The 53,408-nt window shown below is 37.9% G+C and carries 41 protein-coding genes, 4 tRNA genes and 2 pseudogenes; 33 read left to right on the top strand and 14 right to left on the bottom strand.

The window, feature by feature from the left end; genetic code table 11:
• Positions 1-98 precede the first annotated feature (98 nt).
• Positions 99-275, top strand: a pseudogene (locus HMPREF0014_RS15290) (acyl-CoA dehydrogenase family protein); the annotation flags it as partial.
• 50 nt (positions 276-325) lie between these two features.
• On the opposite strand, the gene HMPREF0014_RS15285 reads toward HMPREF0014_RS15290, so the two are convergent.
• Both HMPREF0014_RS15285 and HMPREF0014_RS15280 read right to left on the bottom strand, forming a co-directional pair.
• Positions 326-949, bottom strand: a complete 624-nt coding sequence (locus HMPREF0014_RS15285; protein WP_004886243.1) for a hypothetical protein — start codon at positions 947-949, stop codon at positions 326-328.
• A 108-nt stretch (positions 950-1,057) separates the two neighbouring features.
• Positions 1,058-2,002, bottom strand: a complete 945-nt coding sequence (locus tag HMPREF0014_RS15280; protein WP_004886246.1) for an alpha/beta hydrolase-fold protein — start codon at positions 2,000-2,002, stop codon at positions 1,058-1,060.
• A gap of 185 nt (positions 2,003-2,187) precedes the next feature.
• Between HMPREF0014_RS15280 and pheA the strand changes: the two genes are divergently transcribed.
• The 5 genes from pheA to HMPREF0014_RS15255 all read left to right on the top strand — a co-directional run bounded on the left by pheA (position 2,188) and on the right by HMPREF0014_RS15255 (position 9,436).
• Positions 2,188-3,297 carry a prephenate dehydratase gene (gene pheA / locus HMPREF0014_RS15275; protein ID WP_002049199.1) on the top strand — a complete coding sequence of 370 codons (1,110 nt, stop codon included), beginning with the start codon at positions 2,188-2,190 and terminating at the stop codon, positions 3,295-3,297.
• A gap of 108 nt (positions 3,298-3,405) precedes the next feature.
• Positions 3,406-5,652: a bifunctional prephenate dehydrogenase/3-phosphoshikimate 1-carboxyvinyltransferase gene (locus HMPREF0014_RS15270; RefSeq protein WP_004886249.1), complete on the top strand. Its 2,247-nt coding sequence runs from the start codon at positions 3,406-3,408 to the stop codon at positions 5,650-5,652.
• A 127-nt stretch (positions 5,653-5,779) separates the two neighbouring features.
• Positions 5,780-6,163, top strand: coding sequence for a hypothetical protein (locus HMPREF0014_RS15265; protein ID WP_004886252.1), 384 nt, complete (start codon positions 5,780-5,782; stop codon positions 6,161-6,163).
• A gap of 233 nt (positions 6,164-6,396) precedes the next feature.
• Complete coding sequence (locus tag HMPREF0014_RS15260; protein WP_004886254.1) at positions 6,397-7,827, top strand: formylglycine-generating enzyme family protein; 1,431 nt, start codon at positions 6,397-6,399, stop codon at positions 7,825-7,827.
• Positions 7,828-7,975: 148 nt separating this feature from the next.
• Entirely contained in the window at positions 7,976-9,436 is a 1,461-nt protein-coding gene (locus HMPREF0014_RS15255) for an aminoacyl-histidine dipeptidase (protein WP_006581093.1), read from the top strand.
• Positions 9,437-9,530: 94 nt separating this feature from the next.
• Here the strand turns inward: HMPREF0014_RS15255 and HMPREF0014_RS15250 are convergent, their stop codons facing one another.
• Positions 9,531-10,487, bottom strand: a complete 957-nt coding sequence (locus tag HMPREF0014_RS15250) for a ribonuclease Z (RefSeq protein WP_002049170.1) — start codon at positions 10,485-10,487, stop codon at positions 9,531-9,533.
• Positions 10,488-10,680: 193 nt separating this feature from the next.
• Positions 10,681-11,313, bottom strand: a complete 633-nt coding sequence (locus HMPREF0014_RS15245; protein ID WP_016805219.1) for a hydrolase — start codon at positions 11,311-11,313, stop codon at positions 10,681-10,683.
• 125 nt (positions 11,314-11,438) lie between these two features.
• Between HMPREF0014_RS15245 and yaaA the strand changes: the two genes are divergently transcribed.
• Positions 11,439-12,218, top strand: coding sequence for a peroxide stress protein YaaA (gene yaaA, locus HMPREF0014_RS15240; RefSeq protein WP_004886263.1), 780 nt, complete (start codon positions 11,439-11,441; stop codon positions 12,216-12,218).
• A 217-nt stretch (positions 12,219-12,435) separates the two neighbouring features.
• Here yaaA and HMPREF0014_RS15235 read toward each other — a convergent pair whose 3' ends face one another.
• From HMPREF0014_RS15235 to HMPREF0014_RS15215, 5 genes are all read right to left on the bottom strand, one after another.
• Positions 12,436-13,221 carry a thiazole synthase gene (locus HMPREF0014_RS15235; RefSeq protein WP_001154366.1) on the bottom strand — a complete coding sequence of 262 codons (786 nt, stop codon included), beginning with the start codon at positions 13,219-13,221 and terminating at the stop codon, positions 12,436-12,438.
• Positions 13,222-13,234: 13 nt separating this feature from the next.
• Complete coding sequence (gene thiS, locus HMPREF0014_RS15230; RefSeq protein WP_001167820.1) at positions 13,235-13,432, bottom strand: sulfur carrier protein ThiS; 198 nt, start codon at positions 13,430-13,432, stop codon at positions 13,235-13,237.
• 13 nt (positions 13,433-13,445) lie between these two features.
• The gene (locus tag HMPREF0014_RS15225) at positions 13,446-13,811 is read right to left on the bottom strand and encodes a DUF423 domain-containing protein (RefSeq protein ID WP_002049118.1); all 366 of its coding nucleotides are present in this window, start codon (positions 13,809-13,811) and stop codon (positions 13,446-13,448) included.
• A 109-nt stretch (positions 13,812-13,920) separates the two neighbouring features.
• Entirely contained in the window at positions 13,921-14,787 is an 867-nt protein-coding gene (gene rpoH, locus HMPREF0014_RS15220; RefSeq protein ID WP_002049311.1) for an RNA polymerase sigma factor RpoH, read from the bottom strand.
• Positions 14,788-14,920: 133 nt separating this feature from the next.
• Positions 14,921-15,166 (bottom strand): sulfurtransferase TusA family protein, encoded by a 246-nt coding sequence (locus HMPREF0014_RS15215; protein WP_004886267.1) that lies wholly within the window; start codon positions 15,164-15,166, stop codon positions 14,921-14,923.
• 374 nt (positions 15,167-15,540) lie between these two features.
• Here HMPREF0014_RS15215 and HMPREF0014_RS15210 point away from each other — a divergent pair, with 374 nt between their 5' ends.
• Together HMPREF0014_RS15210 and rhlB are read left to right on the top strand one after the other, a co-directional pair.
• Complete coding sequence (locus tag HMPREF0014_RS15210; RefSeq protein WP_000126912.1) at positions 15,541-15,753, top strand: cold-shock protein; 213 nt, start codon at positions 15,541-15,543, stop codon at positions 15,751-15,753.
• 109 nt (positions 15,754-15,862) lie between these two features.
• Positions 15,863-17,014 carry an ATP-dependent RNA helicase RhlB gene (gene rhlB / locus HMPREF0014_RS15205; protein WP_004886271.1) on the top strand — a complete coding sequence of 384 codons (1,152 nt, stop codon included), beginning with the start codon at positions 15,863-15,865 and terminating at the stop codon, positions 17,012-17,014.
• A 39-nt stretch (positions 17,015-17,053) separates the two neighbouring features.
• Here the strand turns inward: rhlB and HMPREF0014_RS15200 are convergent, their stop codons facing one another.
• Positions 17,054-17,434: a hypothetical protein gene (locus tag HMPREF0014_RS15200; protein WP_002049100.1), complete on the bottom strand. Its 381-nt coding sequence runs from the start codon at positions 17,432-17,434 to the stop codon at positions 17,054-17,056.
• A 203-nt stretch (positions 17,435-17,637) separates the two neighbouring features.
• Between HMPREF0014_RS15200 and HMPREF0014_RS15195 the strand changes: the two genes are divergently transcribed.
• The 12 genes from HMPREF0014_RS15195 to HMPREF0014_RS15140 all read left to right on the top strand — a co-directional run bounded on the left by HMPREF0014_RS15195 (position 17,638) and on the right by HMPREF0014_RS15140 (position 29,999).
• Entirely contained in the window at positions 17,638-18,213 is a 576-nt protein-coding gene (locus tag HMPREF0014_RS15195; RefSeq protein WP_004886275.1) for a nitroreductase, read from the top strand.
• Positions 18,214-18,247: 34 nt separating this feature from the next.
• Positions 18,248-19,321 carry an NAD(P)H-dependent glycerol-3-phosphate dehydrogenase gene (locus tag HMPREF0014_RS15190; RefSeq protein WP_002049214.1) on the top strand — a complete coding sequence of 358 codons (1,074 nt, stop codon included), beginning with the start codon at positions 18,248-18,250 and terminating at the stop codon, positions 19,319-19,321.
• Between the two features lie 55 nt (positions 19,322-19,376).
• Positions 19,377-19,832, top strand: coding sequence for a phosphoglycerate mutase family protein (locus HMPREF0014_RS15185; RefSeq protein ID WP_002049122.1), 456 nt, complete (start codon positions 19,377-19,379; stop codon positions 19,830-19,832).
• A 22-nt stretch (positions 19,833-19,854) separates the two neighbouring features.
• On the top strand, positions 19,855-20,994 hold the full coding sequence (gene gspL / locus HMPREF0014_RS15180; RefSeq protein WP_004886277.1) for a type II secretion system protein GspL: 1,140 nt from the start codon (positions 19,855-19,857) through the stop codon (positions 20,992-20,994).
• Positions 20,994-21,473: a type II secretion system protein GspM gene (gspM, locus tag HMPREF0014_RS15175; protein WP_004707877.1), complete on the top strand. Its 480-nt coding sequence runs from the start codon at positions 20,994-20,996 to the stop codon at positions 21,471-21,473. Before gspL ends, gspM begins: the two co-directional genes overlap by 1 nt.
• An 89-nt stretch (positions 21,474-21,562) precedes the next feature.
• Positions 21,563-22,567, top strand: coding sequence for a quinone-dependent dihydroorotate dehydrogenase (locus HMPREF0014_RS15170; protein ID WP_004707879.1), 1,005 nt, complete (start codon positions 21,563-21,565; stop codon positions 22,565-22,567).
• A gap of 6 nt (positions 22,568-22,573) precedes the next feature.
• Positions 22,574-23,161, top strand: coding sequence for a CvpA family protein (locus tag HMPREF0014_RS15165; RefSeq protein WP_002049156.1), 588 nt, complete (start codon positions 22,574-22,576; stop codon positions 23,159-23,161).
• 25 nt (positions 23,162-23,186) lie between these two features.
• A complete protein-coding gene (gene purF, locus HMPREF0014_RS15160; protein WP_004886278.1) occupies positions 23,187-24,728 on the top strand; it encodes an amidophosphoribosyltransferase in 1,542 nt (513 codons plus the stop codon).
• 78 nt (positions 24,729-24,806) lie between these two features.
• Positions 24,807-26,696, top strand: coding sequence for a M48 family metalloprotease (locus tag HMPREF0014_RS15155; protein WP_004707885.1), 1,890 nt, complete (start codon positions 24,807-24,809; stop codon positions 26,694-26,696).
• Positions 26,697-26,796: 100 nt separating this feature from the next.
• Positions 26,797-27,450: a hypothetical protein gene (locus tag HMPREF0014_RS15150; RefSeq protein ID WP_004886282.1), complete on the top strand. Its 654-nt coding sequence runs from the start codon at positions 26,797-26,799 to the stop codon at positions 27,448-27,450.
• 11 nt (positions 27,451-27,461) lie between these two features.
• Positions 27,462-28,427 carry a D-glycerate dehydrogenase gene (locus HMPREF0014_RS15145; RefSeq protein WP_004886284.1) on the top strand — a complete coding sequence of 322 codons (966 nt, stop codon included), beginning with the start codon at positions 27,462-27,464 and terminating at the stop codon, positions 28,425-28,427.
• Positions 28,428-28,571: 144 nt separating this feature from the next.
• Positions 28,572-29,999, top strand: coding sequence for a M48 family metalloprotease (locus HMPREF0014_RS15140; protein ID WP_079377005.1), 1,428 nt, complete (start codon positions 28,572-28,574; stop codon positions 29,997-29,999).
• A gap of 101 nt (positions 30,000-30,100) precedes the next feature.
• Here HMPREF0014_RS15140 and HMPREF0014_RS15135 read toward each other — a convergent pair whose 3' ends face one another.
• Together HMPREF0014_RS15135 and rpsU are read right to left on the bottom strand one after the other, a co-directional pair.
• Positions 30,101-30,547 (bottom strand): GatB/YqeY domain-containing protein, encoded by a 447-nt coding sequence (locus HMPREF0014_RS15135; protein WP_004700591.1) that lies wholly within the window; start codon positions 30,545-30,547, stop codon positions 30,101-30,103.
• 26 nt (positions 30,548-30,573) lie between these two features.
• Positions 30,574-30,789, bottom strand: coding sequence for a 30S ribosomal protein S21 (gene rpsU, locus HMPREF0014_RS15130; RefSeq protein WP_001136722.1), 216 nt, complete (start codon positions 30,787-30,789; stop codon positions 30,574-30,576).
• Between the two features lie 145 nt (positions 30,790-30,934).
• Here rpsU and tsaD point away from each other — a divergent pair, with 145 nt between their 5' ends.
• On the top strand, positions 30,935-31,945 hold the full coding sequence (gene tsaD / locus HMPREF0014_RS15125; protein WP_004886287.1) for a tRNA (adenosine(37)-N6)-threonylcarbamoyltransferase complex transferase subunit TsaD: 1,011 nt from the start codon (positions 30,935-30,937) through the stop codon (positions 31,943-31,945).
• Between the two features lie 2 nt (positions 31,946-31,947).
• Here the strand turns inward: tsaD and HMPREF0014_RS15120 are convergent, their stop codons facing one another.
• Positions 31,948-33,051 (bottom strand): DUF6670 family protein, encoded by a 1,104-nt coding sequence (locus HMPREF0014_RS15120; RefSeq protein WP_004886289.1) that lies wholly within the window; start codon positions 33,049-33,051, stop codon positions 31,948-31,950.
• Between the two features lie 101 nt (positions 33,052-33,152).
• On the bottom strand, positions 33,153-34,034 hold the full coding sequence (locus tag HMPREF0014_RS15115; protein ID WP_002049146.1) for an ATP-binding protein: 882 nt from the start codon (positions 34,032-34,034) through the stop codon (positions 33,153-33,155).
• A gap of 178 nt (positions 34,035-34,212) precedes the next feature.
• Here HMPREF0014_RS15115 and HMPREF0014_RS15110 point away from each other — a divergent pair, with 178 nt between their 5' ends.
• The 11 genes and pseudogenes from HMPREF0014_RS15110 to HMPREF0014_RS15060 form a co-directional block, all read left to right on the top strand.
• Positions 34,213-35,721: a DUF3336 domain-containing protein gene (locus HMPREF0014_RS15110; protein WP_002049303.1), complete on the top strand. Its 1,509-nt coding sequence runs from the start codon at positions 34,213-34,215 to the stop codon at positions 35,719-35,721.
• Positions 35,708-36,514: a protein kinase gene (locus HMPREF0014_RS15105; protein WP_004886292.1), complete on the top strand. Its 807-nt coding sequence runs from the start codon at positions 35,708-35,710 to the stop codon at positions 36,512-36,514. Before HMPREF0014_RS15110 ends, HMPREF0014_RS15105 begins: the two co-directional genes overlap by 14 nt.
• Before the next feature lie 102 nt (positions 36,515-36,616).
• A tRNA-Leu gene (locus HMPREF0014_RS15100) sits at positions 36,617-36,701 on the top strand.
• A gap of 53 nt (positions 36,702-36,754) precedes the next feature.
• Positions 36,755-36,828: transfer RNA gene (locus tag HMPREF0014_RS15095), tRNA-Trp, on the top strand.
• Positions 36,829-36,855: 27 nt separating this feature from the next.
• Positions 36,856-36,940, top strand: a tRNA-Leu gene (locus tag HMPREF0014_RS15090).
• Between the two features lie 72 nt (positions 36,941-37,012).
• Positions 37,013-37,086: transfer RNA gene (locus tag HMPREF0014_RS15085), tRNA-Trp, on the top strand.
• A gap of 213 nt (positions 37,087-37,299) precedes the next feature.
• Positions 37,300-39,057, top strand: coding sequence for a ShlB/FhaC/HecB family hemolysin secretion/activation protein (locus tag HMPREF0014_RS15080; protein WP_004886294.1), 1,758 nt, complete (start codon positions 37,300-37,302; stop codon positions 39,055-39,057).
• 63 nt (positions 39,058-39,120) lie between these two features.
• Positions 39,121-51,105 (top strand): hemagglutinin repeat-containing protein, encoded by an 11,985-nt coding sequence (locus HMPREF0014_RS15075; RefSeq protein ID WP_006581100.1) that lies wholly within the window; start codon positions 39,121-39,123, stop codon positions 51,103-51,105.
• 1 nt (position 51,106) lies between these two features.
• The gene (locus HMPREF0014_RS15070) at positions 51,107-51,589 is read left to right on the top strand and encodes a contact-dependent growth inhibition system immunity protein (RefSeq protein WP_004886298.1); all 483 of its coding nucleotides are present in this window, start codon (positions 51,107-51,109) and stop codon (positions 51,587-51,589) included.
• A gap of 156 nt (positions 51,590-51,745) precedes the next feature.
• Positions 51,746-52,225 (top strand): contact-dependent growth inhibition system immunity protein, encoded by a 480-nt coding sequence (locus HMPREF0014_RS15065; protein WP_004886299.1) that lies wholly within the window; start codon positions 51,746-51,748, stop codon positions 52,223-52,225.
• Positions 52,226-53,060: 835 nt separating this feature from the next.
• Positions 53,061-53,315 (top strand): annotated as a pseudogene (locus HMPREF0014_RS15060) (hypothetical protein); the annotation flags it as partial.
• Positions 53,316-53,408 lie beyond the last annotated feature (93 nt).

The raw sequence follows: 53,408 nt of genomic DNA, 5'->3' as shown, positions 1-53,408 counted from the left end.
CCAATTGGTTGTACGATAGATTTTAGGTGTAGGCTTCTTCATCTGGAAATTATATTACTGAAGAAGCCTTCAAGAATAGCTTTGTGCAACAAAGCCGTACAGATATGCAAATGAAAGTAGCTGACAACTTGCTGCAACTTTTTGGTGGTTATGGTTATATGACTGAATATCCAATTTCACGTTTCTTTGTAGATGCTCGTATTCAGCGTATTTACGGTGGTACAAATGAAATTATGAAAGAAATCGTAGCGCGTGGCTTAATTGGTAAAGCCTAATTAAATAGTTTTAAAAAAAGCCTACCTTTGAGTAGGCTTTTTTATATTAACTATTTGTTAGTTCGATAAATGACAGGAAAGTCTTGTTGCTTGGGTAACTTGTGTAAGGCCTGATTGATCTTTATTAAAAATGCATCTGCTTCATCTTGACGAAAAGAGTCTTCGGTATATTTGCTACGTTTTTGATTGATGCCACAACCCGTTATTTCCATATTTTCAGGATTAAATGACCAGTCATTTGGATTCTTTAAGTTAATGTCTAAATCACTTTCACAGCTTTTCCATAAATGTAAAAACTCATTTGATAATTCTGTTTTAAATCCTCGTGCTGGATAGACCGAGAAGCCTTTCATTTCGGGATTAGAAAATTGTATAAAAATATCTACTGGCATACCTCCCCAAATGATTGCTGTATTTTCTGGTAATGCAATGCCTGATAAATTTTTTTCTTTTAAAGCATGTGTTTGCTCAAATTTCTGTCTGAAATTTTGCGATTGATAGGTCAGCTTGGTTTGAGGTGGGATTGGAATACCACGAATTTGATTACTGACAGTCGTCATATAGTACGGAGAATTATCAGTACCATTGCAACCTGCAATTATTGGACAACCGCCGCAAGCCGTTAAACTAAAAGTTGTAAAACCCAATAGGCTTAAAACAATAATTTTATTCATTCTATTTTACTGTTGTTATGACATATTGGGTCAGTATAACCAATCCATGCATTAAGAGGGCTATCTTTAAGAACAACGAAATAATCAGCTTTAAATGTAATTATGTTTTTACTTGGCTGGCTGATGTAATGGTCCATCAAATAAAGATTTACAGCTTTCTAAATTTTGACAAGAAGCAAACATAAGTGCTTTAGGTAAGCTCGCATATAAATTTGTAATGTGTTGTTCGGCAGGGTTATAAAAATGCCAATAACTAAATTCGTTTGAACGTTTATTTTCTAAAGCTTTAAAAAAGTCTGCTTCATTAAGCGTATTATTCAGTTGAGTAAGAGGGCCACCTTGTTCATGTGTACCGACTGTGGTCATGAGTAAAGGGAAATGATTTGGTTTTTGACTTTGCCAATGTTCTAACTGTTGAAATAACATGCCTTGATCAAACCACAAAGAAGGACTTGCAGCGAAGTAACGCTGAAATGCATTTGGCTTTTGAAAAAAATGATAAAGTACAAACAAGCCTCCAAAAGAGTGCCCATAGAGGCTTTGTTGCTGGCTGTTAACTGGAAACTGATTTGCAATTTCAGGTTTGAGTTCGTTATTTAAAAAGGCAATGAACTGATCAGCACCACCATATTTATATTTACCGTGTGCTTGAAATTGGGCAGAAGGTTCTGGTGTGTAATCATAAGCACGCTTTTGCACATCAAAGTTTTTTTGATGTGGATAACCAACAGCTACAATCATGAGCGGATCTAAACCTAATTTAGTCGAACCTGCTCCAATTGACTGAGCAATATTGGCAGCACTAGGGAAAGTTGCATTTCCATCTAATATATAAAGTACAGGGTAACCATGTTGGGGCGGGGCCACAGGCGGTTTATAAATTTGAATTAGATATTCATGACCTGTATTTTTAGATTTGATTTGAAATTGTGCCTGATTATTTTGAAAAACGATTTTTGATTGATCTTTTATTGAAGGTTGAGCCAAAACAGGCATACTTATTAAAGTGCCCAAGAGAAAACTACAAGATAAAAAGAAAAATGGTTTAAGCATAATAAAGTTAAGAAAATGTTATAAGTAAAATAATAAATGAAAATCATTATCAAATAAAGTAATCTTATTGACAGGTTTGAGAGTGATTAACGAAAAAAGCCGGTACACCGATATTGCCTAACAAATCAAAGCCGACTATTGTTATACTCTCGTTTAAAAGATGATTTTTCTGAGGCTGCATTCCAATGATCAACGATGATCAAAACAAAACGACTTCTCTTAGTTTAGAACAAATTCGCGAAGATATTGATAGCGTAGATCAACAGATTCAAGAGTTATTAAATCGCCGCGCAAGCCTTGCTGAAGCTGTTGCTAAAGCTAAATTTGCTTCCGAAGAGAATCCTTTGTTTTATCGTCCTGAACGTGAAGCACAAGTATTACGCAAAGTTATGGAACGCAATCAGGGACCTTTATCTGATGTAACCATGGCGCGTCTGTTCCGTGAAATTATGTCTGCTTGCCTTGCTTTAGAAGCTCCGCAAAGCATTGCATTCTTAGGACCTGAAGGTACTTTTACGCAATCTGCTGTGCTTAAACATTTTGGTAAAGATGCAGTTGTACGTCCATTACCAACTATTGATGAAGTGTTCCGTGAAGTAGAAGCGGGTAGTGCACATTATGGTGTAGTTCCAGTTGAAAACTCATCTGAAGGTATTGTGAACCACACACTAGATTGCTTTAAAACATCGAATTTAAATGTGATTGGTGAAGTTGAATTGCGTATTCATCATCAATTCCTAGTTTCTGAAAATACGCGTAAAGACAGCATTAAACAGATTTATGCGCACCAACAAACTTTGGCGCAATGCCGTCAATGGTTAGACGCGCATTATCCAGGTGTTGAACGTGTTGCCTTAAACTCAAATGCAGAAGCTGCACGCCGTATTCGCAACGAATGGCACTCAGCAGCAATTGCATCTGATATTGCAGCAGGTATGTATAATCTTGAAATCTTGCATAGCAATATTGAAGATAATCCGGAAAATACCACTCGTTTCTTAGTGATTGGCCGTGAAAAAATTCCACAAAGTGGCAATGACAAAACATCGTTATTAATTTCAGCACATGATCGTGCAGGTGCTTTATTAGAAATTTTAGCGCCGTTTGCAAAACATAATATTAGCTTAACGAGTATTGAGACCCGTCCAGCATTACCTGAAAAATGGGCATATGTATTCTTTATCGATTTAGAAGGTCATATTGATCAAGAAAACGTTGCTGCTGCAATCAATGATATCCGTCCAATGGTAAAAGAGCTTCGTATTTTAGGTTCTTATCCTGCTGCTGTTCTTTAATTACTTACGTTGGAATAATGACATATATCCAAAGGAATATGTCATTAAGCTTAAAAAACAAATTGCTCAAAGATTTAAATAACTTTGAGCAAAAGCAAAGTTGAAGTTATGTCACAACCCCTATTTAAAAAAGTTGCATTTATTGGTTTAGGACTCATTGGGTCGAGTTTGGCTCGCGTTATTGTTGCAGAAAAGTTGGCGACAACTATTGTGGCATCTACACGCTCACAGAAAACTTTAGAAGATGCAAAATTACTTGGTTTAATACAAGAAGGATTTTCCGATCCTGTAGAGGCCGTGAGAGGGGCGGATTTAATTGTTTTAGCCTTACCTGTACGTGCTACACAAAAAGTGCTTGAGCAAATTAAACCTTATTTGTCAGAAACCACAATTTTGACCGATGTGGGAAGTACAAAAGGTAATGTGGTTGATGCAGCAAAAGCTGTATTTGGTGAAGATTTACCAACGGGTTTTGTACCCGGGCATCCTATTGCAGGTAGTGAACACACGGGTGTTCATGCAGGTAAAGTCGATCTCTTTGCAAATCATAAAGTGATTTTAACGCCGTTACCAACAAGTGCAGAATGGGCTGTTGAGAAACTAATTCAACTTTGGTCAGCTGCTAAAGCTGAAGTGATATGTATGGATGTTGCTAAACATGATGAGGTTTTGGCACATACGAGCCATTTACCGCATTTAATGGCATTTAATCTAGTCGAGCAACTTGCAAACCGTGAAGATAACTTGGATATTTTCCGTTATGCGGCTGGTGGCTTCCGTGACTTTTCACGAATTGCAGCAAGTGATCCTCAAATGTGGCATGACATTTTCTTTGCCAATAAAACCGCTATCTTAAATGCTGTAGATGGCTTCGAAAAGCAACTTACCGTACTTAGAAAATTGATTGAAAACGAAGATTCTCATGCATTAATGGGTTTACTCGGCCATGCTCAGGCAGCACGTCAACATTTCAATCATATGTTAGCCAAAAAACCTTTAATGGAGAAAAATAAGGTGACACAGCAATTCAGTATCTTACCGGGAAATAAGACTTTTAAAGGTAAATTTACCGTACCGGGTGACAAATCTGTGTCACATCGCTCCATTATGTTTGGTGCTATTGCAGAAGGCACTACGCATGTAACTGGCTTCCTTGAAGGTGAAGATGCTTTAGCAACTTTACAAGCTTTTCGTGATATGGGTGTAAGCATTGAAGGCCCTAAAAATGGTGAAGTGATCATTCATGGCGTGGGTATGTATGGCTTAAAAGCACCAGCAAGTGCATTGTATATGGGTAACTCTGGAACAAGCATGCGTTTGCTTTCAGGTATGCTTTCTGCCCAAAAGTTTGATTCTGTTATGACAGGTGATGCGTCACTTTCTAAACGTCCAATGGAGCGTATTGCTAAACCCTTACGTTTAATGGGTGCGCAAATTCAAACAACAGGCGAGAAAGGTACACCACCTGTAAGTATTACTGGTGGTCAGCAATTAAAAGGTATTCAATACGATTTACCTATGGCATCTGCTCAAGTGAAGTCTGGTATTTTACTTGCTGGTTTATGGGCTGAAGGTGAAACTTCGGTAACTGAGCCGGAACCAACACGTGATCATACAGAGCGTATGCTTCGTGCATTTGGCTATGATGTTAAAACTGAAGGTAATAAAATCTCACTCGTTGGTGGTGGAAAATTAGTAGGTACTAATATTCAAGTACCATCTGATATTTCATCTGCTGCTTTCTTTATGGTGGGTGCTGCAATTACTGAGGGTGCAGACGTTGTACTTGAAGCGGTAGGCATTAACCCAACACGTACAGGTGTAATTGAAATTTTAAAACAGATGGGTGCTGACCTGACTGTTGAAAATGAACGTATTGCTGGTGGCGAACCTATTGCTGATATTCATATTAAAGGTTCGCGTACCCTTAAAGGTATTCATATGCCTGAAGATCAAGTACCTTTGGCAATTGATGAATTCCCAGCATTATTTATTGCAGCGGCTTGTGCTGAAGGGCAAACAGTACTCACAGGTGCGGCAGAGCTTCGTGTGAAAGAATCTGACCGTATTCAAGTTATGGCAGATGGTTTAAAAATCATGGGTATTGACTGCACACCAACTGAAGATGGCATCATTATCGAAGGAAAAGGCAAATCTGGCGATTGGTCACCAATCTTTGCTGGCGGTGAAATCGAATCGCACCATGACCATCGTATTGCTATGAGTTTTAGTATGGCAGGTCTTCGTACTTCTGGTCCGATTACAATTCATGGTACTGAAACTGTTGCTACAAGTTTCCCAACATTTACTGAGTTGGCGAATCGTGCAGGTTTAACGATTGAAGTTAGCCAATAACTTTTGACCTCATACATTTTATAATTGCTAACACAATAGCAACGGCAGCAGCGAGCTAAAGGCTTGGCTGCTGTTTGTTTATTGCTTATGCTAAGTGCAGATAATGATAATAGTGTTAGGACAAAGGATGAAAAAATTACAATTTATTGCCAGTTGCCCAGAACATGGGGTGCTTGATCATCCACCAAATGAATGCCATATCACTCAAGAATATGTAGCGGCCTTATTATTTAAACAATTGGGACATTATGGTTTCGATGCACAGCATATTGTACATGAGCATGAAAAAGTAGAAGTGAGTATTGATAATCATCTTTTGCCGTTGTCTATTACTTGCCAGAAAACGGACCACGATGGGCATTTAATGTGTGAAATCTTTGCCAATCCAGATGAAGAACAAGACTGGTTTGAGAAAATCGAAACACAAAGCATTATTCGTCAGCTTGCGCAGGCTGTTGAAAATAGTTTGAAAGCCGATCAGAGTTTCTCCGAATTTGTTTGGAAGTCTTGACCAATTAAGCATATTTTGTGAAGAGAGGGTGAACATATTTGTTCACCCTTTTGATTTATTAATATTGATAAGAATTTTTTATTTTTGTAGTGACATTATTTAATAAAAATTAACAAACAAAAAAATAATATTGTTTGAATTTTGATCTAAATTTCTATTAATTTAAAAATGCTATTTAACAAACAACTAATCAATTTCCTCTTTTTATTTATATTATTTTACAGAGAATTAACATGAATATAATTTCCAGTAATTATTCAAAAGGCTTTGGTATATTGATTATCTCCTTATTATCAGCTTGTAATAATGATGATAAAGATACAACCATAAATTCGAAGAATCAGAAGTTGCTAGAAGAAACTATTACTTCCTTGGAAAATCTTAAACAAACTTTGGTATGGCAAGAAAATCAATGTGATAGTGTCTATTCTAAAGTTATCGGTGAGGCGACAGTAGCTCAAAAATCAACGGCAGAACTAAGAGCCAATATCGCGAGTTCAAATAATTTAGGAGTTTTTCTTGATAATCAAATTATTCCGAAACTAGCTCAGCTTACTGATGAGTCGACTGTATTAAGAGCGAGATGTAATGCTCCAGACTATGATGGAACAGGCGTAAGTATTGAACGACCTGCTATGCTTAGAGAAATGTTAAGTGAGTGGAAAGGAACAATTAATTTATTAATTCGTCAAATAAATAACCCTCCTAATATGAATCCTGAAATTAAATTAGCTTCATTAACCAATATCAATGTTAATCAATTAACGGCAGCAAAATCTAAATTTAAAGATTGTTCAGATAGTTTTTGTCCAGAAATGACGGTTATTCCAGCTGGTAGTTTTTTAATGGGCGGAAATATAAATGAGCAAGAGCAACAAAATGTACCGGCTCAATCTCGGCCATATGAATTACCTCAAAATTTAGTACAAGTTGAAAAACCATTCGCAATGTCAACTTATGAAACAACAATTGCTGAGTTTCAGGCTTTCCAAAAGGAAACTGGCTGGGAGGTCGAGGGGTGCCGTAATTGGGAAACGCGAAATGGTGTTTTCAATATGTGGTATCGAGATGATTTAAATCCAAATAATTCGGGTATGAATCAGACACCTCAGGATCCTGTTGTATGTGTACGCCGTGAAGATGGAAGAGCATTCGCGAAATGGTTATCTAAAAAAACGGGCCAGACTTACCGTTTACCAACAGAGGTTGAGTGGGAGTATGCGGCTCGTGCTGGAACGACAACAGCCTATTATTGGGGGGATGACCTTAATCTTGACCAAGCTTGTAAATATGCAAATGTATTAGATCCAACAACAGTTGGAGCACTACCACAAACTAATGGTTGGAGTTTATTTAATTGCACAGATGGTTATCCTTTTACTTCACCAGTAGGGAAGTTTTTACCAAACAATTTCGGTTTATATGATATGAGTGCCAATGCCCGAGAATGGGTCGATGATTGCTGGCATGCAAATTATGAAAATGCTCCTAGTGTAAATCGTCGTTGGGGTGAGGAAAATAATGGGCAGTGTAACTTCCCAGTTTTACGTGGGGGAGCATGGATATATAACACTTATAACGTACGAACTGCCTATCGTAATGCTTATGTAACTTCACAAGCCCGTTCAATCATGTGGGGTTTCCGTTTGGTTCGTGAAATTTAACTTTGATTTTTATATCTAATCTATTCTACATTTAGAGTCATTTTTAATTTATCAGCGTCGATTTTAATAAAGGCTAAAACTGCGCTGATAAATTCTTATCTTTGAATAAACCTAAGTTTATTAAGAATATTTTTGAGAGTATAAATATATGGTGCCATTTGATTTTTCAAACTTATCTCCTCAAATTGTTTGGCAGCATTTTCAAACACTTTGTACGATTCCGCGTCCCTCAAAGCATGAACAACAGCTTCGTGAGTATCTAAAAAACTGGGCCGAAAGTCGGAATTTAGAAACTTACGTAGATGAAGTTGGTAATTTAATTATCCGAAAGGATGCAACTACGGGTAAAGAACATGTATCTGGCGTTATTCTTCAAGGCCACTTAGATATGGTCACACAAGCTAACACTGGCACGGTACATGATTTCTTTAAAGACCCGATTTGTCCAGTCCTCGAAGATGGCTGGTTAATTGCCAAAGACACTACTTTAGGTGCTGATAATGGCATAGGGGTGGCTTTGGCTTTAGCTGTTTTAGATTCAAATGATATTGCTCATGGACCAATAGAAGTTCTTTTAACAGTCGATGAAGAAGCAGGTATGAGCGGTGCTCGACTTTTAGAAGCCGGTATATTAAAAGGAAAATGGTTATTTAATATTGATACAGAAGAATGGGGTGAGTTGTATCTAGGGTGTGCTGGTAGTATTGATATTGAGGTAGAGCAACCGCTTAGCTATGAACCAATTTCTAAAGATTTAAATATTGTGAATATTCAGGTGGCTCGTCTTAAAGGCGGACACTCTGGCATAGATATCCATTTAGGACGCGGCAATGCAAATGTTATTTTGGCTCGTTTTTTAAATCAATATTTAGGCTCACTTGGTGGGCATCTTGTTGAGTTTACAGGTGGTACGGCCCGTAATGCTTTACCGAGAGAAGCTGTAGCGACTATTGCAATTTCATCTAACCAATTGCCTGAATTAGAAAAATTACTCGATGAATATCAAACAGCATGGAAAAAACAGCTACAAGGTGTTGATGACAATCTGCAATTAACAATTCAGCCTAATAGTGCTGAAGTGACTGAAGTGATTGCTCAACAACAGCAAAACGAGTGGTTACAAGCTTTAGCAACAAGTCCTTATGGCGTTGCAAGTATGAGTCAAGCTCTCCCAGATGTGGTTGAAACTTCAAATAACATTGGAGTGGTGAGACTAAATAGAGAAGGCGGAAAAGCTGTTTTAATGGTTCGCTCAATGGTGAACCAAGAAGCTCAAGATTTTGCAGAAAAAATTCAGGCGCATTTTCGTCAATTTAATATCGCCTCTATACTCACACCATTAGTTTCAGGTTGGACACCAAATCCTGACTCGGCGGCTTTAAAGTGTTTGCAACAAGCCTATCAAAATGCATTTAATATTGAGCCAAATCTTAAAGTGATTCATGCAGGCTTGGAGTGTGGAATTATTGCCGAGCATTATCCACATTTACAGATGGTTTCGTTTGGGCCTGATATTCAAGGTGCACATGCACCAGGCGAACGAGTAAAAGTAGATACTGTAGAGAAATGCTGGAAGCTACTGGTAACCGCTTTGGCATCTGTAGAGTAATTTTTTAAGAAATAAGAAGCTCAGTTATGAGCTTCTTAAACTTTTACATGGAAATGATGTGTAGTTAATTCGATCTCTCAATAAATATAATTTTTTACTCGATTTTTAAAAGTTGTCCTGTTTCATTTAAAGTAAATTCATCAAAATCATTTGCTAAATAAAAATGACCTTTATAAAACTGGCGAACTTCTTCGGAAATAGCTTGCTGGCCAGATTTATCCTGATGTCTAGGACTAAAATGCGTCAGAATTAAATTACCCAAAGATTGCTGTTCTGCAAATTCAGCCACCATTTTTGCTGAGCTATGCATTGGACCTTTGCCGATTTTATCTAAAACCGTTTGCAAGTATGTTGATTCGTGAATAAGGAGTTGGGCATCTTTGCAAGCGTCGGCTAATAGTTCTGGTTGGTCATTATCACCACCTATAATTGCATGAACTTGTTGATTTTGAATTTTGATAAAGTCTTGAGCTTTTAAAGTTTGTCCCTCAAATTCAATATTGTAGCCACGTTTTAAATGGCCCCACATATCGCCTTGAGGCACGCCTAGCTGTGTGAGAGCTTGGATATCTAACTTCTTCTGAATAGATTTGATATAAATACTAAAAGCAAAACTTGGAACACGATGGCTTAGAGGATGTGCTTGAACAATAAATTCATCAGTGATCTGTTGTGGCTGTATTGCATCATTCACATCAATAAATTGCAGTGAATAGGGTAAGTGTAAGTCTGTGAGTTGGGCCGTGATCTCAAACCATTGCTGAATTTCTTTCGGAGCAATCACGATTAAGGGTTTGCTACGAGCATTCATTCCCGCACTTGCCAATAAACCAACTAGACCATAACAATGATCGCCGTGAACATGTGTAATACAAATGGCAACTAGGTTTTGCAAGGAAAGTTTAGCTTGTTGAATGCGGTGCTGTGTACCTTCGCCGGCATCAACTAAAATCCAGTCCTTATTTTTGCTGTTACGAACCGCTAATCCTGAAACATTACGGGAAAGTGTGGGTACACCTGATGATGTGCCTAAAAAGGTAAAATGAAGCATATTCTTGGAATTTTTTAATCAAATGCGTAATTTATATTATAGACACTTATTAGAATTTTATAAAAATTATAGTAAATGATAGCGACCGAGTAAAAAATATTTGGCACGTTCTGGGTTAAGTTGGAATAATTTTCAATAAGGACATACTTGAAAATGATGGGCATACTCTCAAGTTATGCCCATCAAATACACTTTATTTCATGATAATAAAGCGTGTAATGATTTGACGAAGCTGTTTTAAATAACCTGTAAAGAAGTGGTTAGCGCCCGGTAAAATCGTAATTGGATGCTTCTGCGGTTTTGCCCATGCAATTGCATCTGAAAGTAAAGTAATATCATCTTGCTCACCATGAATGAGTAGAATATCACCTTGAATTTCAGGGGTTTTATAGTGACGTAATCCCACAACAGTAGCTGTTGGTAAACCACACAAAATTAATTGTACAGGCTGTAATTCAGGGCTAAGCTGCGCATGACATTTTGCCAAAACATGTGAGCCGAAGCTAAAACCGCCTGCATAGAATGGTAAGCCTTCATGAAGCTTACGAACGTGTTCAATCACAGCTAAAATATCTTCGGTTTCGCCATGGCCTTCATCATGAACACCTTCACTGCCACCTAAACCACGGAAACTAGGACGGTAAACAATACAACCATATTCATTAAAGATTTGGGTTAAAAGAGCAGGGACTTTATGTTGAGGAGTTCCACCTTGCAATGGGTGCGGATGGCAAACAACCGCAAAGCCTTTGATTTCACCTTCAGGGCGGTCTACAAAAAGTTCAATTTTACCTACTGGACCCTGAATGAAAATTTGCTCAGACATATAAGAATCGATAAATAACAATACGTATTCCTATTTTACCGATAGTCGTCATTGAAAACACGAGTTAGCATTAAAAAATATCTACTGTTATAGTTGGTATTAAGAATAATTTTTTCAGGTTGTCTATGCTTGCTTTAATTTCTCCTGCAAAAACTTTAGATTATGAAACAGCGTTACCTACAGATGTGTTTACTCAGCCTCGCTTATTAGAAAACTCAGCACAATTAATTGATGTTTGCCGCAAACTTTCCGCTTCGGAAATTGCGAGTTTAATGAATGTCAGTGAAAAAATTGCTGCATTGAATGCTGATCGTTTTAGAGACTGGACTCCCGAATTTAATTTCTCAAATGCTCGCCAAGCTATTTATGCGTTTAAAGGGGATGTCTACACGGGTTTAGATGCTTATCATTTAAAAGACAAAGATATTGATTTTGCACAGCAGCATTTGCGTATGCTCTCTGGTTTATATGGTTTATTGCGTCCCTTAGATTTAATGATGCCTTATCGTCTTGAGATGGGCACTAAATTAAAAAATACGCGTGGTCATAATTTGTATGAATTTTGGGGTGATATCATCACTAACCAAATTAATGAAGACTTGGCAGCAATTAAATCTGAATTGCTGGTAAATCTAGCTTCGGATGAATATTACAAGTCTGTCAATGAAAAGAAAATTAAGGCTGATATTGTGAAGCCTGTTTTCCTTGACCAGAAAAATGGCAAATATAAAGTCATTAGTTTCTATGCGAAAAAAGCACGCGGTTTAATGGCTCGTTTTATTGTTGAAAACCAATTAAATAAAGCTGAAGATATCAAAGCGTTTAATACTGAGGGTTACTACTTTGATGCTGATAACTCATCTGCAAAAGAGTTGGTATTTAAGCGCGATGAGCAAGTGGCTTAATTAAATTAATAATTTTACGTGATATGCGACCTTTGGTCTCATGTTTAATTTATTAAGCTCTATATTGGCTATGCTTTACTTTTGAAAGGTCAAAAGTAACAAAAACCTTTGTTGAACAGAGGGCACATCCATGTGGCCCCTGTTCAACAGTGGCATCCATGCCACTTGGCACGATAGCTTTTGTTATCGTGCTTTAAAATTTAGGCAAAATTAATGATTACTTAAAGAAATAACCAGTCTCAGGTGAACTAGCATTTGCCATGCGTTTACGTGGCATACGTCCAGCTAAAAATGCTTCACGTCCAGCTTCAACAGCTTTCTTCATTGCAGAAGCCATTAAAATAGGATTTTGCGCAGCTGCAATGGCAGTATTCATCAGCACGCCATCACAACCAAGTTCCATCGCAATAGCTGCATCACTTGCTGTACCAACACCTGCATCTACTAAAACTGGTACTTTCGCATTTTCTTTAATAATTGAAATGGTGTGCGGGTTTAAAATACCTAAACCTGAACCAATCAAACTACCTAAAGGCATAATTGCAACACAACCCATACTTTCAAGTTCTTGCGCAATGATTGGGTCATCCGAGGTGTAGACCATAATCTCAAAACCGTCATCAATTAAAGTGCGAGCAGCTTTTAAGGTCTCGGTTACATTTGGATATAAGGTTTTTTCATCACCCAACACTTCAAGCTTTACTAGGTTATGACCATCGAGTAATTCACGGGCTAACATGCATGTGCGTACTGCGCTGTCAGCATCAAAACAACCTGCGGTATTTGGCAAAATTGTATATTTTTCTGGTGGGATGACTGAAAGTAAATTCGGTTGATCTGGATTTTGTCCAATATTCACGCGGCGGATTGCGACAGTTACGATTTCAGCACCACTGGCTTGAATAGCTAAATCCGTTTCATTTAAGTCTTTATATTTGCCAGTTCCTACCAATAAACGAGATTGAAAAGAACGTGAACCAATAATGAGAGGGGTGTCTTGCATGGATAACTCCGACTTAGCCGCCGCCAACAGCGTGAATAATTTCGATACGGTCATGTTGAGCAATCGTAATTTGCTCTAATTTGCTTTTAGGTACGATTTGCTGATTGTGTTCAACAGCAAAACGTTTTCCTTCAAGTGCCAACTCCTGAATGAGTTGCAAAAGGTTTTGGCTAGGCGTGTCCGTTAATTCGCCATTTAAATAAATTTGCATGATCACATTCCGATTATTTTGCGTATTTGAAAGCATTCCAAGCCAAAACTAGCCATCCAGCAATCATTAAGGCTCCACCGATTGGCGTAATTGCACCTAATATGCGTGGTAAACCTAATGCCATGATATAAAGCGAACCACAAAAGAACAGAATGCCAATCTGAATAAGCAAGAAAGATAACTTGATTGGGAAATGGGGAAGAACCTTACTTAGAATACCAAGGGCTAATAGCCCAAGTGCATGATAAAAAAAGTAGTCGGTTGCAGTCTGCCACCAAGCAATTTGTTCAGGGCTCGCGTGAGCTTTAAGACCATGTGCTCCAAAAGCACCCAACATGACTGCAAAAGCAAGATTAAGGGCTGAAATGGCAATCCACATAACAAAAAACGCAACTGAATAATGAAAGGCAACGTTACCATAGAATAGGTTGGCTAAACATAGCCAGATAAAACAAAAGGGCTGACCGCCCTCTTATTTTTTATTTACTTTAGCTTGCTGACATAGCGACTTTAATTTTTTCCATCGCATTTTTTTCAAGCTGACGAATACGTTCTGCTGATACATTATATTCAGCAGCAAGCTCATGTAGGGTAGATTTATCGTCATCTAACCAACGGCGCTGCAAAATATTACGCGAACGATCATCTAACTGGTCCATTGCATCATGTAAAGCAGATGTACTTTGCTCTTCCCAGTCTTCATTTTCAACTAAACGAGCAGGGTCGTAACGGTTATCTTCAAGATACAACGCAGGTGCTGTATGTGGAGTATCGTCGTCATCATCGCCTTGCGCTTCAAAAGCAGCATCATAAGCAGTTAAACGACCTTCCATTTCCAAAACTTGTTCTGGAGTTACATTTAAGTCGTTAGCAATAGATTGGGCTTCTTCGAGTGTTAATTTTTTACTCGATTTTTTCAAACTACGTAAGTTGAAGAAAAGTTTACGTTGAGCTTTAGTTGTTGCAATTTTTACAATACGCCAGTTACGAATAACGTATTCATGAATCTCTGCCTTAATCCAGTGGACGGCAAAAGATACGAGACGTACGCCCATGTTTGGGTCAAAACGTTTTACGGCTTTCATTAAGCCTAAGTTACCTTCTTGAATAAGGTCGCCTTGAGGGAGGCCATAACCTGCATAGCTGCGCGCAATATGAACGACAAAACGTAAATGCGACATTACCAGCATTTTTGCGGCATCAAGATCTTGGTCATAATAATAACGTTCAGCAAGTTCTTTTTCTTGCTCGGCCGTTAAAATAGGAATCTGATTGACAGTACTGATATATGCACCAAGGTTTACACCGGGCGCAGACAATGACAGGGGCATCAATTGATTGCTGCTGTCACTCATGAGTTCTCCTTATAGGATAGGATGGATTAACCAATAAATTCATCTTAATTTGAATTGGCTTCATAATTAAGGAAAATTGGGTAGAAAAATGTAAAATTTTATGCAGTTTCTAATCTTAGATTTTAACAAAGAATCATTGAGTTTCAATTAAATAGTGAAATTCTCTTTCTGAAATCTGCATGGTTTGACACATAAAATGATGTAAAGTGCAGTAACGCGTTACATCAATTTCACTATGCGGGTCAGATGATTTCAATAAAAATAGCTGCTTTCCTGATACTTTCTTAAGTTCACGTTTTAACATTAATAAAGGCATTGGACATGGTTGACCAAGGGCATTAATTTCAATAGGTGCTACAGCAGAAGAAGTAGTGCTCATTCATTTTAAAAACAACTAAAAAAAATATTTTAACAAATTTTTTTACGAACTCTAGGTGTTTTATAAAAATTAAGAGCTAAAGGAATACATAAAAATTATTGTAATAAGCTGTTTAAAAAAAGAGCTAAAAATAGGGGAAATATTTGAAAAAAATTCTATTAATTGTCATAAACCCGTGTTAAGCTCGAACCGTTTTAGGAATTACCACACAGTTAAATTGTTTTAATAACCTATAACAAATGGATGTAACCGGAAATTGTTGATAGTTTTACAGAATGATTACAAGCTTTAAGATTATAAAAATTTTAAAACCTTGTTTGCTCTGCTGTTTGCAACACCGGAAGGTCCTTTTTTCATCATCTGAGGATTGACTTATGACAGCTCGTGAACAAGGCGTAGTAAAGTGGTTTAATGACACTAAAGGCTTTGGTTTTATTCAACGTAACGGCGGCGACGATGTATTCGTTCACTTCCGTGCAATCGTAGGTGACGGTCACCGTTCTCTACGTGACGGTCAACGTGTAGAATTTAGCGTTGTACAAGGTCAAAAAGGTTTTCAAGCTGAAAACGTTCAGCCTTTAGACTAAGACTAATTCATCTTTTTGATGAATCATGGACGCTCCAATTTTTGAATTGGGGCGTTTTTGTTTATAATGATCTTCTCATTCGAGAGATTGTTTGTTAGAGCGCGTATTTATGACATCTGGTTTTGAAACCTTGAATTTACATCCGCAACTTAAAAAGGCGATTGATGCTTTAGGGTTTACTCAAATGACCCCAATTCAGCAAAAGGTTTTAAAATATACATTAGCCGGGCACGATGCAATTGGGCGAGCACAGACAGGAACAGGTAAGACAGCTGCCTTTCTGATTAGTGTAATTAATGATTTACTCAATAATCCGGTTAAAGAACAACGTTTCCGTGGCGAACCTCGTGCTTTAATCTTGGCACCTACTCGTGAGTTGGCCTTGCAAATTGAAAGCGATGCAAAGTTTCTCACAAAATTCTCTAATTTACATTTAGTGACCCTATTGGGTGGTGTTGATTTTGATAAGCAGAAGAAACAACTTGATGCTAATTTTGTCGATATCATGGTTGCTACACCAGGACGGTTAATCGATTTTGTAGAACAAAAAGAAGTCTGGCTCGATCAAATTGAATTTTTGGTAATTGATGAAGCTGACCGTTTATTAGATATGGGCTTTATTCCTTCGGTAAAACGTATTGTTCGTTATTCACCACGTAAGGAACAACGTCAAACCCTGATGTTCTCGGCGACTTTTAGTTACGACGTCTTAAATTTAGCAAGACAGTGGTTGTTTGAGCCTGTAACAGTTGAAATTGAGCCTGAACAAAAGACCAATAACGATGTAGAACAACGTGTTTATGTTGTAGCTAAACAAGATAAATATCGTCTTTTACAAGATATTTTACGTGAAGAACCAATTGATAAAGTCATGATCTTTGCCAACCGCCGTGATCAAGTGCGCCGTCTTTATGACCATTTGAAAAAAGATGGATATAAAGTAGGAATGCTATCTGGTGAGATTGCTCAAGATAAACGTTTGAAAATGCTAGAGCAGTTTAAGCAAGGGAAGCATAACATCATGATTGCAACGGATGTTGCAGGTCGTGGTATTCATGTAGATGGCGTATCGCATGTTATCAACTTCACTTTACCTGAGCAGTCTGATGACTATGTTCACCGTATTGGGCGTACAGGTCGTGCAGGTGCACAAGGAGTAAGTATTAGTTTCTTGTCTGAAGATGATGCTTTCTATTTACCAGAAATTGAAAAAGCAATTGGTAAAAAACTACCACTTACCCGATTAGACGGGTATTGCTAATAAAAAAAATCCCAATCAATTGATTGGGATTTTTTTCAATTAATTAATTTTACAATAGAATGTAAGCGTTGTTTGATAGTCGTCATCTTTTGCTAAAGACGCATTTTTACCAGTTAAAGTACCAATAACACCTGCAGCGGCTTCTACCATTTGACCCGTCTTTTCACTTACTACATCTTTTAATACACCATGATAAGTGGTTTTTTCATCAACAATAACAGGAGTTGTATTCTTAGAGCACGTTTTCTGAGCGGCAGTAACTGCATTATTCTTTGCAATTAAATTAGTTTTGCCGATACCAGTCACTTCAAACTGATTATTTTCTTTTTGAATTGCTAAAGTATTTTTAGGAGTGGTAGCACAAGCACCAAGTAATAGAACAACGCCGCTCATTGCGCTCGCTAAAATTATTTTTTTCATGATTCACCTAAGTTAATCGCTAAAAGACATAGCTATTTGAACATAAGTTTTCTATTTGATTTTGAATACGTTGTATGAGTTTTGAAGTTTTGTATTAAAAAATGTCAAACTATAAGTTCACTAAGTTTATAGGCTAGATTCCATGGTGGATTAACGGTAGATTATGCTAATCTATTTCGAATTTTTGAGTTAGATCAATATTAATGACGGATTCAGCAATACAAATAATTCACCAAAATATTCATCAGCGTCAGTCTATTGGCCAATTAATTGAGCCAGCTCCAAACTCAGATCAATTAGAGTTGGCTTTTCAGGCTGCTTTAACTGCTCCAGATCATCATAGGCTTAAGCCAACACGCTTTGTCGTTATTTCTGGTGAACAACGTGCTGCTTTTGGTGAGGTTCTAGCAAAAGCATTGGTAGATTTAGGAGAATCTGACCCCGCTCAGCTGGAACGTGTTAAGCAACATCCTTTTCGCGCTCCGCTACTGATTTTAGCTCTTACACAGTTACAAGATCATCCAAAAGTGCCACATTTTGAGCAAATCTTAAGTACTGGTGCGGCAGTACAAAATCTTTTGTTGTCTTTGCAAGCTCAGGGGTTTTCAACTATGTGGCGTAGTGGTGCTGTTGTTGAATCAACTTGGTTAAAACAGCATTTAGGTCTGCAACCGCATGATTTAATTTCAGGTATTATTTACGTTGGCACAGCAGCTAAAGCAATTGCACCGCGTGCAGATATTGAAAGTAAAGAATTCGTAAAAGTTTGGCAGGCTTAAGCGTCTGTAAAAGTAAGAAATAGGATAATAAAGCATGGCTGAATTTAAGTTTACAGATTTGGTGGAACCTGTTGCGGTCGATAAAAAAACGGCACTACGTATTACCGTTTTAGGGGGCGGTAGCTTTGGTACAGCCATGGCGAATTTAGCTGCTCGTAATGGCTGCGATACCATGATCTGGATTCGTGATGCTGAAACAGCAGAAGAAATTAATAAAACCCATATTAATAAACGTTATTTACCAGACTTTACTTTAGAATCTTCACTACGTGCTGTGTCTGATCTTGAGCAAGCGGTATGTGACCGAGATATTATTTTAGTTGCAATTCCTAGCCATTCTTTCCGCGATGTCTTAAAACAAATTGCTCCTTATATTACTGCACAAGCGGTTGTTTCCTTAACCAAAGGTGTTGAAGCTAAAACATTTAGTTTTATGAGCGATATTATTCGTGAAGAACTACCAGAAGTTCCCTATGGTGTATTGTCAGGTCCAAACCTTGCCAAAGAAATTATGGCAGGTATGCCATCTGGTACAGTGATTGCTAGTGATTCTGAACTCGTCCGTTATGCCGTGCAGCATGCGCTTCATAGTGCGTTATTCCGTGTTTTTGGTAGCGATGATGTGCATGGAGTTGAGTTGGGCGGTGCACTTAAGAATATTTATGCAGTCGCGATGGGAATTGGGGCTGCATATAAAATTGGTGAAAATACCAAAAGTATGATTTTAACGCGTGCTTTGGCTGAAATGAGTCGTTTCGCGGTAAAGCAGGGCGCAAACCCGCTTACATTTTTAGGTTTGTCTGGTGTGGGTGATTTATTTGCGACATGTAATAGTCCATTGAGCCGTAATTATCAAATCGGATATGCGCTAGGTTCTGGCAAGACACTTGATCAAGCAAGTAAAGAATTGGGGCAAACTGCTGAAGGTATTAATACAATTGTCCAAGTGCGTGGTAAAGCACAAGAACTAGATGTATATATGCCAATTACCAATGCTTTATATGAAGTCATTTTTGAAGGTGCTCCACCATTAAATATTGCACTTTCTCTTATGAAAAATGGTCATCGTAGTGATGTGGAGTTTGTTTTACCTCATCATGAAGTCTGACGAATAAATGTCATAAATTGTGGTTATAATGCAGAATTATTAACAAGGAAATTTTATGCAACTGACATTAGTTCGTCATGGGGAAGCTGCTCCGCCAGTTAATGGTAATGATATTAAACGTCCCCTTACTGCGCGTGGACATGCACAGGCTGAGCAAACAGCAACATTTTTAAAAGACATTGTAAAACCGGATATTTTTGTTGTTAGTCCTTTGTTGCGTGCTCAGGAAACATTGGCGCATATCCAGACTTATTTTAAAGATGTGCCAGTGCTTTTATGCGACAAAATTAAGCCAGATGATGATGCAAAAGAAGCAGTTGAATGGTTGTCTCAAATTCCTTATGAGTCGATTGTAGTGGTTTGCCATATGAATGTAATAGGTCATATTGCAGAGTTACTTACTCATGAAAATTTCAATCCATTTGCGCTTGCTGAAGCTAGAATTTATGATCAAGCTGTTATTGCGAATGGTTTATCAACACAAAAAAATAGTTTTATACCCACAATATAATTAAAAAGGTTATTTCGCCAACATGCTGTATATATGGATGCCTGAAACCAATGGAATATGGCATTGGTCTAACGGAGAGAGCTGGTTGCAGGCTGCGAGTCTCGATCAATTAATACAAGACTTGCAAATACATCAGGGAAAAGAAGCTACGGTTTTTTTTCCGAGTCGTCATGCACAAATGCTTCAGCAAACTATGGCGAAGTCCCACTATAAACAACTGGGGGCTGATGGGGTTAAATATCTACTAGAAGAGTTTGTGACTTTACCGATTGATCATATGAAAGTGGTTCACCATTTTCATGCCGATCAGTTAACTGTCTTGGGTGTCGCTCAAGGGATGGTCGAGACATGGCAACATTCTTTGGCTTTGTTGCCAACCAAACTTGTTTCCTTGCTACCAGATTTTCTAATATTGCCAGAGCCGCAAACCGAGCAAGTTATTCTGTGTAATATTAATCACCAACTTTTGGTGCGTGAAAATAAATGGTTGGGTAATTCAATTGATGATTTGGGGCTTTTTTTAGAATTTCAGTCAGCTGAAAAACATTATCAATATAGTGGTTTAACATCAGGGCAACTGGAAAGTTTAGAGGCCGCTTCAAGTGCAGAACAACGTTCTGAGTTCGTTTATCAATTTCAGCTATTAGATAAAACTAAGCAGCATCCTTTCAATGTTTTACCAAAATCAAAAGGCCAGGAGCGTACTTTTTCTGGTTATTGGAAGGCATGTGCTGCCGTTATTTTAGCAATTATTGTAGTGCAGTTTAGCTATGATTTATTGCGTTGGGTCAAATTGAAAAAAGTAGCAAATCTAACTGCTGACCAGACAATTGAACAATATAAATACTGGTTTGGACCATCTAGTCGTGTGACTGAACAAAATATAAAAGGTCAATTTGAAAGTCATTTAAGAATGAGTCAGCAAGGTGATACACAAGCACTTTCTTTGTTAAGCCGTGTTGGACCTATTTTAATGCAAAGACAGATTTTGGCTCAGCAACTTAATTATGATGCTTCAATTTTAACGATGGCATTAAAAGCAAAATCGGCAGATGATTTACAAGCTTTGACACAACAATTAAATCAGCAAGGATTTAAAGCTGAGCTAGGTAATGTCCAAGCAAATGGTGGTGGGGCAATTGGGGTGGTGAAAATACAATAATGAAAATGTTAGCTCAATTGCAGAATCGTTTTGATCAGTGGATTGAAAAAGTTGTTCAATACCTAGATCGTTTAACTGTCCGTGAACGCGTTATGGTGGTCTTTACTACAATTTTTGTGGTAGTGGCTATTGTTGGGTCTTCACTTTGGAAAATGCATTCCTTGGCAGAACAACAGCAAAAACGCTTAAATGATTTAAAAGATCTGATGGTGTGGATGCAAAGTAATGCAGTTACTATGAAGCCTGCAAATGAGCTTGAACTTGATAAGTCTGGAAAAATACAAAGGGTGGCTCAACAGCAAGGTTTAACTGTGACTTCTCAGCAAAATGGAGAGCAGTTACAAATTGTTGTAACGCATCAGAATTATGCAATTTTAGCTAACTTTTTAACACAACTTGCACAGATGGGTCTTAGTATTCAAAAGATGGAAATGGTTTCAAGCGAAGGTCAGATTAAATTAACAGCGACAGTTCAATAACATATCAAAATATGCTTATGTCAAGCATGGTGTTTTGTGCTGCCTGTGCCTATAATATGCGTACCTAAAATCAGTAGACTGTGATTGGTATGTTATATTCACTTGCTCGCCCGATGTTGTTTAGTTTAGCACCAGAGCGTGCCCATGAATTAACATTATCCATGCTTGATAAAGCGCATAAGCTAGGCATGATGCGTCAGGCCGTAGAAGCGAAACCTACTACATGTATGGGAATCGAGTTTCCTAATCCGGTAGGTTTGGCAGCAGGTCTAGATAAAAATGGTGCTCATATTGATGCATTAGCTGGATTAGGTTTCGGTTTCATTGAAATTGGTACAATTACACCTCGCCCGCAATCGGGTAATCCAAAACCACGTTTATTTCGTATTCCTGAAGCTAAAGCCATTATTAACCGTATGGGTTTTAATAATGATGGTGTTGATAAACTTATTGAAAATGTTAAAGCATCAAAGTTTAGAGGCATTTTAGGAATCAATATTGGTAAAAATGCCGATACGCCTGTAGAAAAAGCAGTTGATGATTACTTAATTTGTCTTGAGAAAGTTTATAATTACGCTTCATATATTACTGTCAATATTTCATCACCGAATACTAAAAACTTACGTAGTTTACAAAGTGGTGATGCGTTAACTGAATTACTGCAAACCTTAAAAGCGCGTCAACTTGAGTTGGCTGAGCAATATAACCATTATGTTCCTCTAGTACTTAAAGTTGCTCCGGATTTAACAGCTGAAGATGTTGAGTTTATCTCTGCTCAATTATTAGATTTTAAAATTGATGGTCTTATTGTGACCAATACCACTTTGTCGAGAGAAGGGGTGGAAAACCTGCCTTACGGTAATGAGTCAGGCGGTTTGTCAGGCGCACCTGTATTTGAAAAAAGTACAGAGTGTTTACGTTTATTTGCTCAATCATTGAAAGGACAAATTCCTTTAATCGGTGTGGGTGGTATTTTGTCTGGTGAGCAAGCTTTAGCGAAACAACAAGCTGGAGCAACACTTGTTCAAATTTATAGTGGTCTAATCTACACAGGACCAACGCTTGTAAAGCAATGTGTTGAAGCTATGACCTAATTGAACATGAACACTATTGATATCATCATTCTAATACTTTTGCTCATTGGGGGGCTAAACGGTTTGCGACAAGGATTTATAAAAGCCTTTGCGAACTTGGTAGGATGGATTTTTGCATTAATTATGGGTGCAAAATATGCTGTTCTTCTAGCTCCGTCAATGTCGGGTTTAAGCCAGGATCCGGTGGTTCAAAAGATTGCAGCTTTTGCATTTATTGCACTCATTATTATTGTTTTAACTTGGATCGTCACCGCATTTTTAAATGGCCTCTTGAAAAGTTTAAAATTGGGGCCATTAAATCGTTTAGCAGGTGGTGCTTTTGGTTCGTTGAAGGGTTTATTGGTTGTTCTTATTACTATGCAAGGTGTTGGTCCTTGGGTAGAAAGTTCACCTCATTGGAAGCAATCCAAATTTATCCAGTTTTTATTGCCTTACGCACCTTTAGCCACGGAGCTTTCTAAAGGGGCAGCAAGTGAGGCTTTTCATCAGATAACATCTGGAGGCGGTGTATCTCGCACTTCTCCAAAACCAATGGACGAGTCGGAAGAACCAGAAATCCGGCCCGACCATTCAACAAAGAATCCTTTTTATTAATTCCTAGCTTGTCTGCGAGGTTGCTATGTGTGGAGTTGTTGGTATAGCCGGTAAATCGCCAGTGAACCAAATGTTGTTTGATGCATTAACGATGTTGCAACATCGTGGGCAAGATGCAGCTGGAATAGTAACCTGCCATGAAGGCCGTCTTTTCCTTCGCAAGGATAACGGTATGGTGCGTGATGTTTTTCATACTCGTCATATGAGAGCATTACTTGGTAATTATGGTATTGGTCATGTGCGCTACCCAACTGCGGGCTCTGCTAGTAGTGCTGAAGCTCAACCATTTTATGTGAACTCACCTTACGGTATTACACTTGCGCATAATGGTAACTTGACTAATGCAGAAGAAATTCATGATGACCTGTTTAAAACAGATTTGCGTCACATGAATACTGATTCTGATTCAGAAGTTCTTTTAAACGTTTTTGCACATGAGTTGCAAAAGAAAGGAACGTTAAATCCTACAGCTGAAGATATTTTTCATACGGTTTCTCGTGTTCATGAGCGCTGCCAAGGTGCTTATGGCGTAGTTGCTATGATCACTGGTCATGGTTTGGTTGGTTTCCGCGATCCAAATGGTATTCGTCCATTGATTTATGGTTCGCGTATGACTGAACAAGGTGAGATGGAATATATCATTGCATCTGAGTCTGTGGCGATTACTGCTCTTGGTTTTAAAATCGAACGTGATATCGCACCAGGTGAGGCAATTTTCATTGATGCCGAAGGTCAGTTATTCACTAAACAATGTGCGGCTAATCCAAAATATCGCCCATGTATTTTTGAATATGTTTATTTTGCTCGCCCAGATGCAATTATTGATGGTATTTCAGTTTATAAAGCCCGCTTAAAAATGGGTGAAAAATTAGCGCATAAGATTTTGCGTGACTGGGGTGAAGACCATGATATTGATGTGGTTATCCCAATTCCAGATACAAGCCGTACTTCTGCATTAGAACTTGCAAACATTCTTGGTGTGAAGTTCCGTGAAGGGTTTATGAAAAACCGTTATATCGGTCGTACCTTCATTATGCCGGGTCAGCAACAGCGTAAAAAATCTGTACGTCAGAAATTAAACCCGGTTGAGTTGGAGTTTAAAGGCAAGAACGTTCTATTGGTTGATGACTCTATTGTACGTGGTACTACGTGTAATGAGATTATTCAAATGGCGCGTGACTCAGGTGCGAAAAAAGTATACTTTGCTTCAGCAGCACCAAAAGTGATGTATCCAAACGTATATGGTATCGATATGCCTGCTAAAACTGAGCTTATTGCTTCAGAACGCAGTGTAGAAGAAATCCAAGAAATTATTGGTGCTGATCGTTTAGTATTCCAAGATTTGGAAGACTTGAAGAACGCCGTACGTACAAGTAAGGTTCCTACATTAACTGAGTTTGATTGCTCTGTTTTTGATGGTATCTATGTAACTGGTGGAATTGATGCAGACTATCTGAATAATTTGGAACAGAAGCGTAATGATTCTGCGAAAAAGAAAAAAGATGGTTATATTGATGTCAATATTGATGCAGCGTCAGTAGATTTGACGGGTATTAAAGAAGAATAGAAATAGCCGAAAAAAGCGGGTGTTTCCCGCTTTTTTCTTTTATGATGAAACTTAACAATGTAATTGGGAATATTTACATTGAAAGAAGTAAGCCACTATTTAATCGAAAATAAAAATATGGCATGGTCCATCACTATGTGTTTGGTCGCTGTGCTTTTGACTATTTTTATTTTAAATCTCATTTTAGGTTTACTTGTTCATTTTTTTGATTATAGCCAACCGATTTGGTGGCATGCTTTAAGTCCCTATTTTATTGCTCTTTTGCTTTTTATTATGGTTTGGTCGGTGGTGACCGAGCTTTACATTTTACGTAAAGGTGGTCATTCCCTTGCCAAACAGCTTAAAGCACGTCGTTTGGTAAAAGGCGAGAGTACACCAGAAGAACATGCGGCATTAAAAATTACAGAACATTTGGCGCAAACATTTTCTCTTAACGTTCCAACTCTCTATGTTTTGCCTGATGAAGTAGGTGTAAATGCATTAACAGCTGGTTTTCACTCAAATGATATTGTCATTATTTTGACTTGGGGAGCTTTACAGAATCTAGATGAACTAGAGCTGTATGGTTTACTGGGTCATGAATTTAACCAAATTTTATCTGGTGAGGCTGTAGAAAATACTAAATTAAAAATTTTATACAGCGGTTTAACGACCTTCAGTCAATGGGGCAGTAAGCTCGCAAAACAAGGTTTTAAGCGCTACAGTCCGGGTTATAAGCATAAGTTCGAGACTGTGTTTGTAGCTGTTGGTGGAGTGATTTGGTTAGCAGGAAGTTTAGGTGTTTTAATCACTCGCTTTATTAAATATTTAACATTAAGTGGCCGCACATTTCGCAATGACCAAAAAACTATGCGGTTGCTAAAAAATAGTACGAATACCCAAACATTATTACGTATTTATGTTCACCATTCAGGATCACAAATTCATAGTGCTTATTCTGAATCAATCGCGCATATGTGTTTTGCAAATTCACTTAGCCCTCAAAGCTGGATGAATATTCACCCGAGCATTCGTGAACGTATTTACGAACTTAATCCAACTTTACTGCAAGATTTACAATTAGAAAATTTAAAGAAACTTCGCAATAGGCCTTTATTTAGTCTTTTCCGTTCATTAGAAGAATCTGAGACGGAAATCTATATTCCGTGGTCATCACCACAACCGCTGCCATTATTGCGTCTTTCTCCAATTAGCTTTGCATTAAATGATGCGATCAAGCCTTTAAGTAGTGATATCCGACGTAATAAAAAACGCCCTGAACTTATTCAGCGTGCATTGCAAACAGCCACTGGTTCGCGTGAGGTGATGGTTGCGATTTTAATGATTCGTCAATATCGAGAATTTATTCCGCAAGAAGCCCCTGTAAGCCATTCGATAGTCGATGCTTTGCTTAATTTGGATGGTCGTATTCATATTCAGATATTTCACGACGCATGTAAAAATATTGGCCATATGCCTGCAAGTATTGCGCGTCAATTTTTGACAAAACTAGCACTTATTATTCAGGAAGATGGAGAGATCGGACTGCTTGATGCGCTACTATTAGAGCGGGTCAAATATGAATTGAACTTGATGCCACTTCATTTGCCAACAGCATTTGAAGAAGTGAAACCTCAAATAGTTCGTTTAATTGATGCGTTACTTCATGTGCAGCAAATTAATAGTCCAAACCAGTTGGAAGTCCGTGAGCGTATTTTGCGTTCTTTACTTAACCCAGATGAAATGCATATTTATGATGAAATTTCGGATGAGCCTTTAGACTTGGCTGAAATTTTAAATGACATTGCTGGGCTTTTACTTCGTGACCGTCTAAGTATTTTGGCGATTGCTGAGATGTGTTTATGGAGTGACCGCATTATTACTCAAGATGAACTTGATGTGCTGGAGTTACTCTACTGGCGATTTGGTTTTGAGTCCGATGAAATTGTAGAGCAAATGCAGAAGAAAAATAGCGTTATGATTATTTAAGAGACATATGTGATTTCCACTAGCGATCATTAAAAGAAAACGCTGAAAAAAAGTCAGAAGCCCGTTAGAATGTGTGTAGATTAGAGGTACTGATTTAAACATGATTGGGCAGCAAAGAAATATACTGGCAACTTTAGGAATTGATATATGGATTCCTAGAACACAAGCGTGCCAAAAAAATAATGCCCATACTGTATGGCGAGATCAGATTGTTGAATCTCATACACCAATTATCGCACCTACAATAGATGTTCCTGCTTTTGGACAAAAGCCATCTAAGCCTTTGTTGCCTGAAGCACCTAAAGTTGTAGAGCAACCTTCAATAGCAATTAGAGATGTTCCGCAGTCTGAAAGGGTTATTGAAAAACCTATGATTACTGTTGAGCAAGAGGCGATTGCTCCATTCGAGTTGCAGGCTTATTGCCTTGAAAAGTGTGTAATCTTTGTTGATGTGACAGCACTAGAAAAAGAAGAGAAACAACTTTGGACAAATATACAAAAGGCTAAAGTGGGTCACTATGCTGAATTAAAATGGCCTTTTCCCTTAGCGGCATATCAAGATCAACGTGGCGTGAGTTCATATATTCAGGGTTTTTTAGATGCTGTAGCGGCAGAAAAAAAGATTTTGTGTTTAGGTAAATGTGCGTATATTCAACATGCAAATCTTATTCATTTAGCTAGTTTAAAAGAAATGTTAGATAAGCCTCTCCTTAAGAAAAGATTGTGGCAACTTATGCAAGATAACAATGAGTAGTAGGGATATACATGAAAAAGGTTGTAGTTTTTAGTCAAATTGATGAAGAGATTTTGTCGCGGTTGCAGCAGGATTATCATGTTGTCATATTAAACCCTAAACTGGGTGATATCAATGAACAGATACGACAAGAAGTGGTAGATGCTGATGGAATGATTGGCGCGGGACGCTTACTTAATGAAAGTAACCTTGCTCCAGCACAAAAATTAAAAATTATTTCATCTGTGACTGTTGGTTATGATAATTATGATGTTGCTTATTTGAACCAAAAGAAAATCTGGTTATCAAACACACCTCATGTTTTGACAGAAACTACTGCGGATCTTGCCTTTACTCTATTGTTAAGCGCAGCTAGAAAAGTACCATTTTTAGACCACTGGACTAAACAAGGCGAATGGAAAAGAACAGTAGGGCCACAGCAGTTTGGTCTGGATGTTTTTGGTAAAACACTTGGTATTATTGGACTTGGTAATATTGGTGCTGCAATTGCGCGTCGTGGTTTTTATGGTTTTAACATGAATATTGTTTACCATAATCGACGCGAAAAGCCTGAATTGGCCGAGCCATTGAATGCTCGATATCTAGGTTTGGATGAGTTGCTACAACAGTCTGATTTTGTAGTCACAGCAGTTGATTTAAATGCAGAATCTAAAGCCTTAATGGGCAAAGCTCAATTTGAGCTGATGCAAAAGCACGCTATCTTTATCAATATTGCGCGCGGTTCAGTGGTTGATGAGCAGGCACTTATTGAAGCTTTGCAGCAGGAAGTCATTTTTGCTGCTGGCTTAGATGTATATGAAAAAGAGCCTTTGCAAGATTCGGCACTTTTTAAATTACCAAATGTTGTTACTTTGCCTCATGTGGGGTCTGCTACAGCTGAAACACGCAAAAAAATGGCAAATTTAGCTTATAAAAACTTAGTAGAAGCATTGGAAGATAAAACACCAAGGTATTTGGTGAACCCTAATTTCGTATAAATATTGAATAACACTTCATTGCAAATATAGTCTATTTTCAATGTTATAGTGAAAGCCTGCTCATATGATGTAAGAAACTCAAGCATTATATGAATGGGCTTTTTTGTTAGTTTAATTTTTAATAGAGAAGAACTTTTGAAATTTTTGCCAGTTATTTTAAGTTTGGCTTTTATAACAAATGCCTCTTACGCTGATCCTTTTGACTCAAAACCAGCTTCTGGGCAGGTTGAAATTCCGAATATTGGTAATGGAATAGGATTACTTGATCAACAAAAAGAAAAATTTATCGGTGAAAAAGTTTTCCGTGAAGTGCATAAACAAATGCCAGTCATACAGGATGTATGGTTAGAAGATCAGTTTTTTCAAGTTTTCTCTAATATCTTAGGTGAAACACAGCTTGGGCAACCTATTGGGCTTGTGGTCATTAAAGACCCACAAATTAATGCCTTTGCTGTTCCTGGTGGTTTATTTGCATTAAATACAGGTCTTATTTCCTCGGCTCGAAATATTGATGAGATTGCTGGAGTGATGGCGCATGAGATTGCTCACGTTTCGCAAAGGCACTTTAGTCGTTCAGAAGAGGCTTTTAAAGGACAAACTCTTTTAAGCTTGGCTGGTTTGCTAGCAGGTGTGGCTTTGGCTGCTCAGGCAGGCGGGGATGCTGGAGCTGCAGTCATGTTGGGTACGCAAGCTGCACTTCTAGATAAACAGCTCACTTATAGTCGTAATCAAGAGCGTGAAGCTGACCGTATTGGAATGCAATATATGTATGCTGCAGGTTATAACCCGCAAAGTATGGCAGATTATTTTGAAACGATGCACAGAGCAACAAGTCATGTAAGTTTCCTGCCGGATTTTTGGCTTACGCATCCCTTAACGACTGAACGTATGAGCGAGGCCCGTTTAAGAGCAAACCAGATGCCTAAAGTTAAAAGTCGAATATATGATGTCGATTTTGAAATTTTAAAATGGTACACCATGGTGGTTGCGGGAGAGGCGACTGAAAACCAATTGCAAAGTCTGGCATCGCAAAAAAATCTCGCAGGGTTACTGGCTTTATCTGCTTTTTATCTTAAACAAGGAGATTATGCCCAAGCTCAAACAACCTTAGATCAAGTAAAATCTAGTAGTAAGCCACTTGTTTCTTTAATTCAAACAGATATTTATTTGGGTCAGAATAAACTTGATCAGGCCTATAATTCGATCGCTCCCTTACAAATGACAATGCCTGAAAATAAAGCGTTTAGCTATAAGTTGGCTGAGGTGTTGTTGCGTCAGGGGAAATATACGCAAGTACAGACACTTGTTCAGCGTTTTATTAATAAAAATGCTAGAGATATTCAAGGCTGGCAACTATTACAGCAAGCCGCTAATTTAGATAAAGAGTCACCATTAAGAGCGGTGAATGTGTTGCGATATCGTGCAGAAGCACAGTATTGGTCTGGTAGTGAAGAAAATGCAATTAAATCTATGCTACATGCACAAAGACTAGCGAAAGGCAATCAAGCCATGTCAGCTAAAATTGACGGTCGATTAAAGCAAATGCAAGATGAGCGACGAATGAAAATTTAGAGCTTGTAGTTTGAGCTTATGCTTTTCAAACACACAGATATACTTAAACTGACAAGTAAATGAAAGCTTAGTCTAAGAGTATATAAAGAGAGAGGAGGGAATTAAGCTAATTTAGCTTTAATTTTTGCTGAAACTTGAGCAGGATCGGCACGCCCGGCTATGATCGGACGTAGAGAATTCATCACCTTACCCATATCTTTCATGCTAGTTGCTTCTTGAGCAGCAATCGTTTGCTCAATGATAGAATCAAGCTCTTCCTCAGTCATAGCTTCTGGTAGAAACTGGGAAATAATCTCAGCTTCGGCTTGTTCTTTACTAGCTAAATCATCACGACCAGCACCTTCAAAGGCTTTGATCGATTCTTTACGTTGTTTAATTTGCTTTTCAATGACCGCAAGAACCTGAGCGTCGCCAAGCTCTATGCGCTCATCAACTTCGATTTGCTTAATTGCTGCTTGTAGACTACGCAAAACCGTCACTGTTGCCATATCTTTGGCACGCATAGAAGTTTTTAATGCATCAGTAATTTGGTCTTTTAAAGTAGTCATAATTTCAGCAGTCAATCACAAATTAATTAGTAAAGGCGAGTAGTACGTACAGATTCACGAGCCAATTTCTTTTGGTAGCGTTTAACTGCAGCAGCTTTTTTGCGCTTACGTTCTTGAGTTGGTTTTTCGTAGAATTCGCGCTTACGAACGTCAGCTAAAACACCAGCTTTTTCGCATGAACGTTTGAAACGACGGATAGCTACGTCAACTGGTTCGCCTTCTTTCAACTTAACTTGTGGCATGTAAAATCCTCTAGATTATGGATAAGATCAGGCACACCATTGCGCCGGATCACAAGTGAAGGTCAGTATTTTACTCATTTACAACTCATATCACAAGTCTATAATAGCGATTGCAATATTTTGACTCATATAAAAGGCAGTTTTGATGATTGTTTTAGGCTTGGAAACTTCTTGTGATGAAACAGGGTTGGCACTTTATGATAGCGAACTCGGCTTACGGGGACAGGTTCTTTATAGCCAGATAAAACTTCATGCCGAATATGGTGGTGTGGTTCCGGAGTTAGCTTCTCGTGATCATGTTCGTAAGCTTATTCCTTTAATGAATCAGCTGCTTGAACAAAGTGGTGTTAAGAAACAGGAAATTGATGCAGTCGCTTATACACGTGGCCCAGGTTTAATGGGAGCATTAATGACAGGCGCATTATTTGGAAGAACTTTAGCTTTTTCTTTAAATAAGCCTGCCATCGGTGTTCACCATATGGAAGGACACATGTTAGCTCCATTGCTCTCAAGCCAACCGCCTGAATTTCCATTTGTAGCATTACTTGTTTCAGGTGGACATACACAATTGATGGCGGCTCATGCGATTGGTCAATATGAGTTATTGGGTGAATCAATTGATGACGCAGCCGGTGAAGCTTTCGATAAAGTTGCAAAAATGATGAATCTGCCATATCCGGGTGGTCCAAATATCGCAAAACTGGCGCTATCTGGTGATCCTTTAGCATTTGAGTTTCCCCGTCCAATGCTTCATCAAGGTCTAGATTTTTCTTTTAGTGGCTTAAAAACGGCAGTTTCTGTTCAACTGAAAAAATTGAATGGCGAAAACCGTGATGCTGACATTGCTGCTTCATTCCAAGAAGCTATTGTAGACACCTTAGTAAAAAAATCGGTAAAAGCTTTAAAGCAAACTGGATTTAAGCGTTTAGTGATTGCTGGTGGGGTGAGTGCAAATTTACGATTACGCGAACAGTTGGAAACTTCATTGGCCAAAATTAAAGCGCAAGTTTACTATGCTGAACCTGCCTTATGTACTGATAATGGGGCAATGATTGCATTTGCAGGTTATCAGCGTTTAAAAGCGGGCCAACACGATGGCTTGGCTGTCACGACTACACCGCGTTGGCCAATGACAGAATTGTCTATTCCTAAATAAAATTATTCATCTGCAAAGGCTTGTTGGTTTTCAATATCTATATATTCGATATAACCCCGGCCTTGCACTTCATTGCCAAAATAATGGCCCGTAAATATATAACCACTTGCATAACCTTGCCCATGACCATAGCGGAATGGGCAGTCAATTTCTGCCTGAATGTTTAAGATAATTTGCTTTGCATCATTTCGAGCGATCCATGAAAAATATTTTGGAAGTTGCATTTTTTTGCCCGTTGGAGAAATGAAGTCATCAACTTGGTGTGAAATAATATCAAAGCTAACGTCTGTATAAATTTCAGCTGGTCGATCAAGATGTCTAATGTGCAAGGTATAGGTTACTGTTTGCCCCACAATATCTGCTTTTGTTAGAAGAAGTTGAGTGTTTTCATTTAAATTGATGATTTGATAAGTGAAAAAATCAAGCGGTAGTTTATGGTTCTCAGGTATAAGTTGAGTTGTGAATGAGTGGGGACCAACTGCACGAGCATATTCGTAAGTGCAAAGCCCTTCGCTTTCAATGCGTTTTTCCTGATAGTTTAAAAAACCTTTAAACTTTGCCAACAAACTAAAATGGTCATAGACTGGTGTTTTTATGAACCATGAAACATGTGAAGTCACATCAATATCAAAGTCGAAATCTAGACCCTTATAACGCCCATTAATATGAATTTGAGGGAATTTTCCTTGAATTGAAATTTCCTGACCAAGCTCTATTAAACTTCCATCTTTATTAATTTTTGTCTCTTCGGGAATGATATAGGCTTTCAATAATGCTTGTTCAAGGGCGGCTGTACTTGAAAAGAAAGTCGCTGTTTTTCTAGGGTTTCCAACAATAATATCATCATGATCAAAAGCAAGTGCGCCAGGCGTACCGATTAAAATCATAATATTTAAATAGCGATGAGGTTCTGGCAAAAGTGGAAAAAAGATTCCGTAGTGGGTCCAGCTATAGTATTTTTCGTCAACACGTGGGCGAATGATATGAGATTGAGTAAAAGGAAGGGTTGAATATTTTTTTGCTTGATCTAAAAAGCCTTGTGCGAATAACAAACTTTTAGCAACAGTTTTGCTTACTAGAGAAATTTTTGGCAATTGTTTTTTCATATATAAACCTAAAGAAAACTATCTATATTTAGGTTATGGAAAACAATTGCCAAAGCTAAGCGGTTTATAGGCCAAAGCTAAGGCTTTGTGGGACATTTTATTTAACTGTTAGACAGTTCTTTTAAAGCGTTTAAACCAATCCAATGTTTAGAAAACTGATAAGCCGCACGACCAGAGCGCTGACCACGCATTTGACACCAACGTAAACTCTCAGCTCGAACTTCATCATTGAAAGGCATGTTCGCTTTATCTAGATAATGTTCTACGATTTCTAAATATAAATTTTGATCCATTGGGTAAAAAGATAACCACAAACCAAAACGGTCTGATAGAGAGATCTTTTCTTCAATCGCTTCTTGAGGATGTAGTTCGGTATATTGGGGCACATCTACTTTGGTTACAGGTGTGTTTTCGTGCATGAACTCAGGTAACAAGTGGCGACGGTTACTGGTCGCATAAATAATAAAATTTGTTGAACCTGACTGTAATGAACCATCCAATACACTTTTTAAACTACGATAATTTTCATCTTCAGCATTAAACGCTAAGTCATCACAGTAAACGATATACTTTTCAGGTCGGTTTTGAATAATTTTTTGAATTTTTGGTAAGTCTGCTAAATCATCACGTTCAATTTCAATTAAACGTAATCCTTGAGATGCATACTCTGTGAGTAAAGCACGAACAATAGAGGATTTACCTGTACCACGTGAGCCTGTTAACAGTACATCATTTGCGGGTAAGCCATTTAAAAACTGCAAAGTATTTTGAATAATTTTTTCTTTTTGACGTTCGATGCCTTTTAAGTCATCAAGATAAATATTCTTAGGCGTATAAATGGCTTTAAGTTGCTGGTTTTCCCATCTAAAAGCTGGTGCAGTGAAATCAGTTTCTTGCTTCGGTTCAGGTAAGACCTGCTGTAACTGATTTAATACAAGTGATAAGGTTTGAACTAAATTGTCGGGTAAATCAATGGTAGCCATGGTTAATCAATCATGTTAAACAGTAATTTACTAGGATACTAACACCGAAATTTGCAAGCTGACAAAAAAGATACTGGTAATGCAGTTTATCGGTTTTGCAATTGATTGAAATGTTCAGACCGCGCATAGTGTTGTCATGTCTATTCAGTAAAATCATCTGTGAAGATGAGGACGAAATATGTTTGAAAAAATACGAAGTGATATGAATCCACATCAGGCTTACCGTATCAAAAAATTACAACGTCAATTAGACATGGCTGAATCTTATGAAGAATGGAAGTCTTTTGCATTAAAACTGGATGAAGAGACAGGTGCACAAGAGTGGAAGTTTGATAATAGTTCGCCTTACTTCGATGCCGAGCTCATTTCTTATCGTTACACTTTACTGAAAAGATATCGACAGCAACATCGCACTTTAGATTTGATTTATCTTTTAAAAGAAGGGCTAACCTACGATATTGCAAATATTGGTCATCCTATGTTGTTTGCTGCCACACATGTAGGCACAAAAAAATTAATTGAAGATTATATTGAAGAAGTCAGTCAAAGCTTGGCTTATATTGCATCTAGTGAATGTATTACGTTTCAAAGAAAAGAAAAAATCGAGTTTTTTGAAAATTGTGAAAAAGCTTATGGTCAGCCTGCTCTTATGTTTTCGGGTGGTGCAACTTTAGGTCTTTTTCATACTGGTGTATGTAAAGCTTTAATTGAACAAGATTTAATGCCTAAGGTACTGTCAGGCTCAAGTGCGGGCGCTATTATGACTGGTATGTTGGGAATTTCTGCCAGTGAAGATATTCAAAATTTGTTAAATGGCGAGCAATTTTTTAGTGATGCGTTTCACTTTAGAAAACTTCGTGAACTTATAAAAGGGAATGGTGGTATTGCAGATGTCCACTATTTAAAAAAATTCCTCATTGAAAATTTGGGCGATCTTACTTTTGAAGAAGCATTCAAAAAATCAGGTTTGAATATTAATGTCGCTGTTGCGCCGTACGATGCAACAGAAAATCCTCGGATTATGAATGCAATTATGACACCCAATGTTTTAGTTTGGAGTGCTGTGTTGGCTTCTTGTGCTGTACCAGTTTTATTTCCGCCTGTGCGTTTAACCAGTAAGCGTTATGATGGTGAACATACCCCTTATATGGCAAACACTAAATGGGTAGATGGTAGTGTGCGTAGTGACTTCCCACAAGAAAGAATGGCAAGGCTTTATAATTTAAACTACACCATTGCTAGTCAAGTAAATCCGCATGTTGTGCCATTTATGCAAGATGATGCACACCGTTTCCGTAAGGATGTTTTAAGTTGGCCAGAACGTATTTTAAGACGCCAAGGTAAAGTGCTTTCGATGGGAATAATGGATTTTACCCGTCAAAGATTAGGAGCCATTTCTCCAGTAAGGAGATTGCTTGATCACGGATATGGTGTAGTAGGGCAGCGATATTATGGAGATGTTAATATTATTGCCAAATATAGCTTAAAACATTATGCCTATACGCTACAAAACCCTCGTCCACATTTATTTAAACGATTACAGCGAGAAGGTGAGCGTGCGACTTGGCCGAAAATATCTTCTATAGAAACTCATGCGCGTATTGGTAAAACAATTCAGCATTGTTTAGAAGTTTTACGTTTTGAAGAAAAGAAACAACAGCCAGAGTCTTATTATGCTGAAGCATGATTTTGCTTCTCATATAGAACACTTAAAATGCGTAACAAAACCTAAAAGTTCAGCTTTAGGAAGGCATCTATGGACATGTTCTATAGATGCTCATTACTACTGGCTAAAATATCAAGTGCCGCATGTACATGCTCAAGGTGAGCAAGATTTTTTGCATGAATTGCAATTTTATGAAGATATTCAGCATAAAAATATAAATTGGATTTTGCCATTTAAAATAGTTGATGCTGACATTATTTCCCCACTACAACTGCTTAAAGGGAAAGTATTAATTTTGCCAGGCACCGATTGCTGGTTTGATGAGTTAGATCAAAAGCAAAATTTAAAAGATATTCATGAGATGATCTATACAGCGCTTATGGCTTTAGCAGAACTTCATGAGCTAGGGTGGATTCATGGCGATATTAAAAAAGAACACTTTCGAAAGTTTGAGCAAAGACTTTATTTAATCGATTTTGAAAAAGCACGGCTTATAACTACTCCTGATTCAATCATTGATGCTACGCCAAGATATATGGCACCTGAACTGTTCCATGGAACTAGGAAGAATATACAAAGCGATTTATATGCTTTTGGAGTTGTTTTATATGAATGGCTAAGTCAAATACGTTTACAAGCAAACACTTATCATGACTGGGCTGTATTGCATTGCCAAAACTTAAACATTCAATTGCCAGATTTATTTCAAATTTTTTACCCGTTACTGGTGGGGTTATTGCAAAAACAGCAGAAAAATCGATTTTCAAATGCATTTGAAGCAATCAATTGTTTAAATGCTCTCTCAAACTTATAAAAATCATTGATCTAGTATCTGTATACAATTTACACGGTCAGTTTTTTTTAGAAAAAAAACACTTGTCACTGTTAGATCTTATCGCTAATATACACAGCCATCGGGGGCGTGGCGAAATTGGTAGACGCACTGGATTTAGGTTCCAGCGCCGCAAGGTGTAAGAGTTCGAGTCTCTTCGCCCCCACCACTTTAAGTTAAGACTTAAAGTTGATTTGAATGTTAAATCATTTAAATCTTGGAAGAGGATTGGTGTAATGGTAGCATGACGGTCTCCAAAACCGTTCGTCAAGGTTCGAATCCTTGATCCTCTGCCACATTTATTTTAAATAAATGTCCCAGATGGGGGCGTGGCGAAATTGGTAGACGCACTGGATTTAGGTTCCAGCGCCGCAAGGTGTAAGAGTTCGAGTCTCTTCGCCCCCACCATTGAAAAAAGCAAGACGATGATCTTGCTTTTTTTATGATTAAATCCAAAGGGTTTAATTGTGTATATTATATAGAGGATTGGTGTAATGGTAGCATGACGGTCTCCAAAACCGTTCGTCAAGGTTCGAATCCTTGATCCTCTGCCAAGATTCAAAAAAGCTCCTGTTGAGGGAGCTTTTTTTATGTCTAACTGATTTTTATAAATAAATTGTGATTTAAAACTAATATCTTATAAAAGTAAGATTTAAGAAAATAAGATTTATTTTACATACAGACAAATCTGTATAAAAAATGCTTCCACTTTGTTAAGGTTTTGTTAAAATAAAATTAAGTTGATATTAATCACGGTTTAATTTTATATGTTGAACTATAACAAATTTAATAAAAGTGTCTTATTCATCTGCTTATCACTAACGGGGGGGCTAAGTTTTGCTGCGGACTCGGATGATCCTATTCGTCAGAGAATTCAGGCTGACCAAACTATTCGACAACAGCAACGTGATAGTGCTTTAGAAAAACAAATACAACCAGATGTAAACGTCAATCTAGGGCAAGAACAAAATAAGATTTCAGCTCAGCAATTACAATATTTACGTTCTAACAGTGAAACCCCTTGTTTTGAAATTAAGAAAATACTTTTAGAAGGTGAAGAAGCCCATCAATTCATATCAGATTTTAATGTTATTACTACTGGCAAGAACAATATTATTGGAAGATGTTTAGGGGTAAATGGACTAAACCAAGCCCTTGATCTTGTACAAAATAAAATTATAGCAAATGGTTATGTAACCACACGAGTTTTACTTCCTCAACAAAATATTGCATCTGGTACGGTGCGTGTTCGTGTTATTCCCGGACGAGTGGATCAGATTAAGTTTGCTGAGGGTACTTCTAAACGTGCACATTTATGGAATGCTTTACCGATGAAGTCGGGTGAGCTGTTAAATATTCGTGATATGGAGCAAGGTTTAGAAAACTTTAAACGAGTACCTACGGTTGAGGCTGACTTTAAAATCCAGCCAGCAGAACAAAAAAAAGAATCAGGCTATAGTGATGTGGTTTTAGCTTGGCAACAGGCTAAACCTTATCGCTTACACCTCGGAATTGATGATTCAGGGAGTGAGGCGACAGGAAAATATCAAGGTACAGCGACTTTATCACTTGATCATGTGCTGACCTTAAATGATCTATTTTATATCAGCTATAACCATGATTTAGGAGGTGGAAACTCTGGTAAACATGGTACTGATGGTTTTTATGCAAGCTATACCATTCCATTTGATTACTGGTTATTTTCAACTAGTTATAGTCGCTCTAATTACCTGCAAACAGTTGCTGGAAGTAGTGAAACTTATCAATATAGCGGTAAAAGCGAACTCATTAATGCAGATTTATCTCGAGTGATTTATCGAGATGCACACCGTAAAACAGCCTTAGGTTTTGGTGGGTGGTACCGTGAATCACAAAACTATATTAATGATGTAGAAATTGAAGTACAGCGCCGTAAAACTGCAGGTTGGAAAGCCACTCTTGATCATGTTGAATATTTTTCTAATGCCACTTTAAACGGCAATGTGACTTATAAGCGTGGTACAGGCTGGTTGAATGCAATGAGAGCACCAGAAGAAGACTTTGGGGAAGCTTATACGCATGTCGGGATTCTACAAGCGAATGCCAGTTTACAAGTGCCTTTTAAAGTGGGTCAGCAAAATCTGCAATATCTAGCTGAATGGCGTACTCAACACAGCAATCAACCTTTAACTCCTCAAGACAGATTTTCAATTGGAAACCGTTATACCGTAAGAGGTTTTGATGGTGAGCAAACTTTATTGGCCGATAACGGTTTCTTAGTTCGCAATGAACTAAGTGGCTCAATTATGAATAAGCCACACTCTTGGTATGCAGGTATCGATTACGGAGAGGTTGGTGGAAAAACTGCACATTATCCGAATCCTTTACCAGGCACGAGTTTATTAGGTGCAGTTATTGGGTTACGTGGACAAATTGCTCCCTTGCGTTTGAATTATGACGCTTTTGTAGGAGCACCGTTGAAAAAACCAGATCACTTCGAAACAGATGATTACACGACTGGATTTAGCGTGAATTGGACCTATTAATTCAAGTTTAAAGGTCCAGAACTTAATCAACTTTATTAAAAAAAGATTTAGTGAGATTTTAGAATGAATAAGAACCGTTATCGTATTATTTTTAGCCATGCTCGCGGTATGTTTATTGCTGTTGCTGAAATTGTAAAAAGTAAAACCAAACAAGCAGGGCAAAGTCAGGGACAAATCGGAACAGATTCGACCATAGATTCGGTTCTACCTATTCATTATAAGAAACTCAATCCACTTAATTTTGCTGTAATTGGCTGTTTGGGAGCATTGGTGATTAGCTTGCCAATGAGCAGTGTTGCTGAAACTCAGATTATTGCCGATAAAGGTGCACCTACATCGCAGCAACCGACCATTTTAAATAGCGCAAATGGAACAACTCAGGTCAATATTCAGACACCAAGCGCTGGGGGTGTTTCACGTAATACCTATACTCAATTTGATGTTGGGCAAGAAGGCGCTATTTTAAATAACTCACGTAATAACACCCAAACCCAATTAGGAGGCTGGGTACAAGGTAACCCATGGCTCGCAAAAGGCGAAGCCAAGGTTATTTTGAATGAAGTGAATAGTAATAATCCAAGTCAACTCAAAGGCTATATTGAGGTTGCCGGAAAACAAGCACAAGTTGTTATTGCGAATCCATCTGGTTTGATCTGTGATGGCTGTGGTGTGATTAACGCAGACCGTTTTACTTTAACTACAGGTCAAGCGGTGATGAACCAAGGTTATCTTGAATCATTCCGCGTCCGCGAGGGGCAGGTCACGATTGAAGGTAAAGGCTTAAACGGAAGTTTAACTCCCTATACAGATATTTATGCGCGTGCTTTAAAAGTCAATGCAGGCTTGTATGCAAATGAACTTAATACGGTACTTGGACAAAATGATATTCAAGTCAAAGACCAAGTAGCTCCTCAAATCACGGCAACAACAGGACCCACAACCACACCTCCGCCAAACTTTGCTTTAGATGTAGGCCAATTGGGTGGCATGTATGCTGGAAAAATCTTTTTAGTTGGAACAGAGCAAGGGTTAGGTGTACGTAACGCAGGTACGATAAATAGTACTCAAAGTACGCTTACGCTGAACGCAAATGGTGATTTGGTCAATAATGGTAACTTGATCGCGAATAAAGATCAGGTACAGCTGAAAGCTCAAAATACTAAAAATACCGGTAATGTCAGTAGCGCAACTTCACAAATTTCTATTGAAAGTCAAAATCTAGATAACTCTGGTTTAATCAGTAGTGCTGATGAGTTACGTCTTAATCAACAAAATAGTTTGAGTAATAGTGGCACATTGAATGCTGCTCGCCTTGTTATTGATGTGGGTAGTCTAAAAAATAGTGGTTCTATCGAACAAACAGGTTTGCAAGGGCTAGATTTAAAGTCAGGTTCAATGACAAACCTTGGTGGTAAAATCGGAATTGCTAAAAATACCACAGGTGGTGGTACTGGCGGGTCGACAGGTGGCAGTGTTCCGACAGTTCCAACTGATCCATCCAAAGATGGCGGAAGTTTAGAAGTTGCTACTCCAATAGATACGACCCCAAAAACTTATGACCAAGGTTATATTCATGTTAAGGAACAACTAAATAATGACCAAGGGGCGATCATTGCCAATGGTGGTGTAGATTTAGACAGCCAAAATGGTCTAGATAACCAAGGCGGTCAACTTAATCTGGGTGCTATTCATATTAAAGGGAATAGCTTTAATAACAACCAAGGTGAGCTCACAGTTAAAAGTGCTGATATCCAAACCTCAAGTTTTAGTAACCAACAAGGATTACTGCAATCACTCACTTCTTTAGATGTAAATAGCCAGTCGATTGATAATCAGGGCGGTAAAATTAATGCCTTGAATAATATTAGTATGATCTCGAGCGGAAACATTCTAAATCAAGCGGGGCAGATCGCGAGTTCGTCTGAACTTTATTTACAGGGATTGGGCCTAAACAACAGTGGGGGTGATCTGGAGGCTGAACAATTATTAAAACTTAATCTTTCAGGTCATTTGAATAACCAGAAAGGAAAAATAGTCACTAATAATAACTTGGATAGTTCGCTTTTTGGTCTAGATAACGACCAAGGTGAAATTTCTGCAAAAAATATTACGATTCAAAACAAAGATCAGGCTTTAAATAACGGATCTGGAACGATTTATGCCGACCAAAGTTTAAAAATTCAAACTGGATCTTTAAATAATGCAGTCAACGGTACGTTATCTAGTCATGAAAATCTGCAAATTGATAGTCAACAACTCACCAATCAGGGCTATATTCGTGCTGATCAACAATTAAAAATTAATAATACAGGTGTTATGACACAGCAAGGAGGTATTCTTTCAGCCTACGGTAATATTGATTTAACGAGTCAGCGTCTTGTTAGTGATGAAAAAAGTGTTATTGCGGTCGGTATCAATGCTCAAGGTGAGCAAGATCAAAATGCTCAAGCAGATTTAAATATTAAAACAGAGCAGGCACTTGAGCATCACGGAAAACTACTGGCAAGCCATAATATTGATTTAGATGGGGCAAATGTAGATTTATCGCAAGGAACGGCAGCAGCTCAAAATATAAATATTACAGCTCGTGATGGAGATATAAATAATCAGTCTGGTATGTTGCAGGCTGACACTATCCAATTAAATGCAATACAAAGCCAGCAAAGTCTGATTAACCAGAGTGGTCAAATTCTTGCGAAAAAATTGAATCTGAACATTGGGAAAGATATTAATAACCAACAAGGTTTGATTCAGCACACTGCGTCAGATGACCTGAATTTAACTGTTCAGGGAGTCATTAATAACCAGCAAGGCCGTATTCTCACAAATGCAAATCAGTTAAATATTCAAGCACAGGGTTTAAATAGTGACTCTGGTGTGATCCTGCATTCGGGCCAAGCTGGCTTAAATATGGATATACAAAATATCCATGCGCAAAAGGCTGAATTGAGAACTAATGGCGCACTTAAACTTACGACCGATCAAGCACTATTAGACCAATCAAAAGTGTCTGCTACTCAAGCCAATATTCAAGCCAACCAATTTACTGACCGTAATGGTGAAATGTTGTTTAGTGCGGTAAATGGTCAAAGTTCAATTCGTGTAAATGGTGACTACCAACATCAAGGAAGTGTATTACAAAGTAACCATAGCTTAGACATTCAAACAGGTTCGCTTAGTAACCAAAGTGGGAATATCTTAGTCACTCAAAATGAAGCAACCTCACAACCAGTACAGTTAAATATTGTTAGTCAAAACGATATTCAAAATGATTTGGGTAACATTGTGAGTGAAGGCCAGCTTACATTGAAAGCTGGAAAGGGGCTAAGCAACCAACAAGGTAGTATAATTAGTTCTAATACGCTTGAGCTTACAACAGATCAGTTAATTAATAACCAGTCAGGGCAGATACAAGCTAAGGATATTAAGCTCTCTGCATCAAACTTAGATAATAGTTCAGGAGTAATTGCTGCTAAAACTGGTGATGTATCACTCAATATTAATAATCAGTTGATTAATGGTCGTGTTGAGCAGGGTAAATCGGCTGGTATTATTCAGGCAGCACAAAATATAGATGTTCAGACTGGGTTATTAGACAATAGTGGTCTGATTTATGCCGGCCAAGATCAACAACTCAAAGTTGCTCAAAATCTTAAAAATGCTGGACAGTTAGCTGCTCAAAATAACTTAAATATACAGACGGCTACACTGACCCAGACTTCTGCAGGGAGCATTATTGCTGGTTTAACATCAGATGGTTCATTAGCAAATCAGGGTAATCTTAACATTGATGCTACAGGTGCTATAAGTGCGCAGGGGCAACTGATCGCGGGCGGTGATTTAAGTAGTCAGGCAGCGAGTCATGTCTTAAACCAAAGCCTTGTTCAAGCAAAAAATATTTCGCTCAACAGTAAATCTGGTCAATTGAGCGCTCAACAAAGTACGATTCAGGCCGCACAGCAACTTAATTTAACCACTCCAGATACGCTAGATACTCAACAAGCCAATTTAAAGGCGAATAAAGTTCAAATTAATGCAAAAGACTTAAATAACCAGTCAGGACATATCCAGCAAACAGGTTTAGATCACACTCAAATTTTGTTGACAGGTGATTTAAGCAATCAAAACGGGCAAATTGACAGTCTAGGCCAAAAACTACAAATAAATGCCAATAATTTAAATAACCAGAATGGTCTCATCCAATCTGGTACAACAGACAGCCAACTTATACTCGCTATAGCTAATACGCTCAATAATAATCAGGGCAATATCAAAACTGCTGGTAGTTTGCAAACGAATAGTTCCGAGTTAAACAATGATGCTGGAACGCTACTTAGCTTCAATGGTTTTAACATCAATACACAGCAGCTTAGTAATCAAGCAGGTCAAATTGTTGAGGCTGGAACACAAGACAATATTGTTAACCAATTAATTGTTAAAAACCTTCTAAACAATAGTAATGGCAAGATTCAGACAAATCATAATCTTGAAATTCAGGCTGGTGCGTTAAAAAACAATATGGGCAGTATTGTGACCGCAGGCACAGCAGGTCTTAACCTCAACACAGCATCACGACTCGATAACCAGTCTGGAAATATTCATTCCAGTGGTGATCTAAATATAAAAGCTCAAGACATTTTGAATGATCAGGGACAAATTCTTGCTGCCAAAAATGCTCAGTTTAATAGCCAAGACACCTTAAGTAACCAAGCGGGATTAATCGCAGCACAACAACAATTAATGATTCAAAGTGCTGCTTTGAATAACCAAGCGGGTCAAATTGGGTCGGTAGATGCGGGCGTAAATATCCAGACGACTCAGCAAGCATTGAATAATCAGAGTGGTAAGATTCAGGCGAATCAAGCGATTAACCTCGATGTACAGGGCCTTGATAATAGTCTACAAGGCTTGATTAGTAGTACTAAAGGTGATCAAAGCAAAATTCAGATTGATACTCACCAGCAGAGCCTGAATAACCAAAATGGACAGATTAATAGCGGTAATACATTACAGATTAGTACCAATAGTCTGAACAATCAGCAAGGTCTAATCACTGCACAGGGTGATCTTGGTATAAACGCCGTGCAACTGATTGATAACCGACAAACCTATTTAAATGCTACCTTGCCAGAGTTGGCCCAAGGTATTCAATCTTTAGGACAAGTCTTATTACAAACGTCCGAATTAAATAATGAACAAGGTCAGGTCATTGCTGGAAATGGATTAACCATTCAAGCGCCTAAGGTGAATAACAGTAATGCGGGCTTGTTAGCCAGTGGACAAGACTTACTGATCGACAGTGTTGGACAAGCAGGTACGATTAATAATCAGAAAGGCAAAATCAGTGCTAACCGAAACATTAGTCTAAATACAGGCCTGATGACCGGAAGCCAACTCGATAATAGTCAGCAGGGCCTCATTAGTGCTGCAAAGCAAGTCAAAATTGTTAGTCAAAATATTGATAATTCAAACAATGACCAGAACCAAGGTATTCAGGCAGGGCAAATAGAAATAGCCGCTAGTACTTTAAATAATAGTGCTGGGCGAATCTCCGCTGAGCAGCAACTTAATTTAAATATTTTAGATAATTTAAACAATACCAAAGGCTTAATTAGCAGTCTTGATCAATTAACAATACAAGGTCAGCAAGACAATAATCGTCTAATTGTAAACAATCAGCAAGGGACTATTATTGCAGGTGAAGAAGGCTCATCAACTGCAGGATTAAATATTCTGGCCAAAGGTTTAACAGGCGATGGTAAGGTCTTAAGTCAGGGACAGCTAAATCTTCAGCTCAATGATGATTATGTACAAGATGCTCAAGGTCAGTTGCAGGCACAGGGAAATTTAAACCTTAGCTCTAAAGGTAAAGTTACCAATCATGGTGCAATCAAAAGCAACGGACAGTTATCTATTTTAGCAAATACAATTGAAAATGCTGTAGATGGCAGTTTGGAAAGCCAGCAAACTCAACTTGAATCTGTAGGTGTGCTCAATAATTATGGACTCATTAATGGTTCAAATACATATGTTAAGGCAGGCCAACTCAATAATATTGCCGGACGTATTTATGGTGACCATATTGCAATTCAGGCGAATACTTTAAATAACCAAAGCCTCAATGGTTTAGCGCCAGTCATTGCCTCAAGAGGTGATCTGGATCTGGGCGTACAGGTTTTAAACAATCTTGAAAATAACCTAAATCATCAAAGTGGTTCGCAAATTATTGCCATGGGAGACTTGCGTATAGGAGGTTCGCTTGACTCACAGTGGCATGCTCAAGGAACTGCGCAGCAAGTCAATAACCGAAGTTCTGTAATTAACGCGAATGGCAATATCGACTTGAATGCTGATACTGTTAATAACCAGAATGTCTTTTTTACAACCAAACAACAGCAGACCACTGAGCAACTCGATTACTGGAATATGTATATTTCAGATTCGCGTGCCGGATGGTATAACCCTGGCCCTCAGTCCTTAATTACTCAGGAAATCTATAGCCAGAATCCAGATTTATTTACTAAATTAAAGCCTGCACAACAGCTTGTGACTTCCTATGACAACGCAACGATGCAGGATTATTTGAGTCGTCCTGATGGTTATTTCTTCATTGTAAATAACTATGACGATAGCTCTGCTGGCAACATGTTTAAGGGCTATGTCGTTTATAACGGACAGCTCTATAGTACTGACCATTATGAAAATGTGAAAAGTACGCAAACTACGACCACGACTGTAGCAGATGAGTCAGCACCTGCTGTGATCAGTGCAGGGGGTAATTTAAGTTTCACAGGCACAATTAATAATGACAAAAGCCAAATTATGGTGGGTCAAAAGCTGATTGGGGATGCCAAAGCAATTCACAATGTCGATGCCAAAGGTCCTAAAATTACACATGAAGAAGGAACGGTAACACCAAGTTATGGCAGTTATGGTGGCAAGGGGCACGATAGAGTCTGGGCTTCTGCTGAACAGGCTTATAACCCAGCAGATGTTACCAAAGGGGTGGATTTATTTATCTATGAAAATCCAACCAGTGCGACGCCTGTTAAAGTGCAAGACCAAACCCAGCAAGTCAATAAAGACAATTTGGCTGAACAGGCGCTGAGTCAAAACCATGAATCTACTATTATTGGTCAGCAAAATACACAGGTTAATCAAACAGAAACTGTTCAACAAACTGCAGCTCAATCTGATCGTATTCAATCAAATGAAATTAAAACAGGTCAGGCACAGCTTGAAGGCGTAGTCGGGGCAAACACTACCGATCATAAAGCCATGAGTAATCGTGCAGTCGATCAAATTCAAAACACTGATACTAAGGCTGCCTCTGTTCAGGGGCAAACAACACAGATTGATGGTAGTGGTTTCGAGATTCGCACCAACAACGCTAACGTTAAAGTCCCAAATAATGCGTTGTATAGTAAAAATCCGGACAGCCGTGCTAACTACCTTGTTGAGACAGATCCAGCGTTTAGTAACTATCGCAACTGGTTATCTTCAGATTATATGTTGAATGCATTAGGACTTGACCCAGCGCTTCAACAAAAAAGATTGGGTGATGGTTACTATGAACAACGTATGGTACAAGACCAAGTTGCTCAACTAACTGGCTACCGTTTTTTACAAGGATATGGTTCCGATGAGGAACAATATAAGGCGCTCATGAATAATGGGCTGAGCTATGCAAAACAGTACAACTTACGTCCTGGTATTGCACTTACTCCAGAACAAATGGCGCAATTAAGCAGCGATATTGTTTGGTTGGTAGAAAAAGAAACTACCCTACCAGATGGTACAAAAACCAAAGCTTTAGTCCCGCAAGTTTATGTTAAAGCGCGTGTGGGGGATTTAAAAGGTGATGGAACTTTAATTAGTGCCGATAGTATTCAGCTCAATTTAAGTAAAGATTTGACCAACGCGGGAACAATTGCTGGACGACAAGTTGTTCAAATTAATAGCCAGAATTTAAACAACCTTGCTGGAAACATCCGTGGTGGTGTAGTTAGCCTTGGTACTGAAAAAGATTTAAATAATATTGGTGGTATGATTCAGGCCGATCAAGCCATGAATTTGCAGGTAAAAGGTAACCTGAATATTCAGTCAACCACACAGAGCCGTCAAAATGCATTAGGCCAGAGCAACTATAGCTGGACAGGAATAGATCGAATTGCTGGTCTTTATGTAGGTTCAGCACAACAGCAAGCGTTGAGCGATCAGCCAACCTTAGTGATGAATGTTGGAGGTGACACTCGTATATTGGCTGCAAATATCCAGAATAATAGCGGTGGACAAACTATTATTCGTACGGGCGGTGATCTTAAAGTCGGTAGCCTGAATACGGAAGTGACCAACAATGTGGTGGGTAGCTCAAAAGCTTATCATTTAGATACACGACAAGTCGAAGTTGGCAGCCAGATTAAGAGCCAAGGTGATTTAAGCTTACAAGGAAACAATATCCAGATTCATGGTTCACAAATTAGTAGTTCAGAAGGCTTAACTGCGTTACAGGCGAAAGAACAGTTACAGATTGAAGAGGGCCGAAACAAACTTGATCAACAAGATCAGTCAAGCTTTAGTAAGAAAGGTAAGCTGAGTAGCTCTACGACCAGTGACTTTAGTCATCGTAGTTCAGATGTTGCGGTCGGTAGCATTGTTGAAGGCAAAAAAGTGCTATTGGATGCAGGAAATATCAATGTCCGTGGCAGTAATATTGTTTCTGATGAGTTGACGCAGATTCAAGCCAAAGACAATGCAAATATTGAGGGAGCTCAGAACCAATACAACAGTCAAACCAATAGTGTTGTTAAAAACTCTGGTCTTATGTCTACGGGTGGCATTGGTTTTAGTTTAGGTAAAAAACAGGAAACTACTTTAAAAACCGAACAACAACTCACCAATAGTGTTTCTCAAGTAGGCAGCTTAAACGGTAATACCAATATTGTAGCGGGTAAGACCTATCAGCAAACGGGAAGTACCGTTTCATCACAGAAAGGCGATGTGAATATATTGGCAGAGCAGGTCAATATTGAAGCTGCTAAAGAACAAAGCACAAGTGATTATAAGCATGAGATGCAACAGAAAGGTTTAACACTTGCAGTAAATGTTCCCGTAGTCTCGGCTGTACAAAGTGTAGCGGAGTCTGCTAAGCAGGTTGGTCAAAGCAAGAATGATCGTGTGAATGCAATGGCAGCAGCCAATGCTGGCTTTGATGCTTATAAGGCTGGACAGGCTTTAAGTTCATTACAAGGTGCATTATCAAATGCAGGTTCACTCAATGGTGGTGTAGAAGTTGGTGTTAGTCTGACTTATGGTGAACAGAAAAATACTGAAACAAGCCATTCACAAAGTACCACTGCGAGTCAAAGTCAGGTCAATGCTGGCGGACGTACATCTATTGTGGCCACAGGCGCAGGGGATCAATCGAACATTAATATTGTTGGTTCAGATGTGTTGGGGCAACAAGGCACACGCTTGGCTGCCGATAATAATGTCAATATTAAAGCAGCAGAACAAAACCATATTGAAGAAAGTAAAAATGAAAGTGCAGGCTGGAATGCTGGAGTTACTGTAAGTAACCAAACCGGTTTTGGTGTAACGGCTGGCGGTAACTTGGGTAAAGGTAAGGGTAATGGTACCGACACAAGTTATGTGAATAGCCATGTGGGTTCTAAAGATAGTCTAACCACGATAACAAGCGGAAAAACGACGAATATTATTGGCGGACAAGTACAAGGTAAAGGAGTACAGATTGAAGCCGATAACTTAAATGTTGAAAGCTTACAGGACAAAGCGACATACAAGAGCAAACAACAGAATATGTCAGCACAAGTGAGTGTAGGTTTTAGTGGAGGCAATGTATCTGGAAGCTTTAGCAAGTCTAATGTAGATGCGAATTATGCATCTGTAAATGAGCAGTCAGGTGTATTTACAGGGGAGGACGGTTACCAAATTAAGGTAAATAAAAACACTGACTTGAAAGGTGCAATTATTACGTCGACTCAGACTGCTGAGAACTTGAAGAAAAATAGTCTAGATACAGGAACTTTAACATCTTCTAACATTCAAAATGTGACTGAATATGATGCCAAGGGTATTTCTGTAGGTGGTGGTTTTAATGCCGGGAAAAGTGGTACGGCAGGTAACAAAGAACCTGGCACGGTACTTTCGACACCAAACAAAATTGATCAACACGCTTCAACAACAGTAGGGGTAAGTAAATCTGTTGGGTTTGGCCTAGACAGTCATAAAGACAGTAGTGTGACCAAGAGTAGTGTGAATACCCAAAACATTACAATTCGAGATGAACAAGGCCAGCAAGCGTTAATAGGTAAAACTGCCGGAAAGATCAAATCTGAGATATTGACGTCTGTAACCACAGATACTGCACGTGAGAATAGTGGAGCACTGCAAAATAACTTTGATAAAGATAGAGTTCAAAGTGAAATTAATTTGCAAATGGACGTAACGAAGAACTTTGATGCGAACCGTCAGGAAGCAAAAGCTGAGATCAATAAGAAGATTGATGATGCGAAAAAAGAAAATCAATCTATTATAGACAAACAAAAACAAGGTCTAGGCTTAAGTAAACAAGAGCAAGACCAATTGAATGCTTATAATGACAAAGTTGAAAATTATCAAAGACTAGGCGTATTACTAGACAGTATATCAACAGGTTTATCCGCTACAACAAGTTCAGGTCTAGGTATAGCGACTGCAACCTTAAGTCCAGCGGCAAGCTATCAGATTGGACAATATTTCAAAGAACAAGCGAGTAATAATCCAAATGGTCAACTCACGAGTGGTCAAGAAGCTGCACATATTTTAGCTCATACCGTTCTTGGTGCAGCAGTTGCCGCGGCTGGTGGAAATGATGCGATGACTGCGGGACTTTCAGCAGGAGGAGCAGAGGCAGCGGCACCAATATTATCGAGTTTCTTGTATGGAAAAGATGCCAAAGACCTCACAGCAGATCAGAAATCTACAATTAGTTCTATTGTAGGTTTAGCAGGTAGTGCAGTTGGAGCAACGACGGGTGATATTAGTTCTACAGTTCAAAGTGGGCAAGTTGCGCAGAATGCGGTGGAGAATAATATATTTGGTGTTTTAACATCTAATAAGCAAATAGATAAACAAAAAAATAATGAATATTTCCAAAGAGAATTTGCATGTAAAGGTAATGCACAGTGTTTAAAAACTGTATTGACAGAAAATGCATTGGATGCCATGAAATATGCGCAAAAAGAACTCATATTAAATGGTAAGAACTATAAACCAGGAGATATCATATCTAATCCTGACCCTAAATCTGATGGATCGGGCCTTAAGTATATTGTAGTAAACAAAAATGGCGTGCTTAAAGCAGAAATTTTACCTGCCGCTGATCAAGTTTATTACTACGTAACGCATAAACAGGAGCTTTCAAAGTCAATTGAAGATATGTCATTCTTTAGTCCTGGGGCTAACTCGGTATTAGGGATTTATGGAGCAGCGACAGGGCAAACGTTATTAAGTGGTACTCAACTATCCACTGGTCAAAGGGTATTATCAGCAGTTGATGGGGTAAGCAGTGTTTTACCGGGAGTGGTATTCTTAAAGGATAGTAAAGTCCTTAGTTCAGATAGTGTGGGGATGACGTGGGGTAAAGGAATTAATGAACAGGGGAAACCGTGGGAAAATTATATTCAATCTACCTCGCCTGCAACAACGATTGACTTAAATTCGATTAAGTCGAATTTTAAAGCATTTGATCACTTTGATCCTGCAACAGGTTTGGCTACAAGTGATAAAACTTTAAATACAGCGGCTAAAACCTATCAAGATCCGAAAAAGATTACGTCTCAGATTAATAAGTATATTGATCAGATGGATAATTTTACTGGAGATAATAAAGGAAGATTTGAATTAACAAATGATAAAATTAAGTCAAAGGAAATGCAGTTAGCTATTCCTGTTAACACGAGTAAAAGCCAATTAGATGCAATTCAGAAGTCAATTGATTACGCTAATACGAAAGGCATTACAATTAAAGTTACTAAGGTGAAATAAGATGAAACATGTAAATGTATATTTTAATTCTCAATATATTGAAGTGACATCGTGGAATGATGGTGGATGTTGGCTTTTAAATTTAGATTTTGAACCAATCAAACTATCAACAAATGTTAAAAATAAAATTTTGGGTGAGTCTATTCAAATTGCTTTAAATGCAGGGAAAAATATTCCTCCTGAGAATGTTAAGAATATTTTATTTTCTCCGGAATTAGACAGCCTAATGACGGAAAGAGATAAAAAATTAATGGCAGAGTTCGGTTACAAATCAAAAAAAGCATTATTCAAACATATGAGAAAAGTAAGCATAACGTATATCAATGATACCTATAAAATTTCACCATCACATCAAGATGGACTAGATTATAGTTTCACAGGCTTAAGTAAAGCTGATGAAATTATTCTTCCAAATGATGCAACGGATGAAGAACTAGGGCAAGCAGTTCGCCTAGCTTATGAAAAGTGCACAAGTATTTATTAATTTATAGATTACTTTGGTTACTATTTTCGAGAGATGTGGACAAGCTTGGGGTTGTCCACAAATTTGACGAAACACTTTATAAAGATACTCTTACAAAATCAATTGAATATGCAAATAGTAAAGGTATCAAAATCAAGGTAACAAAGGTTAAATGATATGAAACGAGCAGCAATATACTTTAATGACAAATATATTGAAATTATTTCATGGAATTATGGTGGAATGTCTGTATTTAATTTAGACTTTATTCCTTTAGTTTTGAAATTCGATATTGATAATTCGACTTTAGGAAAGTCAATTAAAATAGCATTAGATGCAGGGAAAAAGATTCCACCAGAAAGTGTCAAAGATTTTTTGTTTTCTCCTGAATTAGATATATTTATGAAAGAAAGGACTAAGAAATTAATAGCTGAATTTGGATATAAATCAAAAAAAACATTGTTTAAAAATATGAGAAAAGTAGGTGTAGAGTTCAATGAAAATTATACTATTTCTCCCTCTCATCAAGATGGATTAGATTATAGTTTTTCAGGTTTAAGTAAAGCTGATGAAATTATTCTTCCATGTAATGCAACGGATGAAGAACTAGGACAAGCGGTACGCTTAGCCTATGAGAAGTGTACAAGTATTTATTAATTTATAGATTACTTTAGTTACTATTATTAAGAGATGTGGACAAGCTTTGGGTTGTCCACAAATTTGACGAAACACTTTATAAAGATGCTATTCAAAAACCAATTGAATATGCGAATAGTAAAGGTATCAGAATAGACGTAACTAAGGTGAAATTAAATGAAGAGGTTAGCAGTAAATTTTAATGATCAATATATTGAATTTGAATTGTAGTATTATAGTCCAGTGGAATATTATAATCTTAAGAAGTATGAGATTAATAATAAAATTAATAGAAAATATATTGGACTTCTTTATAATTGAAAATAGATGGCTTAATAAGTTTTTGAATAGTGATGGAATGGAAAGCCTATTAAAATGAAGTTAGGTAAATAGCTGAGTATACATATACATGCTTATAGTGCTTTCACTAAAGAAGAAACAGATAAAATTAATCAGATTATAAAGTTTGAATTTCCTAGTTATTTTAATTATGACTTTATAATTTATGAGGCTGATGATTTAAATGGTTATGAAAAAGAAATAGCTGATGAAGATGTTGGAATTCCAGCTTCATTCAAGGCTGATTTTTTAATTTCTTTAAATAATAAAAGCGCAACTTCTAATATTTTTAAGGTTGCGCTAATTATAAAAGAAAGATTTGGTTCTGAAAATATTATTTTAATGCAAAATGGAGATGTAAGAATATAACTATGTTAATGTGTTTGTTAGAAATAATCTGAGAAGTAATGTAATGGAAATTAATGAAATGAAATAAGAGATGATTTTTATTCTTCAGAAGTTTATTAAATTTAACAATAAATTGGTATATAGAAAGCAGGGGATTATAGGGGGTGTGATGCAATATATGATTGAGTGGTTGAGAACGAATCGAAATGAAATCTTAAAAAAATATCCCGAAGCAGACCCTGAATTATCTTTTTTCATGGACTATTTTGTTACATCTACTGGAAGGTATACATTTATTAGCATCCTTAAAGATGCTATACGAGGTGAGGGTTCTAGCCTCCAAGAAACGTCAAGTTATTTACTTATGAATGATGTAACAGATGAGGGACATGTTATTGATGCAGCGGAATTTTATTTTTACGAGGCTTTGTTGCACAAAGCTATTCTTGAAGGCTTCTTCAGTAATATAATTTCCAGATGAAGAAGCCTACACCTAAAATCTATCGTACAACCAATT

It is taken from the genome of Acinetobacter sp. RUH 2624, assembly GCF_000162375.2.
Lineage (GTDB): Bacteria > Pseudomonadota > Gammaproteobacteria > Pseudomonadales > Moraxellaceae > Acinetobacter > Acinetobacter nosocomialis.
This window is presented reverse-complemented; position numbering and strand designations above follow the sequence as displayed.

Excerpts from the sequence above, each read along its gene's own strand:
- HMPREF0014_RS15285 (WP_004886243.1), bottom strand. The coding sequence starts at position 949 with ATGAATAAAATTATTGTTTTAAGCCTATTGGGTTTTACAACTTTTAGT.
- HMPREF0014_RS15280 (WP_004886246.1), bottom strand. The coding sequence starts at position 2,002 with ATGCTTAAACCATTTTTCTTTTTATCTTGTAGTTTTCTCTTGGGCACT.
- pheA (WP_002049199.1), top strand. The coding sequence starts at position 2,188 with ATGATCAACGATGATCAAAACAAAACGACTTCTCTTAGTTTAGAACAA.
- HMPREF0014_RS15270 (WP_004886249.1), top strand. The coding sequence starts at position 3,406 with ATGTCACAACCCCTATTTAAAAAAGTTGCATTTATTGGTTTAGGACTC.
- HMPREF0014_RS15265 (WP_004886252.1), top strand. The coding sequence starts at position 5,780 with ATGAAAAAATTACAATTTATTGCCAGTTGCCCAGAACATGGGGTGCTT.
- HMPREF0014_RS15260 (WP_004886254.1), top strand. The coding sequence starts at position 6,397 with ATGAATATAATTTCCAGTAATTATTCAAAAGGCTTTGGTATATTGATT.
- HMPREF0014_RS15255 (WP_006581093.1), top strand. The coding sequence starts at position 7,976 with ATGGTGCCATTTGATTTTTCAAACTTATCTCCTCAAATTGTTTGGCAG.
- HMPREF0014_RS15250 (WP_002049170.1), bottom strand. The coding sequence starts at position 10,487 with ATGCTTCATTTTACCTTTTTAGGCACATCATCAGGTGTACCCACACTT.
- HMPREF0014_RS15245 (WP_016805219.1), bottom strand. The coding sequence starts at position 11,313 with ATGTCTGAGCAAATTTTCATTCAGGGTCCAGTAGGTAAAATTGAACTT.
- yaaA (WP_004886263.1), top strand. The coding sequence starts at position 11,439 with ATGCTTGCTTTAATTTCTCCTGCAAAAACTTTAGATTATGAAACAGCG.
- HMPREF0014_RS15235 (WP_001154366.1), bottom strand. The coding sequence starts at position 13,221 with ATGCAAGACACCCCTCTCATTATTGGTTCACGTTCTTTTCAATCTCGT.
- thiS (WP_001167820.1), bottom strand. The coding sequence starts at position 13,432 with ATGCAAATTTATTTAAATGGCGAATTAACGGACACGCCTAGCCAAAAC.
- HMPREF0014_RS15225 (WP_002049118.1), bottom strand. The coding sequence starts at position 13,811 with ATGTGGATTGCCATTTCAGCCCTTAATCTTGCTTTTGCAGTCATGTTG.
- rpoH (WP_002049311.1), bottom strand. The coding sequence starts at position 14,787 with ATGAGTGACAGCAGCAATCAATTGATGCCCCTGTCATTGTCTGCGCCC.
- HMPREF0014_RS15215 (WP_004886267.1), bottom strand. The coding sequence starts at position 15,166 with ATGAGCACTACTTCTTCTGCTGTAGCACCTATTGAAATTAATGCCCTT.
- HMPREF0014_RS15210 (WP_000126912.1), top strand. The coding sequence starts at position 15,541 with ATGACAGCTCGTGAACAAGGCGTAGTAAAGTGGTTTAATGACACTAAA.
- rhlB (WP_004886271.1), top strand. The coding sequence starts at position 15,863 with ATGACATCTGGTTTTGAAACCTTGAATTTACATCCGCAACTTAAAAAG.
- HMPREF0014_RS15200 (WP_002049100.1), bottom strand. The coding sequence starts at position 17,434 with ATGAAAAAAATAATTTTAGCGAGCGCAATGAGCGGCGTTGTTCTATTA.
- HMPREF0014_RS15195 (WP_004886275.1), top strand. The coding sequence starts at position 17,638 with ATGACGGATTCAGCAATACAAATAATTCACCAAAATATTCATCAGCGT.
- HMPREF0014_RS15190 (WP_002049214.1), top strand. The coding sequence starts at position 18,248 with ATGGCTGAATTTAAGTTTACAGATTTGGTGGAACCTGTTGCGGTCGAT.
- HMPREF0014_RS15185 (WP_002049122.1), top strand. The coding sequence starts at position 19,377 with ATGCAACTGACATTAGTTCGTCATGGGGAAGCTGCTCCGCCAGTTAAT.
- gspL (WP_004886277.1), top strand. The coding sequence starts at position 19,855 with ATGCTGTATATATGGATGCCTGAAACCAATGGAATATGGCATTGGTCT.
- gspM (WP_004707877.1), top strand. The coding sequence starts at position 20,994 with ATGAAAATGTTAGCTCAATTGCAGAATCGTTTTGATCAGTGGATTGAA.
- HMPREF0014_RS15170 (WP_004707879.1), top strand. The coding sequence starts at position 21,563 with ATGTTATATTCACTTGCTCGCCCGATGTTGTTTAGTTTAGCACCAGAG.
- HMPREF0014_RS15165 (WP_002049156.1), top strand. The coding sequence starts at position 22,574 with ATGAACACTATTGATATCATCATTCTAATACTTTTGCTCATTGGGGGG.
- purF (WP_004886278.1), top strand. The coding sequence starts at position 23,187 with ATGTGTGGAGTTGTTGGTATAGCCGGTAAATCGCCAGTGAACCAAATG.
- HMPREF0014_RS15150 (WP_004886282.1), top strand. The coding sequence starts at position 26,797 with ATGATTGGGCAGCAAAGAAATATACTGGCAACTTTAGGAATTGATATA.
- HMPREF0014_RS15145 (WP_004886284.1), top strand. The coding sequence starts at position 27,462 with ATGAAAAAGGTTGTAGTTTTTAGTCAAATTGATGAAGAGATTTTGTCG.
- HMPREF0014_RS15135 (WP_004700591.1), bottom strand. The coding sequence starts at position 30,547 with ATGACTACTTTAAAAGACCAAATTACTGATGCATTAAAAACTTCTATG.
- rpsU (WP_001136722.1), bottom strand. The coding sequence starts at position 30,789 with ATGCCACAAGTTAAGTTGAAAGAAGGCGAACCAGTTGACGTAGCTATC.
- tsaD (WP_004886287.1), top strand. The coding sequence starts at position 30,935 with ATGATTGTTTTAGGCTTGGAAACTTCTTGTGATGAAACAGGGTTGGCA.
- HMPREF0014_RS15120 (WP_004886289.1), bottom strand. The coding sequence starts at position 33,051 with ATGAAAAAACAATTGCCAAAAATTTCTCTAGTAAGCAAAACTGTTGCT.
- HMPREF0014_RS15115 (WP_002049146.1), bottom strand. The coding sequence starts at position 34,034 with ATGGCTACCATTGATTTACCCGACAATTTAGTTCAAACCTTATCACTT.
- HMPREF0014_RS15110 (WP_002049303.1), top strand. The coding sequence starts at position 34,213 with ATGTTTGAAAAAATACGAAGTGATATGAATCCACATCAGGCTTACCGT.
- HMPREF0014_RS15105 (WP_004886292.1), top strand. The coding sequence starts at position 35,708 with ATGCTGAAGCATGATTTTGCTTCTCATATAGAACACTTAAAATGCGTA.
- HMPREF0014_RS15080 (WP_004886294.1), top strand. The coding sequence starts at position 37,300 with ATGTTGAACTATAACAAATTTAATAAAAGTGTCTTATTCATCTGCTTA.
- HMPREF0014_RS15075 (WP_006581100.1), top strand. The coding sequence starts at position 39,121 with ATGAATAAGAACCGTTATCGTATTATTTTTAGCCATGCTCGCGGTATG.
- HMPREF0014_RS15070 (WP_004886298.1), top strand. The coding sequence starts at position 51,107 with ATGAAACATGTAAATGTATATTTTAATTCTCAATATATTGAAGTGACA.
- HMPREF0014_RS15065 (WP_004886299.1), top strand. The coding sequence starts at position 51,746 with ATGAAACGAGCAGCAATATACTTTAATGACAAATATATTGAAATTATT.